The following is a 57,671-nucleotide window of genomic DNA, read 5'->3' on the forward strand; positions in this document are numbered from 1 at the left end:
AGCGGGTACGTCGCACTGACCATCCACACGATTCGCGGGAACGTTCTTCAGGCGTTCTCCACCGTACTGCAACCCATCGCCGTACCGGTGGCGGCTCGTCTCGACCCCCGTCGGATGGCGACCAACCGTGTAGACTTCCTCTGGTCGCTCGAGGCTGCGTACACGATCGGCGTCGGGGGGGCGATCGCGCTGCTCATCGTCGTCTTGCCACGCCTGATCGAGGTTTGGATTGGCAGCGAATTCCAGCAGATCGTGTTTCCCGCGCAGCTCTTGCTCGGTGGCTGTGCCGTCGATTTGGCGTTTGCGCTGCGCCGAGCTCTCCTCACCGGCCAGGGCCTCCTGGGTTTCGCGACTCGCCGGCTGTTGTCCCTGGTCGTCGTGTACGTGTTGTTGATGACCGTGGTGCTCGGCCACGGCAGCTGGTGGTGGGTGGTGATCGGCGCGGCCGCTTTCTCGATGCTCGTGAGCATCTTCGCGATCGCGCGCGTGTTTGCCGACGTGACCGCCGTCGACGGTGCTCGCCGGGTATGGCGTCCGGTCGGTTTCAATCTGGCCATCGCGAGCCTCGCAATCTTCCTAAGTCGGTTCGCGAACCTCGGCTGGCTCGAGCTGGCCGGGGCGGCGACGGTCGTGGTTGCGGGTGTTCTCGCGCTGGGACACGTGTTGCTCACGCCGCTGGACCGTGCGTTGCGCACCGTCACCACGCTGTTGCACTCCTCGGATCGCAGCATGTTCGAGGAGTCGTGAGACGCGTCCCGTGCCATCAGTCACCGTTCGACCCTGCGCTGTCGCGCAGGGTCTCGCAGAGCGTATCGACGTGTCGCGCCCAGTTGAGTTCGGCTGCACGCCGATGCCCGATCGCGCGCCTGTCCTCTGCGCCTGGTGCGTCGGAGAGCAGCTCCTCGATGACCGCGGCGAGTGCGCGGGGATCGCGGGTTGGGAAGTATCGGCCCGCCTGACCGGCGAGTTCGCGAAACGCCGGAATGTCGGAGGCGATGATGGGCGTCCCCGCCAGCATCGCTTCCACGATCGGGTGTCCGTAGGTCTCGATCTCCGACGGAAAGAGCAGCGCTGTCGCGCCGAGGTAGTACCGCTGAATCTCGGAGTATGGGACCGGGCCGACGAAGCGAACCCGATCCTCGACCCCTTCCGTGGCCGCCAGACGTCGAAGCTCCTCCAGATAGCCGGGATCGCCCTGGTCGGGACCGACGAGCCATAGCTCGAGGTTCGAGCTTCGTACGTGCTGCAGGCTTTGGATCGCAACTCCCAGGTTCTTGTGGCGTTCGATGGCCGCCGGCGTGAAGAGGAAGGGTCGCTCCGTATCAATCGGACCGGCCGTGGTGTCGAAGCTCTCTTGTGCGATTCCGTATGGGTTCACGACGACGCGCGATTCCGGGATCGCGACGCTCCGACGAATCAAGTCCGCCGCCGCTCGCGTGGGAAACAAAACCTTGGAGACGCGCCGGAGTCCGACGCGGGTGAGTAGATTGAGAGTCCGTAGGCGTAGATCGTCGTAGAAGCGGTGATCGTAGATGTTCAGGTTGCGCAAGATGACGACTGTTGGCGTGCCCGCCAAAGCAGGAGTCATATCGGCCACACAGAAGAGGACGTCGTACCTCATTGCCAGGATCGGTACCACGATCTGCTCGAAGAGCACGCGAAGCAGCAGGCGCAGGGCGGCCGGCTTCGGAGGAAGCCGCACGAAACGAACGCGGATGCCTGCGCACTCATCATCGGTCAGCTGCCCCTCCGCGACGAGGAAGGTGACGTCGCAGCCGCGTTGATCGCCGCTGAGCTCCCGAAGCACGTTCAGGATGTAGCTGCGCCCCCCGCCGTGCGTGAGAGACAGCGCGTTCACAAGGACGCGGGTTGTTTTGCGTGAGTCGATCTCCGCGTGGACCGGGGTGCTCATTCTTCCTCGTTCGGAGACCGTCGCGGCGATCTCGGTCGCAACACTTGACCTCGGGATTCGGTAGGGCTCTCGAATGGTTGGCGGATCAGCTGCACAGCGTCGTTGGCTCGGTCGAGGGCTGCGCTTCGGTGGCCGGCGGGGTCGGGCGATACGCTACGATACTCGAGCTGAAAAGGTAGGAAGGAGGCTCCGGCAAATGTTGCAATCGCGGAAGATTGTCCTGCTCGAAGCAAACGAGATTCCGTTTCGGATCTTCGACCGCTACGTAGCAAACCACGACGCATCCGCCCTGGCGCGACACCTTCCCGCGTGCCGCCAGTACATGACTTTCGCGATCGACTCCGGCCACCTTTCGCCCTGGGTAACCTGGCCGACGCTTCATCGCGGGGTCAGCAACGACGAACACAAGATCCGCGCTTTCGGCGAGGATCTGACAGAGGCGAACGAGAAGTTCCCCCCGATCTGGGAGCTCTTGAACCGCGGTGGCGTGAAGACGGGCGTTTTCGGCCCGCTTCACTCCTGGCCCCTCCCGGAGCGACCCGAGCGTTTTGACTTCTTCGTCCCCGACACCTTCGCGAACACGCCGGAGTGCTATCCGGATGAGCTGACATCTTTTCAGCGCTTCAACCTTGCCATGGCGCGGAAGTCGCCCCGGAACGTGTCGTCCGAGGTGGATTGGAAGAGCGCGGTCCAGTTCATGGTGAGGGCACCCGCCCTTGGCTTGCGACCCAAGACCGTGATGGAGCTGGCCTCCCAGCTGATCCAAGAGCGCACCCTGCCTTGGAAGCGGATTCGACGACGGACCTTTCAGCCCGTGCTCGCTTTCGACCTGTTCATGAAACAACTCGAACGTCATCGCCCGGCGTTCTCGAACTTCTTCACGAACCACGTTGCGTCTTCGATGCACCGTTTTTGGGCGGCGATCTTTCCCGACGAGTACGACGCGCTCGAACTCGGCGAAGAGTGGCAGGAGCAGTACGGCGGAGAAATCGACTTCTGCATGGCTTGGACCAACGACTTCTTTGAGCGCCTGACGTCGTTCGCCGATCAAAACCCCGAGTATCTGATCCTCGTCGCTTCCAGCATGGGGCAGGCGGCCGCAAGCGGGAAACGCATCGCGACGCAACTCTACCTGCGGAAGCCCGAGCGGCTGCTGGCGAAGGCGGGGGTCGGGGAAGGCGAGTGGGAGCGACGTCCTTCGATGGAGCCGGCCGTGAGCTTGTACGTGGCCGAGCACCGCTGCGACGAGTTCAGGTCGTTTCTGAACCGAATGGAGATCCGAGGAGAAGCCGTCTACTTCGACGAGAAGGATGGCGGTTTCTTCGATCTGCACTTCGGCCAGACGAACCTGCAGGCCGACGAGGCATTCGCTTCGGTGGACGGAGCCCCGGTGCCTTTCGCGGAGCTGGGACTGGAATCCGTCGAACTCGAAGACGAGGCGGGTAGCACGGCCTATCACGTGCCCGAGGGCACGCTGTTCATCTACGATCCGCAGAACCGCGAGCGACGGGCACAGCCCCGACCGCGGCTCGACACGATCGAGATTGCGCCCGCACTCCTCACGCACTTCGGGCTCGACGTGCCCCCGTACATGCGAAAGCCGTCGAGCTTCCGAATCGTCGAGGCGCGCTAGGAAGCGTCGATGGGCAGCGCGCGGCCCGAACGCTGGGACTCGCCCGCGAGGATCGTCGCCCGCGACACGGCGAGGAGCTCCTCGAGAGAGAAGGGCGACGGCTCGCCCTTGCGCACGGCCTCGATCACTTCCTTCACCGCGGCCTGCTGACCCTTGTCCTGATTGAGCGTCTTCAGGGGTTTGCCGTCGGGGAGCTGGGTCGAGCGGAAGTTGTCGCACGACGCCGTGCGGCCGTCGGCCGACACTTCGAAGCGCTCCTTCGGCAGCGCCGGGCTCGCGTTCGCCAGGTAGGCAATGGTTGCCGTCGAGCCGTCGGGGAAGCCGACCATCAGGATGGTCGAGTCCTCGTTCTCCGGATCGCGACCCAGGCAGCGCGCGTAGACGCTGGACGGCGGCGCGCCGACCAGGAACGTGCACAGGTCGACCATGTGACAGGCCTCGCCGATCACGCGTCCGCCGCCGACGTTCGGGTCGACGTGCCAGGTGCCGCTCGGCGTCGAGCCGGCAGCCACGGTGTACGAGATCGCCATCGGTCCACCGCGGCCGGCGAACGCCTTGGCGATCGCGCGGGCATGGGGCGAGAAGCGCCGGTTGTAGCCCACCGAGAGAAAGCCCCCGGTTTCGCGAATCGTGGCTTCGAGTGCTGCGAGCTCCTCGAGATCGAGCGCGGCGGGCTTCTCGACCCAGACCGCCTTCCCGGCGCGCAGCGCGTCGCCCGCGAGGCTCGCGTGACTGTCGTGCTGGGTGGCGACGAAGACGAGCTCGACCGCGTCGTCCTGCAGGACGGGGGACGGGTCGGTCCCGCAGTTCGCGAACTCGAACTTCTCGGCGGTGCGGCGCGCCGAAGCGCCCGTCGCCGTGATGACGTGGCGTCGGTCGACACCGCTCACCCGCTTGACCGCGGGCAGCAGGATCGCCTTTGCGTAGTTGCCGGCACCGACGAAGGCGACGCCGACATCGCCCGAGGCACGCGTTCGCTTCGTCGGGAGCGGCAGCGATGCGGAGACCTCAGAGGCCTCGTCGTAGCGGAACACCACGGCGAGACCGCGCCGCTTCCCCTCGGCGAGCTCCTCGTAGGCGGCTTCGGCGTCGGCAAAGTCGACGGTCGTGGTGTCGAGCTTGCGCGGATCGATCGCGCCGCTGGCGGCGAGATTCAGGAAGGCCTGGAGATTGCGGTTCTCGGTCCAGCGCACGTAGGAGATCGGGTAGTCGAGTCCGACCTCTTCGTAGCGTCGGTCGTAGCGCCCCGGGCCGTACGACATGCTCATGCGCAGGTCGAGCTCCTTCTCGTAGAAGGTCCGCCTGTCGAGGTCCATCGCCGTCGCGCCGACGGCGGCGACGCGTCCCTTCATGCGGCAGAGCTCGGCGGCGAGCTGCAGCGGCGCCGAGCTGTCCGACGCCGCCGTCACCAACACGAGATCGGCGCCGTAGCCGCCGGTGGCGAGGGTCTGCCAGGGCATGTGATCGTCGTCGGGCTTCGCTCCCCACTCGGCTCCCTGGGCCAGCGCCTGCTTGATGCGATTCTCGTCGACGTCGATACCGAGCACGCGACAGCCGTTCGCGCGCAGGAGCTGCACCGTGAGTTGCCCGATCAGGCCGAGGCCGATCACGACGGCGACTTCACCGAGGGTGGGGTCGGCGACGCGGAGGCCCTGCATGGCGATCGCACCGAGCGTCGAGTAGGCCGCGCGGTCGAGCTCGAGGCCGCCGGGGACGCGCGCCACCAGGTTCTCGGGCACCGCGACGAACTCGGCGTGATTGGCGTAGCCGGCACCTGCACACGCGACGCGATCGCCCGGCGCGAAGCCGGACACTTCGGCACCGACCTCGACCACGACCCCCGCCGTCGAGTATCCGAGGGGCTGGGGCACATCGAGGCGATTCATCACCGCTTTGTAGGTGGGGAGCGGACCCTCCTGCTGCACCTTGGTCAGGACCTGGCGCACCAGGTCGGGCCGGTTGCGCGCCTTGCCGAGCAGGCTCTTGCGCGCGAAGTCCATCGCCATCTTCTCGGTGCCCGGCGACACCACCGAGTAGTGGTTCCGCACGAGCACCTGCCCGGCGCTCGGTGCCGGCGCCGGAACCTCCACCAGCTCGAGCTTCCCGCTCTTCGGGCTCTGGACGATCTGCTTCATTGCGGGTCTCTCTCGATGTGGCGGCGCCAGCCCGGGTGGGCTTCGAAGGTGTGGGGACTCTCGATCTCGTCGAGGCGGCGCGCCACCGGCGCGGCGCCCGGGTCACTCACCTCGTAGACCCGCACGTCGCCGGGATCGCGGACCTCGCTGATGGGGAGCACTTCGTCGCGCAGGCGCTCCCAGACCTTCGGGATGCGGCGTTCGTCGAAGCCCATCAGGCGGATGGCGGCGAGGTCGAGCGCCACCGGGTCGGTGGAGGCGATCACGACACCGAGGGGGACGTCGCGGGGGGCGAGCGGTCCCTCGCCCTCGCCGGCGATCACGCCGTCCAGCAGCGTGAGGACGCGTCGCACGGGAGCGCTGGCCTCGAAATGCTCGCCTTCGGCGTTGCTGTAGTAGAGGCAGCGGTTCAGGTCGACGCACATGCGCCAGGTCGTGCGGTTGCCGTGCCAGTTGCCGCTGCGGATGAAGTCCTCGCCGCGGGTTGCGTTCTCCGCCCGTCGCACCCAACGCACCAGGCGGGTGCCGATGCCGCGCTTGAGCAGGGCGCGGGCGACCTCGGTGGCAAAGCTGCGCACCTTGTCGACGGCGGCGGCGCCGGGGAACTCGTCGCCCCCCTGGTCCGGTGAGCCCACCGAGTGGTGGGGAAGGAGGTTCTTGTCGCCGTTGATGCCCACGAGATTCTTGAGCGCCAGCGTGACGCCGGTCTTCTTGTGGGTCTTCAGCTTCGGCAGATTCACGACGAGATCGGCAGAGAGCACGGTCTCCGACAACAGGTACTCGTTGCGACCGCCCATGTGGTGGCGCGACGTCGGGCCCGGGTCGTAGTCGGCACCCCGGAAGCGCTTCGGGTCGAGCCCCGAGCCGGTGAACGCGCTGCGATCCCCGAGGTCGACCAGGCGGTAGCCGGCCGGATCCCCGGGTCGCTCGCGACGATCGACGATCACACCGTCGCTGTAGGTGACTTCCTCGCGGCGCAGGTCGATGATCTCGAGCTCGCGCCCGAGCGTGGCCTCGTAGAAGGCGGAGAGCTCCGCGAGCCCGACCAGGTTGGCGAGGCGTTCCCACTCGCAGTCGTGTTGGGGCGCCTCGGCAATGGCGACGGATCCCTCGCTGCCCGCGGCGAGGAACGCGTAGTCGGCGACGGCGCGCACGATCGAGCCATGCGTGATCACGCAATCGACGCTGGCGTCCTCGATCGGGTTCCAGTGCCGGATGAAGTTCGGCTTGAGCACGATGCGCGAGCCGCGCGGGACCAGCGCGCCGAGCGGGTTCCAGTCGGGCGTGCCGAAGCGATCCGCGTCGAGTCCGGCGGCGAACAGGGCGGCGCGCACGGCTTCGTAGACGTGGTTGGAGGAGCCCTCGGACGCGGCGGCGCCGAGCAGCGGCTCGAGCTCGGGAAACGCTTTTCCCGGGCCGTAGGGCGGGGCCAGGTCGCGGTAGTGGGGCTGGGTGCGGGCGAGACCGACCGGGATCATGACAGGCGCCCCACCGCCGACTTCACCGCGCGGAACTTGCCGTTCGCCTCGCGCGGGATGGCGTCGACATAGCGAAACTCGATCGCGATGGCGTCGCCGAGTCGCGAGCGGAACTCTTTGCGCAGGCTGCGCTCCGAGTCGTCATCGTATTCCGGGCGGCGTACCACGAGCACCTCGAGTGCATCGGACGTCTCCTGGAGGACCTGAGCCTCGGCGACGTCCAGCTGTTCCTTGAAGATGTGGTCGAGTCGCCCCACCAGGCGGCCGTCCGGGGTCCGGACGTAATCCTCGATCCGCCCATCGACGTCCAGGAAGACGTCTCCGGCGCGGCCACAGGGGCAGGGGGTCTTCGAGCGGGTGCCGACGTCGCCCACCCGATAGCGGAGCAGGGGCGTCGCGGCGTTGGCGAAGCCGGTGACGAGAAGCGGGCCGCGCACCCAGTCGTCGGTCTCTTCCTCGACCTCTACCTCGACGACGCCGAACTCCATGTCGACGTGGAGGTGGCGCTCCGAGCACTGGGTCATCGAGACGCAGAACTCGCTGACGCCGTAGCGGTCGTAGACCGGCGCACCGAAGGCGGCCTCGATCGACTCGCGCTGAAAGGCGAGCAGCGATTCCGACGACGTGAAGCACGCCTTGAGGCGGCCCGGCGGTAGCGGGCGGTCCTCGGCGAGCATGGCCTGGGCCACCAGGTGCATGGCCGAGGGATAGCCCTGCGCGAAGACCGCCGGCGTCGCGTGAATGGCGTCGACGTAGTGGCGCAGGTTCTCGGGGGTCTTGTGGTAGAGCGAGAACAGGGTCTGCCGGTTCCAGTGGTTGGTGCGCCAGAACGGGGGCCGGTTCGAACGGACCGGCACGATCGTCTGGCCGTTGAAGGTCAGGTTGGCGTCCCAGAGGCCGACTCCAGCGACGCGCCGTCCGCGCCAGAAGGTGGCGAACTCTTCGGCGAGAGCCTCGGGGGTATACCAGAGCGGTAGCGCGCTGCCCGTGGTGCCGCTGGTCTTTCCGCGGAGAAGGCGCCGTTCGTCGAGGGCCTTCGAGAGAAAATCACGAGCGCGTTCTCGATACGTGGCTTTCTCTAGGGGTGGGATGGCGGCGAGGGTTCGTGCAATGGCCGTTCGGGGATCACCGTGATCGCTCGGTTCGGGGAGGTCTGCGTACGCCGGCACGTCGCGTCGTGCCTCGCCGACGAGATGGCGTAGTCGCCGGGCCTGCAGCGTGACGAGTTCGTCCTCGCTGGAGAGGAGGGTGTTCTCGAGCGAGGCGAGGGTCTGGTGGAAGTAGGGGGTAAAGCGCGTGCGCGAGCGTTGGAAGCCGGCCCAGGTGCAAGCCCAGTTCTGCGCGAATACCGGAAGTGCGTCGTACAGACCCATCATCGCGGGTCAGTTCGGTACGAAGGGCGGAAGCTCCGGCACGACGCGACTCGCGAAATCACGAAACAAGGCGTCTGCCGACTCGATGTCGTCGCGTTCCACGGGGACGGTAAAGCGCACTAGCGCGCCGTCCGTGCGACCCTGCGTGGCTCGGTCCAACCCGACGAAGAGGACCTTCTGCCAGTCCTCGGCGATCACTCGACCACGCGACTGGTACCAGTAGTAGACCAGCTGCCGGTAGGGCCCCTTGGCGATGATCAGGCGTTTGACGCCCGCGCCGGGCTCCGAGAGTCCCGAGACATCGACGGGGACCGTGCTGGCGTCGATGATGTCCCATCCCGACCCGGGCAAGCAGTGCGCCGGCGGGTGAATCGCGTTCTCGCCCGCGCCTCCGCCCTCTTCACGCACTTGTGTGGCGTGATAGCCGACATAGAAGCCCACAACCTCCCCTGAAGCTCTTTGATAGTCGCAGACGAGGGTATCGGTCGCGCCGAGATTCCGGAGCACGTCTTCGGCCAGCGGAACATTGCCGTCACAGGACCAGTCGGCGATTCGCATCGGGAAGTGTTGGAAGGTGGCTCGCTCCGGAATCACCGCGTCCTGGGCCATGAAGTAGTACGTATACGTATTCAGGCCGAGGAAAAGAAACACTACAAGCGCCTTGATCATGCCGGGGTTCCCCCGTTGCGGTTGCGCCAGTACTCAAGGAACTGGGTCAGAAGCCATGCTTCGAGCATGAGCAGTGCGAAGGCCGTGCCGAAGGTGAAGAAGCCTTCGGTGGTGTGGATGGCGCCCTCGGCCATCTCGGTGCCATAGGTGTAGGTCAAGAAGCCGGTAAGCCCGACCCGGAACGCGTTCACCAGTACGGCAATCGGGATCGTCGAAAGCACGAGGATCGTCCGCTCGAGCCAAGACGTCCGGAAGAAGTAGGCGAACACCACGCCCAGCGTGCCCAGGGCCATGAGCGAGCGCAGGCCGCTGCAAGCCTCGGCGACGAACAGTTGAGTCGTCGGGAGGTGAATGATGTTTCCCTCGCGTAGCACCGGGAGCCCGAACAGGTGCAGGCTGTTCACGGCGATGTCGGCCGCGAAGAGCTGGAGCGGGAAGGCGACCACGTTCACCAGGGATTGGGGGAGCGGAACCATCAGGAAGAGGAAGAGTAGTGGGAAGGTCAATACCCGAAAGATCGGGATCCCGAGGAGCAGCACTTGGATCCCGATGAACGTGAGCACGAACCCGACGCGCATCGCCATCAACTCGACACCGAGCCGCCCGATCGCCAGCGCCAGGGCTCCCAGAGCCAAGGGCACGATCCCCCACCAGCTCGGCTCGATGGGGGTGCGGGCCAGCTTCTTCCGACGTTCGAACGCGAAGTAGGCGGCGAGCGGGGCAATTAGGAAGCCGTGGGAGTAGTCATCCACCGCTCCCCAATGGCGCACCATGTAGTAGATCACCGGCGCGAAGACGGCGAAGGCCGCCGCGCTCGCCAGCGCAGAGGCGCCTAACGCGAAATGCCGCGACACGCCCGTGGGTGCGATCGGGGCTTCAGGTGCAACTTCGGGATCCAAAGGCTTCTCAGAACAGGGCGTAGATGAACGGCGCGACGGCGGAGCCCTCGGTGAGGACGATCAGCACCGACAGCAAGAGCATCGTCACGACGATCGGGCCGAGCCACCACTTTTTGCGGACTTTCATGAAAGTCCAGAGCTCACTGAAGATCGAAAGGCGGCTACCAGACGACTGGGCCATGGAGGACTCCTCGAAAGGGGTGCGCGGCTCGATCGGAGCCGGGCGGGAATTGGAGGTCAGTCGAGCGCGTAGAGTTCGCGCCAATCGACGTCTTCGCGCAGTTCGGGCTGCTCCTCCTTGCGGAGGATCTGATTTCCGAGCACGAGAACGTCCATGTTCGTTCGCATGAAGCAGAGGTACGCGTCTTCCGGTGAACACACGATGGGCTCGCCCCGCACGTTGAACGACGTATTGATCAACACCGGGCAGTCGGTGCTTCGGTCGAACTCGGCCAGCAGGTCGTAGAACTCGGCGTGCTGATCCCGGCGCACGGTCTGGAGCCGCGCTGAGCCGTCGACGTGGGTGATCGCGGGAACGTCCCGATCTTCGTTCACCTGACAGACGAGGAGCATGTACGGGCTCTCGCGATCGATGTCGAACCACTCCCCCGCCTTCTCTTCGAGGCAGGCCGGCGCGAAGGGCCGGAAGCTCTCGCGGAACTTGATCTTGAGATTGACCCGGCCCCAGTTGTCCTTGTTGCGCGCGTCGGCGAGGATGCTGCGGCTACCGAGCGAGCGCGGGCCCCATTCCATGCGGCCCTGGAACCACCCGACCACCGCCTGCTCCTCGGAGAGCAGACGGCTCGTCTCGCGGATCACCTCGTCGCGCGGGTAGGTCTCGTACGGCGCTTTGCGATTGTCGAGGTACTTCTGGATCGCCTCGTCGCTGTACTCGGGGCCCCAGTAGCAGTGGTCCATGCGGCAGGCGCGCGGCTTATCGAGCACCGCGTTGTGGATGAAGAGCGCAGCGCCTAGGGCTCCACCGGCGTCGCCCGCCGCGGGCTGGACCCACAAGTTCTCGAACGGGCCCTCGCGGATGATGCGGCCATTCGAGACGCAGTTCAGCGCCACCCCGCCCGCCATGCAGAGATTCTTCATCCCGGTCTTAGCGTGGAGGTCGTGCACCATCTTCAGAACGATCTCTTCGGTGACCTTCTGGATGCTCGCGGCCATGTCCCAGTGGAACTGCTCCATCGGGCCTTCCATGTCCCGGACGGGCTCGCCGAAGAGCTTCGCGAAGCGGTCGTTCGTCATGGTCAAGCCGTAGTCGTACGCGAAGTACTTCATGTTCAGCTTGAACGAGCCGTCACCACGCAGGTCGACGAGCTCGTCGAAGATCTGATCGACGTACTTCGGCTCCCCGTAGGGCGCGGCGCCCATGACCTTGTACTCGGCGCTGTTGACCTTGAAGCCGAGGTAGTAGGTGAAGGCGCTGTAGAGCAGGCCCAGCGAGTGCGGGAACCGCACTTCGTTGATCAGCTCGAAGCTGTTGCCCCGGCCCACGCCCTGGGTGGTGGTGGCCCACTCGCCGACGCCGTCACAGGTGAGGATCGCTGCCTCGTCGAAGGGGGAAGGCAGGAACGCCGATGCGGCGTGGGACTGATGGTGCTCCGCGAAGAGCACCTCGCCCTCGTAGCCGAGGTGCTTCCCGATCAGGCTCGGGATCCAGAGCTTCTCCTTGAGCCAGACCGGCATCGACTTCGTGAACGACGGCAGCGAGCGCGGGAACGTCGCGATGTACGTCATCAGGATGCGCTCGAGCTTGATGAACGGTTTGTCGTAGAACGCGACGTAGTCGATGTCGTCGATCGAGAGGCCTGCCGTTTCGAGGCAGTACTTCGTCGCGAGGGCGGGCAAGGCGGGATCGTGGCGCTTGCGCGTGAAGCGCTCCTCGTGGGCTGCTGCGACCAGCTCGCCGTCCCGGAGCAGCGCCGCCGCAGAGTCGTGATAGAAGGCCGAGATCCCGAGAATGTTCAAAATCGTTCTCCAGCGATCGCGCTCCTGCGAGAGCGCGCCGCTGCCTACGTGAGCAGTTTCGCCCGCTCGAGGTCGGCGCCCGCCGAATCGGCTTCCTTCCAAGAAGTGTCCGCGGGAGGAGTGGGGCGCTTGTCGAGCTGATCGCGGCGCGCGAGCGCTTGCACGATCGATACGGGACCGATCAGCACGAAGTAGAAGAAGCCCAGGAGGACGAGCGTTTGAATCGATCCGAAGCGACCCGCGATCCTCATCCAACCGTCGCGGAGACGCGAACCCATCGACTCTTGCTGCTGTTCGCTCACTCGCCGACTTCCTTGGTGGCGCACGCTCTCGCCGATGCACCTCTGCGCGGCGTCCGAGCCCAAGCGGGTGTGCTCCATCGCCGCCCCCGAATTCAGACCACACCCGAAGGGCGCGGCACTCCCCTCGCCCGCTGGATGATACTCGGGGCCGAAGGTTCGGAGGGGACTGGCCTCCCCGGTCGTACGAAGCGCGACACGCTCCCGAACGTCCTCCCGGAAGGCCGAGGCAGTGAGTATGACTCGGTCACCGAGAAAAGAAAGCAGAGCTCCCCGAGGGGATTCGAGGGACGATCGAGATCGAAGAGTGCTGAGCCGAAGAGAAAACTCGTTCCTTCCGGAAAACTTCTTCCCATCGAGGGAAGGATCTTTCACACTTCCCGTCCCTCGCGGTATCCGGTCGGTCACTGACTCCTTCTCGGGCCGGATCGGCACACCTCGGGGCCTGCTTCTCGCGACTCCTGACTCCTGTGACTCCCCATGCTCGTGCCCCCAGAACTGCTCGTGTTCTCAGAAGCGCAAGGACGACCCCGCCCATGGCCAGCAACGAAACGAACGACGCTCCGCTCGAACCCTTCCGCGTACTCGTGATCGATGACGACCCGGGCGTCCGCGACTACATGGAGGCGCTCGTCAGTCGCCGCGGTTACCGCGTGGCGGTCGCGGAAGACGGGGAGCAGGCGCTGGCGGGCCTCGACGACACGCGTCCCGACGTGATCACCCTCGACGTCGTGCTGCCGGGGATGGACGGCCTCGAGACCTTGAAGCGCTTGAAGCAGCGCATTCCCGACGTGCCCGTCGTCATGCTCTCCGGGCATGGTCAGGCGCGGAACATCGTCGAGGCGATGCGGCTCGGGGCCTCCGATTTCCTGCGCAAGCCCTTCGAAGTCGAGGAACTCGATCTCGCCTTCCAGAAGGCGCTCGAGAAGCGCGCGCTGAAGCAAGAGGTCGAGCGGCTGCGCGGTCGCGCGCGCTCCGAGACCGAGCTGCTGCTCCTCTGCGGCGACAACCCGAAGATGCGCGAGGTCCGCGAGATCATCGAGCAGGTCGCAGACACCGACATCACCGTGCTCGTCCGCGGGGAGAGCGGCACCGGCAAGGAGCTCGTCGCCCGCACCATCTTCCAGCTCTCGGGACGGCGCGAGCAGCCCTTCGTGAAGGTCAACTGCGCCGCGCTGCCGTCGGAGCTGCTCGAGAGCGAGCTCTTCGGGTTCGAGAAGGGGGCCTTCACCGGCGCCCAGAAGCGGAAGCTCGGCAAGTTCGAGTACGCGAACCACGGCACGATCTTCCTGGATGAGATCAGCGAGATGCACCCGGCGCTGCAGGCGAAGCTGCTCCAGGTGTTGCAGGACGGCGAGTTCTCGCGCCTGGGCGGCGAGAGCGATGTGCGGGTCGACACCCGAATCATCGCCGCAACGAACCGAAACCTCGAAGAGGCCGTCCAAGATCAGAGCTTCCGAGAAGACCTCTACTACCGCCTCAACGTGGTGACGGTGCACATTCCGCCGTTGCGCGAGCGCACCGATGGCATCCCGCTCCTGGTCGATCACTTCCTGCAGAAGAACAACGAGCAGTACCGCAAGGACGTCAGCGCCCTCTCGTCCGAGACGATGGATGTCTTCATGAAGTACCACTGGCCCGGAAACGTGCGGGAACTCGAGAACATGGTCCGGCGCATGGTGGTACTGGGGAACGAATCCACCGTGCTGGAAGAGATCTCACTGCGTGGGAACGCCCCCGTCGTGGTTTCCGAGCCGGAGGAATCTCCCCTCGACCTGGCCGCAGCGACCGCGGATCTCGCCAACGGCGAAGCGATAGATCTCAAGGCGATCTCGCGACGTGCCGCACAAGTTGCAGAGAAACGTGTGATCGAGCGCGTCCTTCAACAGACCCGTTGGAACCGAAAAGTGGCCGCCGAGAAGTTGCAGATCAGCTACAAGGCGCTGCTTTACAAGATGAAAGAAAACGGTCTCAGCGAGCGCCGCTAGGCCTCGCACACTTCGGGGGATGAACGCGTGTGGGTTGCAGTCGGAAGAGGGGATCGGGCTCGGCTGAGGCTGAGCCTTGGGCTCGCGTTGGTGACGGTCGTGGCCATGGGCTGCTTCGGCCGTGCCCTGAGCCCGCCGCCGCCGGATCCGACTCCCACCGACCGCGCTCCGTACACCATCGGGGTGACGGACGTGCTGCGGATCAGCGTGTGGAAGAACCCGGAGATCACGGTCGACGTACCCGTCCGCGCGGACGGCATGGTTTCACTGGCGCTGATCGATGACGTGCAGGCGGAAGGGCTGACGCCCCAAGAGCTCAAAGAGGTGATCACCCGAGAGCTCTCGGAGTTCATCACCAACCCCGACGTCACGATCATCGTGCTCCAGATGAACAGCCGTTTCGTGTCGGTCCTCGGCGAAGTTCGTCAGGAGACCCGTGTCCCCCTCACTCGCGACCTGCGGGTGCTCGAGGTGATCGCCCTCGCGGGCGGCTTCGACACCTTCGCGGACAAGTCGGACGTGCGCATCGTCCGGCGTGGCGACGATGGCAGTGAGGCGGAGTACCGCTTCAACTACAGCGCCTACATCCGGGGTCGAGCACCAGGAACGAACATCGTTCTCCTGCCCGGAGACACGATCATCGTTCCGGACTGAGGCCTGGATGCAGCTTCGTGGGATTCTCGCGGTCCTCCCCTACGTCATCTTTCTGACCGCCTCTGCCGCTCTTGGGGCAGACCTCTCGTTCTCGGCGGAGAGTTCGGCCGCCTATGACTCGAACGTGTTCCGAAGCGAGGACGATGAAGAGGACGACTTTCTCTTCCGGTTGCGGCCCGGGATTCGGGTGCACGAGGATCGCGGCGACGACATCACGTACTCCTTCGCCTACGAGTTGCCGATCGAGTTCGCCCTCGAGAACAACCGTGAACTTCAGGATTTCGACCACGTCGCGCGCGCTCGCGTCGACTATCACGTCTCGGATCAGCTCACGCTCTTCCTGAGCGACGACTTGCGGTTCCTTCGTTCGACGCTGCGCCGCGAGCAAACGGGAGAGAATGTCATAGGCGACAGTCTGAGCATCGCGACCGTCCAGGACGAGCGCGACCGCGTGACTCTCAACGATGGGACGGTCGGCGCTCGCTACCTGGTGACGCCTCGCCTGGTCGTCAACGCCATTGCTAGCTCGAACTACTTCGAGACCACTCGCGAGGACCGATCGGACAACTACTCGTTCGGCGGCACCGTCGATACGCGCTACGCGCTGACAGCACGACATCAGATCGGTATCGGCGGGCGCTACGTACTTCAGGAGTTCGAGGGGAGCGATCGGATCGAGGGGAGCCGGACGAACATCATCGGCGGTTTCGCCTCCTGGCGTTGGGTCGTTTCCAATACGCTTCGGCTCGAAGTGCGCGGCGGGCCGTCGTACATCGACACTGAGCAGGACGATTCCGACCGCTTTCGCTCGGCGTTGGCCGTTCCGACCGTACGGGTGTTGAACGGCACGGAGACGATCGTCGCCGTCGATTCGACCGGCGCGCCCACGGTCCGGGGCCCGGGCCAGGTCGCGGGCCCCGTCGCACCGGGAAGTCTCCTCGTGCCGATCAACTGCAACCGGCTGAACAACCCGCCGGTCCCCGTGGCTGATGGGTGCACGACTGGAAGCAGTACCTTCGGCTTGAACAACCTCGTCCTCGACCGGGGCAACGGGGCCGATGCCGCGGACATCGCGGCCATTCAAGGCACCCAGACGCTGATTGCGAACGCGGACCCCCGCGGTGAGGACGACGCCGGCATCGACTTCTTCGTCGACGCGACCATCACCCAGCAGTGGACGCCGAACCTCACCACCGCGCTCCAGTACACGCGGCAGCAGGGGAACGCGGCCGGCCTCGGTGGGACGGTGATCGCCGATTTCCTCAGCCTGTCGAACGACTGGCAATTCCTCGAGCGCTGGCGGCTTACCCTGCGGGGAGACTGGACCCGGAGCACATCTACCTTCCGAGCCTCTCAGACCTTCGACAACGTCTTCCAGACCACGCTTCCCAATGCTGCCCAGCCCATCGCGACCCGCTGCGCAGGAGGAGGGGCGCTGCTCGCATGCCCCGGGGGGACGAGTTTCAACGCCAATCGGAGCTCGGATGTCGATACCAGTCGTTGGGGAGTGGCCGGTCGCGTCACCCACCAGCTATTTCGGAACACTCTAGTATTCGGGCAGCTGCGCTACGACCGGCAGGACTCGGATACCGGAACGCTCGGCAACGCCTCGGATTTCGAGAACATCGTCGGCACGATCGGCGTCCGACACTCATTCGAACCCATCAGCTTGTGGTGAACGACAGCAGCCCCCATGAACGTCGACGGCGGGATACAGATCAGCGAAATCGGCGCGATCGCGCGCCGTCGCGGAAAGGCGATCGCGGCCACGGCCCTCGGGGTCTTGCTCGTCATCTACTGGATCTCGATGGCGTTGCCCAACACCTACACCAGCTATGCCACGGTGCTGGTGGAGCCACAGGCGGTGGACCCTGAATTGGTGAGTGCCGGGGTCGCCGACAGCGACCTGAATCAGCGCCTCCACCTGATGACCGCGCAGATCCTCTCGCGCGGTCGACTTTCTCGCATCATCGACGAGGAAGAGCTGTACCAGGAAGAGTCCGAGTACATGCTGCGCGAGGAGATCATCGATCTCATGCGCGAGGCGGTACGGGTCGAGCCCGTGATTCCCGAGATCACCCAAGGGCTCGGATTCCAGGCGGCACCCAGCGAGATCAGCGAGTTCAAGATCTCCTACGACAACTACGACGCCGTCGTCGCGATGGAAGTGGCCCAGAAGCTCGCCAACGACTTCATCTCCACGCATATCGACGCCCGGGTTCAGACGTCGCAGAAGAGTCTCGACTTCATCGAGGGTGAGCTCACACGGCTTGCCGAACGCGTGCGGCGGGTCGAGGGGGACATCGCGAGGGTCAAGAACGAGAACCCGGGCAAGCTTCCCGAGGATTTCGATGCGAATCAGCGTCGCCTCGACCGAGTTCTCCAGAATCTGACCATCACGCAGCAGCGCCTCGCCGAAGCCACCAGCGATGAAGCCTTCTACAAGAGCCAGCTCGGCCTCGCGCGAGCGGTCGGAGGTGGCGGTGATGCTGCGAGTCCCGCTCGCCGCCTGCAGGTGCTCGAGCTGGAGCTGCGCGAATTCGAGTCGCGCGGGTTCACCCAGAAGCACCCGGACGTGATCTCCAAGCGCGAAGAGATCGCGCTGCTGGAAGACCAGATCGCCAATGGCGAGAGCGAGTCGGTCGCGCTGAGCCCGATCGCCCAGCAAACCGAGGCTCAGGCGCGTCGCTCATCGCTCCAGCGGGTGGCAGCCGAGGCCGAGATCCAGCGCCTCCAGGGTGACGCGGACGAGATCCGCACGTTGATCGAGGCCACTCCCGCTGTCGCAGAGCAGCTCGACGCACTGAGCCTCGATTACGAACACCTCTCTGTGACCATCCAGGACTTCGCGAACCGTCACAACGAAGCGACGGTGCAGGCTCAGCTCGAACGACGGCAGCTCGGCGAGCAGTTCCGCGTGCTGGAAGCCGCGTTCGAGGCGCCCGAGCCGAGCGCACCGAACCGCATTCTGATCCTGGTTCTCGGCTTGGTCTTCTCCTGCATGGTCGGGGTGGGCGTGGGGGTCTTGCTCGAAGCCACCGACACCTCGCCGCACAGCCCCCGACAGCTCCAGGACCGTCTCCAGCTCCCCGTGTTGGCCGCGATTCCGGAGATCTGGCTCGAGTCCGATCGCGTTCGCGCCCGGCGCGAGCGCTTCCGCACGACCATGGTCACGGCCGGGTTGGTGGTGTTTGCCTTGGTGGGCGGTGCAGGGACCTATCTGTGGGTGAATGGCGTTCCGCGCTTCCTCTCGTTCGGCGGCTCGGAGACGGAGCAGTCGGCGCCGGCGCCCTCGGCGCGGGTCACCGGCAGTTCGGAGAGCTGAGCCATGTACGAAGAGTACTTCGGGCTTGTACGACAGCCCTTCGAGATGACGCCCGATCCGTCGTTCCTGTACCTGGGCGACACCCACCGCGAAGGCCTCGCCATGTTGCACTACGCGCTGCAGGCGAAGAAGGGCTTCGTGGCGCTGACCGGTGAGGTCGGCACGGGCAAGACCACCCTGATCCACTCGCTGATCTCCCAGCTCGATCCGGGTATGCCCTCCGCGTTCATTTTCAACCCGAAGCTCGAGCCGCTGGACTTCCTGCGGATGCTCTTCGATGAGTTTGGGATCGAGGCCGAGTGTCAGTCCAAGGCCGAGTACCTGATGACGCTCAACCACTTCCTCATCGACTGCCTGAGCCGCGATCAGATCGCACTTCTGATCATCGACGAGGCGCAGAACCTGTCGCCCGAGATGCTCGAGGAAGTGCGTCTGCTCTCGAACCTCGAGACTCCCACTTCGAAGCTCTTGCAGATCATCCTCGTCGGTCAGCCCGAGCTCGACGACATGCTCGACCGAGAGGATCTCCGCCAGCTGCGCCAACGGATCGTGCTCCGTCACCACCTCCGTCCCTTCGATGCGATCGAACTCGACCACTACGTCGAGGAGCGATTACGGCTCGCCGGCTACACCGGCAAGGGCATCTTCAAGCGCACCGCGATGAAGGAGCTGATGGCCGTGACCGGCGGCATCCCGCGCATCGTCAACGTGGTGTGCGACTCCGCGCTGCTGCTCGGCTACTCGCGCAACGAAGAAGCGATCGACGGAGCCATCATCCGCGAGGCCGCGACCGAGCTGCGGCTGATCAAGCCCAACGCGAAATCTGCATCCGAGCCGAAGAAGAAGGCGGCCGGGAACGCGTCGTCCACCCAAGCCGAGCAGCCGAAGCGTCGCCGACGCTGGCTCGGGCTGTTCGACTAGGCTGAGAGCGGACGATGGCGAAGATCTACGACGCACTCCGACGAGCGGAGCAGGAACGCCGCAAGCTCGGCGAGGAGGCGGCCCCGGTCGCGCGCCTCGATTGGGAGCCCGAGGTTCCGGTCGAGGCCGAGCGCAAGCCCGCGCCGCCCTCCGAATCCCTCTTCCGCCGCCTGTGGCCGAAGAAGCCCGTGGCTTCCGAGGCGGGTGACATCAACAAGCGCCGGGTGGCGCTGCTCCAGCCCGACTCGTTCGTGGCCGAGCAGTTCCGCGGTCTGCGCGGCCGGATCGACGCGCTCGAGTCCGCCGAGCGGCCGCTGCGTACGGTGGCGATCGCCAGCGCACTTCCCGGCGAGGGAAAGACGACCGCGTCGATCAATCTCGCACTCGTCACGGCCCTTAGCCTGGGCCGCCGGGTGCTCTTGGTCGACTGCGACCTGCGACGCCCCAACGTCCACCGCGCCCTCGGGATCCAGCCGAAGGCCGGGCTCGCCGAGGTGCTGACCGGCGAGTCCACCCTCGAAGACGCGATCCAGATCGCGGACGGCGCGAATCTCGAAGTGCTCCCGGTGAAGGCGAAGCCGGCGAATCCGTCCGAGCTCCTCGGCTCGCCCGCCATGTCGGAACTCATCGCGGAGGTGGCCCGCCGCTACGACCGCGTGATCCTGGATACGCCGGCCGCCCTGGGTCTGCCCGACGCGAAGGCCATCGCCGATCAGTGCGACGGACTCGTGATGGTCGTGCGCGCCGATCAGACGCGACAGGAAGACGTCCAGACCGTCCTGGAGATCATGGACCGCGATCGCCTCCTGGGTGTCGTGCTGAACGGCACGGCGTCCCAGGAGGGCCGCTACGGCTACACTAGCTAGCCCCCCGTCCCTCCCCCCACGCGCCCTGCACCACAGGGTGGGCCGAGCTAGCCTCCGCGGCCCGACCGCTTCCCCGTAGGGCTGCCACCCATGGACGCGCTCCTGATCGCCACACCCCTTGCCGCTGGCTTTCTCGCCAGTTTGTTGATGACCCTGCCCGCAGGCCGTCTGGCCAGCGCTGCGGGGGCGATCGACAAGCCGACGGCCCGGGGCGTGAACGTGCGCAGCGGCGTACCGCTGTGGGGCGGGCTCGGCGTTGCCGCCGGTGTGGCCTGCGGCCTCTGGGCGACCGTGTCGGTGACCGAGGTCGAAGCGGATCCGTCGCGCTGGTGGGGGCTGTTCGTCGGCGCGGGGCTACTCGTCGTGGCCGGGATGTGGGACGACCGCTTCGGCTTGAGCGCGCTCCCGAAGCTCGCAGTCCAGCTCGTGGCGGCTTCCGCTGCGATCCTCTCGGGCTTCGAGATCGGTGTCTTCACCGATCCCTTCGCGCTCGAGATCATCGAACTGCCCCGCTGGATCGTGTGGCCCGCATCGCTGCTCTGGATCGTGGGCATCACGAACGCGATGAATCTGCTCGACGGCCTTGACGGACTTGCGAGTGGCGTTGGTGCGATCATCGGGGCAACGCTCAGCCTGATCGCGTTCCAGGCCGGCGCGCCCCTCGGTTTGTGTGTCGGGCTCGCGCTGGTCGGAGCGCTGCTGGGATTCCTGCCCCACAACTTTGCCCCGGCGCGGCTCTTCCTGGGGGACACCGGGTCGCTGTTGATCGGCTTCCTGCTGGCCCTCGTCGCCCTCGAGGGCTATCGCCGCGTTTCGCTGATCACCTTCGTCGTGCCGCTGCTGGCGCTCGCCGTCCCGATCCTCGACACCAGCCTGTCGATCGTGCGCCGCCTGCGCATGCGCACCAACATCCTCTCCGCGGACCGCATGCACATGCATCACCGGCTCCTCGACTTCGAGGGGTCGGCCCAGGCTGCGGTCCTGCAGTTCTACTTCGTGACGGCGGCCTTCTGCTTGATCGCCGTCTCGTTCACTCAGCTCCAGGGGGTCACGGCGATCGTGTTCCTGCTGGCAGTCGCAGGGCTGACACTTCGTCTGCTCTGGAACCTCGGCGTGCTGGATGTCGACACCCAAGAGGGCGACGAGTCCGATGCCACACCACAGGAGCACCCGTGAGTCGAGCCCTGATCACTGGAGTCACGGGCCAGGACGGCTCGTATCTCGCCGACCTCCTGCTCGAGAAGGGCTACGAGGTGCACGGGATGGTGCGCCGCTCGAGCACCGAGACCTTCGAGCGGATCGCTCACCTGCGCGACAAGATCACGCTGCACCAGGCCGATCTCCTCGACCAGAGTTCGCTCGTGAACCTGCTACGCGAAGTCCGTCCGCGCGAACTCTACAACCTGGCCGCCCAATCCTTCGTGCCGACGAGCTGGGTGCAGCCCTCGCTCACCGGTGAGTTCACGGCGCTCGGCGTGACGCGGATGCTCGACGCGGTGCGTCTCGTCGATCCGGAGATCCGTTTCTACCAGGCGTCGAGCTCCGAGATGTTCGGCATGGTGCAAGAGGTTCCGCAGAAGGAGACGACGCCCTTCTACCCGCGCAGCCCCTACGCCGTTGCGAAGGTCTACGGGCACTGGATCACCGTGAACTATCGCGAGAGCTACGACCTCTTCGCGGTTTCGGGAATTCTCTTCAACCACGAGTCACCGCGTCGCGGTCGTGAGTTCGTGACGCGCAAGATCACCGAGGCGGCCGCCCGCATCAAACTCGGACTACAGGACGAACTCCCCATTGGGAACGTCGAAGCGAAACGCGACTGGGGCTACGCGAAGGAATACGTCGAGGCGATGTGGATGATGCTCCGCGCGCCGAAGGCGGAAGACTTCGTGATCGGCACGGGCGTCCACCACACCGTGCGCGAGTGCCTCCAGTTCGCGTTCGACCACGTGGGTCTGGACCCGGATGACTTCACCCGCGTCGATCCGTCGCTGATGCGCCCTGCCGAAGTGGAGACGCTGCTCGCCGACCCGACGAAGGCGACGCGCGAGCTCGGCTGGACGGCGAAGATGCCGTTCCAGGAGCTGATCCAGCTGATGGTCGACTCGGACCTCGAGCGCCAGGAGCGCGCCTCCGGCCGTCGACAGGGGCAGGCAGGCACCCGTTGAGTGCACCCCAGTCGGTGCTCGTCACCGGGGCTGCCGGCTTCGTGGGATCGACACTCGTAGATCGCCTGCTCGGGGAAGGTCGCCGGGTCGTGGGGCTCGACAACTTCGATCCCTTCTATCCCGAGCCGCTGAAGCGGGCGAACCTCGCCCGGGCACGCGACCACACCGGGTTCGAGCTGGTCGAGGGAGACATTCGCGACGCGGCCGCGATCGCGCGTGCCTTCGAGGTCGCGGAGCCCGAGGTCGTCGTGCACCTCGCGGCGCTCGCCGGCGTGCGACCCAGCCTCGAGCGGCCCGCCGACTACTCCGACGTCAACCTGAACGGTACCACGCGGCTCTTTGCCGCCGGTGCCGAGCGCCACCGACCGCGCTTCGTGTTCGCGTCGTCGTCGTCGGTCTACGGCGAGCGCGAGCAGGGACCGTTCCGGGAGTCGGACCCGGTCGAGCGTCCGATCTCTCCCTATGCCGCCACGAAGCGCGCCGGCGAGCTGATCGCCCATACCTTTCACCACGCCTACGACATGGGCGTGACCTGCCTGCGAATCTTCACCGCCTACGGGCCGCGGCAGCGACCCGATCTGGCGGTTCGCAAGTTCGCCGAGCGCATTCGCCGGGGCGACACCCTGCCGGTCTATGGCGACGGCTCGAGTTTGCGAGACTTCACCTACGTCGACGATCTGGTCGAGGGCATCTGCCGTGCGATCGACCGCGACCTGGGGTTCGAGATCCTGAACTTCGGAGCCGGCCGCCAGGTCTCGGTGCGCGAGATGGTCGAGACGCTGGAGCGGGCCCTGGGCCAGAAGGCGCAGGTCGACTACCAGGCCCCACAAACGGGTGATGTTCGCCAGACGTGGGCCGATACGAGCCTGGCGCAAGCGCGCCTGGGCTTCCGCCCCGAAGTGCCGTTCGAAACGGGTGTCGAGCGGTTCGTGCGTTGGCTGCTGGAGGATGGAGAGCGTTGAGTGGCGGACGACGGGCCCTGGTTACGGGCGGGGCGGGCTTCATCGGAGGGCACCTGGCCGAGCGACTGCTAGCGGACGGCTGGCAGGTGCGCATCCTCGACGACTTCTCCTCGGGTCGCGCATCCAACCTGGCCGCGATCGAGAACGATGTCGAGACAGTGCGCGGAGACCTGCGCGACGAGGCGACCGTCGACGCGGCGATCGCCGACGTCGAAGTGGTCTTCCACCAGGGAGCGGTCCCGTCGGTCCCCCGCAGCGTGGCGGAACCCCTCCGCACCCACAACGTGAACGTCAACGGGACTCTGGGCCTGTTGGAGCGTTGCCGTCACGGCGGAGTCCGCCGGGTGGTGTATGCGGCCTCCTCCTCGGCCTACGGAAACACGGCAGTCCTGCCGAAGGTCGAGACCATGCCGGCCAGCCCGCTGTCCCCCTATGCGCTCCAGAAGTACGCCGGCGAGGTCTACTGCCGCCTCTACCACGAGCTCTACGGGCTCGAGACGGTCGCGCTGCGCTACTTCAACGTCTACGGGCCGCGCCAGGATCCGAAGAGTCAGTACGCTGCCGTGATTCCCAACTTCATCACCGCTTGTCTGACGGGAGAGTCCCCGCGGGTTCACGGCGATGGAGAGCAGACGCGTGACTTCACGTGTGTCCTGGACGCCGTGAACGCCAACGTACTGGCGGCCGATGCGCCGAAGGCCTCGGGATCCGTCTGCAATGTCGCCGCAGGCGGCCGCATCAGCTTGAATCAGCTCTTGGGGGAGATCCGGCGTCAGACGGGCGCCGACGTCGAGCCGATCCACGACCCGACGCGAGAAGGGGATGTTCGCGACAGCCAGGCGTCGCTGGAGCGCTCGAACGAACTCCTCGGCTACGAACCCAAGGTGGCGATCGAAGAGGGCCTCGCCCTCACCATTGCCTACTACGCCGAGCAAGGAGAGAACGCATGAACATCGGAGTGATCGGCACGGGCTACGTCGGTTTGGTGACCGGCGCGTGCTTCGCAGAATTCGGTGTGCGGGTGATCTGCGCGGATGTGAACGAGGAGAAGATCGCGGGTCTCGAGCGCGGCGAGATGCCGATCTACGAGCCCGGTCTCGAAGACCTCGTGGCCCGGAACGTGAAGCAGGGACGCCTGAGTTTCACGACGAGCACCGTCGAGGCGGTCAACGAGTCGCTGGTGCTGTTCATCGCGGTGCCGACGCCGCCGCAGGAAGACGGCAGCACGGACCTCACCGCCGTCGAGGCGGTGGCGCGCGACATCGGCCGCAGCATGGATGGCTACAAGGTCATCGTGAACAAGAGCACAGTGCCCGTGGGCACTGCCGAAAAGGTGCGCGGCTGGATCGAAGACGAGCAGAAGAAGACGGGCAACCACGTCGAGTTCAGCGTCGCCTCGAACCCCGAGTTCCTCCGCGAGGGGGCTGCGATCGGTGACTTCATGCGGCCCGACCGCGTGGTGATCGGCACCGACGACGAGCAGGCCACGGCGATCCTGAAGAGCCTGTATCGCCCGCTCTACCTGATCGAGGCACCGATCCTGCTGACGAACGTCGTCACCGCCGAGCTCACGAAGTACGCGGCGAACGCATTCCTCGCGACGAAGATCTCGTTCATCAACGAGATGTCCCAGCTCTGCGAGAAGACGGGCGCCGATGTCCACGACATCGCCCGCGGAATCGGCCTCGACAAACGCATCGGCGCGAAGTTCCTGCATCCCGGTCCGGGCTACGGCGGCAGCTGCTTCCCGAAGGACACGCGCTCGGTGGCCCACTACGCGCGCGAGGCCGGCACGCCGTTGCAGATCGTGGAGTCGGTGATCGAGGTGAACCAGGGGCAGCAGGAGCACATGATCTCGAAGGTCGTGTCCTGTCTCGACGGCCAGCCGGCCGGGAAGACCGTCGGTGTGCTGGGACTCTCCTTCAAGCCCGAGACCGACGACATGCGCGACTCCCCGGCGGTCACCATCATCCGGGCGCTGCAGGAGCAGGGCGCGAAGGTGCAGGCCTACGATCCCCAGGCGATGGAGGCCGCGAAGCAGGAGCTTTCTGACCTGCGCCTGTGCGAGGACGCCTACGACGCCTGCCGCGATGCGGACGTGTTGGTGATCGTCACCGAGTGGAACCAGTTCCGGATGCTCGACCTCGATCGGGTGAAGTCGCTGCTGGCGCGCCCGGCGATCGCCGACCTCCGCAACATCTATGAGCCGGCGGAGATGCGCGCCGCTGGCTTCGACTACGTCTGCGTCGGACGCGCTTGAGGTGACACGCCGCTCTCCCCCCATCCACGCGGTGATCCTCGCCGGTGGCGCCGGCGAACGTTTCTGGCCCGCTTCGCGGCAAGCTTTTCCCAAACCCTTCCTGCGTGTCGTGGGCGGCAAGACGCTGCTCGACGCCACCGCGGCGCGCGGGCGTCGTGCGGCGGTGCGCGATGGGCTGTGGGTCGTGTGCGGCGAAGAGCACGCGCGGCCGATCCGCCGTGCGCTGCCCGGCATGGGTCGCGGGCGCGTCCTCGTCGAGCCGATGCGTCGCAACACGGCCGCTGCCGTGTGCCTGGCCGCGCTGCGGATCGCCGCCGAGGATCCGGAGGCGGTGATGTTGGTGCTGCCCGCGGACCACCACATCCCCGACGCGCGCGCCTTCGTCGCCGACATTCGCAAGGCCGCCCGGGCAGCGGCGGAAGAAGACGTCCTGGTCACCCTCGGCGTCGAGCCGACCCGTCCAGAGACGGGCTACGGCTACATCCAACGCAGCACGGCCGTGGGGTCCGCTCACCCGGGCATGTTCCGCGTGCGGCGCTTCGTGGAGAAGCCCGACGCGAAGACCGCGCGTCGCTACCTGCGCCAGGGGGGCTACTCCTGGAACGCGGGCATCTTCGTGTGGAAGGCCCAGACGATCCTCGAAGAGCTCGAGCGCTACATGCCCGAGCTCCTGCGCGTGCTCGCGCCGGTCGCATCCCGGCGGCGCGCGCCGGGCAAGGACGCGCTGGCCCGTGCCTACGAGCGCGCGCCTTCCGCCCCGATCGACACGGCGGTCCTCGAGCGCAGCCAGCGCGTTTGGACCCTGCCGGTTTCGTGGGCCTGGAGCGACGTCGGCACCTGGGAATCGCTCGCCCAGGAACTCGGGGTCGGCCCCGGCGAGTCCCGTGTCGTCGAAGGCGAGCTTCGCTTCGACGAACCGGGTGGCAACCTCGTCTGGGGGCCTGCTGGGAAGCCCGTGACGCTGCTCGGCGTCGAGGGATTGGCGGTCATCGACGCGGGCGACGCCTTGCTGGTCACTCGCCTCGACCGCAGCAACGACGTGCGCGGTATCGTAAAGGCACTAAAGGCCCAGGGGCGGGGCGACGTAACGTAGGGATAAGCACCCAAATCGGGGTGGTCAGGGCCGACGGGGAGCCCAGCCTGCCCGACGGGAGCTCAGCCAGCCTGGAGGGGAGCCGGAAGGACCGAGGGGAATCGCGCAGATCGCGCCAGGTCGGGCCCGCGAAGCGGAAACGACGGGTGGGATCGCGCCGGATCCGCGTGGGATCGGTATGAAACGATCACGCCGCGGATTCCGTCGAACTCGGGACCACCGGGGGGACCGACCATGAGCCGACACACCAAAGAAGCGCTCGACTCGCTGCGGGGAATCCCGCTGTTTTCCGGGGTCAAGGACGACGACCTCGCGCGTATCGCGGACCTCCTGATCGAACGTCGCTTCCCGAAGCACAAGACGATCGTCGAAGAGGGGCTGCCTGGCGACTACATGTACGTGATCCGCGAGGGTCGCGTGCAGGTGTCGAAGCTCTCCGACGACGGCCGCGAGAAGATCCTCGAGTTCTTCGAGGCGGGCGCCTTCTTCGGAGAAATGTCGCTGCTCGACGACGCGCCGCGGTCCGCGAGCGTGCGCGCCCTGACCGACACCCGCATCTTCGCGCTGTCTCGCGCCGACTTTCTCGGGATGATGCGACGCTCCCCCGACATCGCGATGGCGGTGGTCCAGGAGCTGACCCGTCGCCTTCGTGACACCGACGAGCAAGCCAGCTCGCTGTCCTTCCAGCGCGTCACCCAGCGGACCCAGGGTCTCCTGCAGCGCCTCGCGAAGGAAGAGTCGGACCGCGTGGGTCGTCACATCACGCCGGCACTCACCCACCAGCAGATCGCCGACATGATCGGGACCTCGCGCGAGACGGTGACGCGCGCGCTGAAAGACCTGAAGACCGAGGGCTGGCTCGAACAAGAGGGCAAGCGCTACCTCGTTCCCTCGCCCTGAGCCCACGGGCCAGACCACACGCACCGAGGCCCACAGGCGCCTCCAGAGCACGGCCGGGGCCACCGATCAGTGGATCCATGGTCATCCACGATCCCGCCGTCGCTGCAGCGGTGTGGGAGCATTCGAGCGCCGGCGTATTCGCCGTCGATCGCAACGGTCGGCTCGCCCTGATGAACGCGGCCGCCGAGCAGATCCTCGGCGTCGGCGTCGGCGCGCGGGCGCAGGCGGGGGCCCACTTCGAGGAGACCCTCGCGGGTCACCCGGCGCTGGTGCGGCTGCTGCGCGAGGCGCTGGCCGGACGCCCGGCCCTATCCCGGGCCGAGATCGGCCTGGGGCCCGCCGAAGACGTGCGGACGCTGGGCTTCTCGCTCACCACCTGGCCAGCCGAGGACGGCGACCTGGGCGGTGTCGCGCTCGTGTTCCGGGACCTCACGCCGATCGAGCGCTCCGACGAACGCCAACGCCAGCAGGAACGCCTCGCGGCCCTCGGCGCGATGGCCGCCGGGTTGGCCCACGAGCTCCGCAACCCACTCGCGGGCATGGAAGTGGCCGCCGGCCTGCTCGAGCGGCGCTTCAAGCACGACGCCGAGAGCCTCGAGCTCGTCGGCGACCTGCGCCTGCAGCTGCGCTCACTGAGCGACACCGTGACGGCGAGCCTCGACTTCCTCCGGCCCGTGCAGGTACGCCGTGAGTGTCTCGATCCCGTCGAGTGCCTGGAGGACGCACTCTCGGTGGCGTTGAGCCGGGCGCCCGCTCCCGATCGCGTGGAGCGCCGCTTCGCAGCGGCCCTCCCGGCGTTTTCGGGGGATCGCGCGCTGTTGGGCGTCGCCCTGACGAATCTGCTCATCAACGCCTGCGAGGCGTTGCTCTCGCAGTCCGGTTCGGCGTCGCGGCTCGAGCTCGGCCTCGAGGTCGGTGCCGCGCCGGAATTGACGCGCGCGGTTCGTGTGGACCAGCCCGGGACGCGCGAACGGGCTCCCGCCCGCGAGCTGCGCATCGCGGTCGCCGACAACGGGCCGGGGATTCCGACCGACCAGCGCGACAAGATCTTCGACCCGTTCTTCACCACGAAGGAACGCGGCTCCGGGATCGGTCTGGCCCACGTCCAGAAGATCGTCGCCGCCCACGGTGGCAGCCTCTCGCTCACGACCTCGGCGGCGGGCAGCACCTTCCTCGTGCACCTGCCGCTCCTCGAGGAGGGCACATGAGCCTGGCGGGCGCCCGCATCCTCGTGGTCGAGGACCACGCTCCGCTGCGGCGCGGAATCGTGGCCGCGCTGCGCGACCGCGGAGCCGATGTCGAGGAGTGCGACCGCGGCGACACAGCGCTCGCGCGGGTGAGCGACGCCCACTCGGGCGGGTACGACGTGGTGCTCACCGACCTGCGCCTACCCGTTGCCGACGGACTCGAGGTACTCGCGGCCGCGCGTGCCCGTGACGAGCGCTGTTCGGTGCTCTTACTGACGGCCTACGGGAGCGTCGACACCGCGGTGCGCGCAATGCAGGCCGGTGCGTTCGACTTCCTCGAGAAGCCGGTGGACCTGGCTCAGCTCGAGCTGCGCATCGAGCGCGCCCTGGAGCATCGGCGGCTGGTGGGTGAGGTGCGCGAACTGCGTGAGGAACGCGCCGGGCGTGAGGCCGCGCGCGAGGTCGTCGCGCGCGACCCGGCGATGCGCGACGCGCTCGAGCTGGCCCGTCGCGTGGCCGCGACGCGCTCGAACGTGCTGATCACGGGCGAGACGGGGACCGGCAAGGAGCTGATCGCGGGCCTGATCCACCGGGCCTCGACGCGGTCCGGGGCGCCGCTGGTGCAGGTGAACTGCGCGGCGCTGCCCGAGACCCTGCTCGAATCCGAACTCTTCGGGCACGAGCGCGGTGCATTCACAGGCGCGGACCGGCGCCGCGCGGGACGCTTCGAAGAAGCGAGCGGGGGCACCCTGTTCCTCGACGAGATCGGCGAGCTCTCGGGTGCGACCCAGGCGAAGCTGCTCCGCGTGCTCCAGGACCAGCGCTTCCACCGGCTCGGCGGGAACGAGGCGCTCCACACGGACGCGCGGATCGTGGCGGCGACGAACCGGGATCTCGAGGCGGAAGTGCGGTCCGGCGCGTTCCGGGAGGACCTCTTCTTCCGCCTCGACGTCATCCGCATCGAGCTGCCGCCCCTGCGGGAGCGTCCCGACGATCTGGTCGAACTCGCCCAGCGCTTCCTGCAGGAGTTCGCAGCCGGCCGGGACAGCGCACCGCGCGGATTCGCCCCGGATGCGCTGCGACGGCTGCGCGCCCACCGCTGGCCGGGAAACGTGCGCGAGCTGCGAAACGCGATCGAGCGCGCCGAGCTGCTGGCGCCTGGGGCGACGATCCGGGCCGAGGATCTCTCGCTGGTCGAGGCGGCTCCCGCGGAGGATGCGGCTGCCTGGCGCCCTCAGCTCCCGCCCCCGGGCTGGACCCTCGATGACTGGGAGCGTGCGCTGGTAGAGGAAGCCTTGCTCCGCACCGGCTACGTTCAGAAAGACGCCTGCGAGCTGCTCGGGATCAGTCGGCGAAAGCTGAACTACATGATCCAGAAGATGGGCATCACCCACGAGCGCTGGCGTCGCAATCGGCCGACCACCGACGCCTCGGACGACGCGGAAACCCCGGATTCCAAAGGGCTTGATTCCCGTCCCCGTTGAATGAACCCTACCCACCCACCCGGTTTCCAAGCCCCTGGACGGGATCCCCTGTCTCGTCCCCCTAGAGGTAAGAGCTTCGATGCGCGTTCTCGTTTCCGACCTTCGTGTACTGGTCCTCGGCCTGTTGGGCCTCGTGCTGCTCGCGGGCGCCTGTGGCTCCGACGAGTCCGCGCTGGCCGACCACTTCGACCGCGGTGAGGAATACCGCGAGAACGAGCAGTGGGAAGAAGCGATCATCGAGTACAAGAACGTGCTCCAGATCGATCCGAACCACGGGGGAGCGCATTTCGGGCTCTCCCAGTCGTTCTTGAGCTCCGGCAAGACCGCGGAGGGCTTCTGGGAGCTGCGCGAGGCCGTCCGCACGGATCCCGGCAACCACGAAGCCGCCGTGCAGTTCGGCCAGCTCTCGGTCTACGCGGGCGAACTCGAGGAGGCGCTCGAGCGCGCCAACGCCGTGATCGCGGCCGAGCCCAACAACGAAAAGGCGTGGCTCGTGAAGGGGCAGGCCCACGAGGGTCTGGAACAGCGCGACGAGGCCCTGGCCGCTTTCGAGAAGGCGGTCGACGTGAAGCCCGACGACGACGCGGTCCTGCTCGTCCTCGCCAACTTCCACCGTCGGGCCGGGGACCGCGTGCGCGCCGAGCCGCTCTTCCGGAAGGCGGCCGACGACCATCCGTCGACGCGCTCGTTGCTCGCGTTGGCAGGGTTCTACTCCGAGGACAAGGACCGCGACGGCGAAGCCGAGGGGGCCTACCGCCGCGCCCTGGCGGTCGCCGAGGACGGCGACATCGAGCGCTCGTACGGGCTGCTCGGCAACTACCTCTACGCGCGCGAGCGGCCCGACGAGGCGATCGCGGTCTTCAACGAGGGCATCGAGAAGTCGGTCGATCCTCTGCCGCTCATGTACCGCCTCGCGCGGATCTACCTCGGTCAGGGCAGGGAAGACGATGCGAACGCGCTGATCGAAGAGGCGACCACGAAGGTCACCGACGATCCCCAGCCCTATCTCACCCTGTCGAGCTATCGCGGCGCCCAGGGCGACCTGGCCGGTGCGCTCGAAGCCGCCGAGAACGCGATCCGCGTGGCTCCGGACAACGAGAACGGCCCGCTTCGCAAGGCCGAGGTCCTGCTCGAGATGGGCTACCGCGACGGCGACGAGGAGTTGACGAAGCAGGCCCGCGAGCTCGTCGATGGCGTGCTCGAGAAGGAGCCCTCGAATCCGGGCGGCCTGTTCGTGCGCTCGAAGCTCGACCTCGCCGAGGTGAAGCTCGACGACGCGATCCAGGGCCTCCGAGCGGCGATCGACGTGCGTCCGGACTGGGCCGAGGCCCACTTCCTGCTGGGTTCCGCACTGCGCATGAGCGGTCAGCGGGCGGCCGCCCGCACCGAACTCGCGCGGGCCCTCGAGATCGACGCCTCGCTCTTCGAGGCACGCCGGGTCCTCGCCGACGTGCACGCCGATCTCGGCGAGCACGAGTACGCCGTCGAAGAGGGACGCCGCTACCTGCAGATCAACCCGGGGTCGAACACGACCCGCATTCGCGTGGCCCAGGGCCTGATCCACATGGGTCGGATCGACGAGGCCCGCACCGAGATCGAGTCGATCCCGGCCGAGGCCCGGGACGAGCAGGTGGAGTTCGCCCTCGGTCGCATCCATCACCAGATGGGCGACTACGAGACGGCTCACCAGTTCCTGCTCGCCGCGGTCGAGCGGCGCCCGGATCACCCCGAGATCTTGAGCAGCCTCCTGGCGACGGAGGAGCGACTCGGGAAGACCGACGACGGCATCGCGCGGGTGCTGAAAGCGGTCGAGGACAACCCGGACTCGTCCTCGCTGCAGCGACTCCTCGGTGTCATGTCCCTCGCGCAGGGCAAGCCCGAGGACGCGATCGCCGCCTTCGAGAAGGCGATCGAGATCGACCCTTCGGACATGACGGCCTATCGCAACCTGGCCGACGTGTACGCGCGCACCGGTCGCACGCAGCAGATCATCGAGACCTACGAGAAGGCTCTGGAGCAGCGGCCCGACCAGCCGCGTATCCATCACTTCCTCGGCGTGCTCCACGAGATGGGCGGCCGCACCGATGTGGCGGTGAAGCACTACGAGAAGGCCATCCAGTTCGCCCCGGATCTGGCCGAGTCGAAGAACAATCTCGCCTATCTCTACGCCGAGTCGGGCGAGAACCTGGATCGGGCACTCGACCTCGCCCAGGACGCCAAGGCGCTTCTGCCCGACGATCCCAACACGGCCGACACGTTGGGCTGGGTGCTCTACCGGCGCGGCGTGCCCGGGGCGGCGGTGGGCTACCTCAAGGAAGCCGAAGCCGGGCTGGAGTCGGACGATCCGAATCTCGGGCTCATCCGCCACCACCTCGCTCTGGCCTACAAGGAGAGCGGCGAAAAGGAGAACGCCCGGTCGGCCGCGCGGCGCGCGATCGAGGCCCATTCCGAGTTCGTCGAGGCCCAGAAGGCCCGTGGGGTCCGCAATATGCCCCCGCCGCCGTGGCTCGGCGAGGCGAAGAGCATGGTGGAGAGCCTCTAAGCCCTCGCCAGCGCTCGATTCTGCGTCCCCTCGCCGGTCCCGCTCGGGCTCCGGGAAGGGTCAAGCCCACTCGGTGGCCGTCCGATAACTCTCCGGTGCAAGTGCACCCGCTGCGGGTGCGACAGCCGGAGGGTGGCGATGAACGCCTGGAAGCGGACGTTGGGGATGGGTCTCGGCCTGTGCATCGGGGCGGCGACGCCGTGCTTCGCCGAGTCGGTGGAAGCGGTGGACGCACCGGAAGCGGCGGCTCTGGAGACCTCGATCGAAGAGGTCGCGGAGGCGCCGGCCGCCATGGCGGACGCGGCGGACGAAGATGTCGCCGTCGAGCCCGCGGCCCTGGACGATGCGATGCCGCTCGAGGATGACAGCACGTGGGACGAGACCGCCGACCTGGCGGCCGAGACCGCGGAGGGCGCGGATGCGCCGGTGGCCGAGACGCCGGCCGAGCCGAGCGGACCGGTTCTCGGGGCCGTGGGATACGACTCGGCGGGTCAACCCGGTCGCGTCCACGTCGTCGCATCGGGCGACACGCTCTGGGACATCTCCGACGCCTACCTGGGCACGCCCTGGGTGTGGCCGTCGATCTGGCAGGACAACGGGGACATTGCCAACCCCCACGTGATTCACCCCGGGGATCGCATCTGGATCACTCCGAACGAGATGCGTCGCATTTCGGCGGAAGAGGCCGAGGTGTTCCTGACCAACGCGCCGGCGCCCGAGGAGAGCTTCGAGACCGTGCCGGCCGCGCTGGACACCGAGACCGAGGAGCCCCCGGTCGCGATCGTGCAGCCTTCGCTCGTTCCTGAAGAGGCCCGCATGGTCCGCGTCTCGTCGCTCGAATCGGCGGGTCTGATCTCTCCGCAGATGCTGACGAGCGCCGCGAGCGTCGTCGGTCGCGTGCCCCAGCGCCTGCTGATGAGTCAGGAAGATCGCGTGTACCTCGGTCTGGGCGAGAGCGAGGTCGCGGTGGGCGACGAGTTCACCATCTTCCGTACCAACGAAAAGGTGACGGACCCGGACACGGGTCTCCTGCTCGGCTACCACGTGGAGATCGTCGGTTGGGTGCAGGTCGAGGAGACCTTCCCCGAGACCTCTCTCGCGTCGATCCGCATGTCGACGGGCGTCGTCGAAGAGGGCGACCGCATCATGCCGCGCGAGCCGGTGACGCCCGAAGTCGCGATGCGCGCGGCTCCCGACGGCGTCGAGGGCAAGATCAGCTACTTCCCGAAGCGCCGCGTGCTGATGGGATTCTCCGACTTCGTCTACCTCAACCGCGGCACGCTCGACGGTGTCGAAGTCGGCAGCCCGCTCGAGGTGTACCGCCCCGGCTACGGTGCGGTCGAGGTGTCGCGCGACGAGCGGGTGGAAGTGCCCGATCGGGTCGTGGCCCAGATGCTCGTGGTGAAGGCTTCCGAAGAGTCTGCCGTCGCGCTGGTGATCTCCACGGCGACCGAGCTCGAGCTCGGGGATCGCTTCCGCGGCGCCACGCAGTAGCACGCGTCTGCGCCGGAAACGTGTCATGCTCCCGGGGACCCCGGTCCCCGGGAGTTTCGCGTGTCCGACCGCGAACCGGCCGCTGACCGCGTAGCGCGCGATCCCGCGCACCTTCGAACCCAGCGTTCCAACCCCGACCGGTTGGATTGGTTGGCGCTGCAGCTCGCGGGGGCGCTACGCGCCGCACCGACGACCGAGGCCCTGCGCGACGCTGGCTCGCCGCGCCTCGCCCTGGCGCGGCTTCCCGCGCGCGCGCGCCCCACGGCGAAGGCCGTCCGCGCTGCGGCCCAGCGCATCGCCGATCGCGGCGTGACGTTCCTCGGCTGGGGCACCGAGGGCTACCCGCGTCGGCTCGCCCCCCTCGTCGATGCACCTCCTGTGCTCGGCGTCCGGGGGCATCCGGAGGTGCTGTCACGTGACGCCGTGGCCATCGTGGGAAGCCGCGCCGCCACCGCCTATGGCCTGGGTGTCGCGCGGCGCCTGGCCGCCGCGCTGGCGGAAGCCGGCCTGGTGGTCGTCTCGGGGCTCGCCTACGGCGTCGATGCGGCCGCCCATCGCGGCTGCTTGTCCGCGGGAGGCACGACCGTCGCCGTGCAGGCGTGCGGTCTCGACGCGGTCTATCCCGCGCGACACCGAGCGCTGGCCGACGAGATCGCGGCTACGGGGGCGGTCGTCTCCGAGTTCGCACCGGGCCAGCGCCCGCGCCGCGCGTTCTTCCCCCTGCGGAACCGCCTGATCAGCGGGCTCGCCCGGGCGGTCGTGGTCGTCGAGGCCCGCGAACGCAGTGGTTCGCTGACCACGGCCCGTCACGCGGCGGAGCAGGGGGTCGAGGTCTTCGCGGTGCCCGGGCCGATCGACGGCGCCTCGCACCGGGGCTCGAACGGCTTGCTGCGCGAAGGCGCGGCGCCGCTGCTCGAGCCCGCTGACCTGCTGGACGCGCTGGCCTGGCCGCGGGTGGAGGTTCCGGAGGCGGCCCCGTCCCCTCCGGCGGGTCCCGCCGACCGGGTGCTGCGCCGCCTCGCCCACGAAGGCGCGGATACCGAGACGCTGGCGGCGATCCTGGCGCTCCCGCTCGAATCGCTCGCGGCCACCCTGCTCGAACTCGAGCTGGCCGGTCGGATCGAGCGCGAGCGGGACGGCCGCTGGCGGCTCCGGGCCTGAGCTATCCTCGTCCGTCTCCACGTTTCGCCTCTCCCCCTGGATTCTTTCGGAGCCGCGCTTGCAGGTCCTCGTGATCGGGGCGGGTCTCGCGGGTTGTGAAGCCGCCTGGCAGGCGGCCCGCCGCGGGCTCGATGTCACTCTCGTCGAGATGAAGCCCCTCGAACGCTCGCCAGCGCACCACTCGGACAGCTTCGCCGAGTTGGTGTGCAGCAATTCCCTGCGCTCGAATCGCACCACCCACGCGGTGGGCCTGTTGAAGGAAGAGATGCGGCGGCTGGGCTCGCTGGTGCTCGCCGCGGCGGACGAGGCGGCGGTGCCGGCGGGGCAGGCGCTGGCGGTGGATCGCGAGCTGTTCTCGGCCCGCATCACCGAGACCCTGCGCGCGCATCCGCGGGTCCGCATCGAGCACGCGCGCATCGACACGATCCCCGAGGACCGCCCCGTGATCCTCGCGACGGGGCCCCTCACCGCGGGCGGTCTCGCCGACGAACTCCAGCGCGTGGTCGGAGAGGAGTCGCTGTATTTCTACGACGCGCTCTCGCCGATCGTGTACGCCGACTCGATCGACATGGAGATCGCCTTCCGGGCGTCGCGGTGGGAGGACGGGGAGGGCGACTATCTGAACCTCCCGCTCTCCCGCGAACAGTACGAGACGTTCCACGCTTCCCTGCTCGAAGCCGACACGGTTCCGCTGCACTCCTTCGAGCGCGCGCTCTACTTCGAGGGATGCCTCCCCATCGAGGAGATGGCGCGGCGCGGGGTCGACACCCTTGCCTACGGTCCGATGAAGCCCGTCGGATTGCGCGACCCGCGCACCGGCGAGCGCCCCCACGCGGTCGTCCAGCTCCGCCAGGAAGACAAGCGCGGGGTGCTCTACAGCCTGGTCGGATTCCAGACGAAGCTGCGTATCGGCGAACAGCGACGCCTGCTCCGCACACTGCCCGGCGCGGCCGAGGCGGTGTTCGCGCGCTTCGGCTCGGTGCATCGCAACACCTACCTGAACGCGCCCCGACACCTGGGGCCGAGTCTCGAGCTGAACGCGAAGCCCGGGGTCTATGTGGCGGGTCAGATGTCGGGGGTCGAGGGCTACGTGGAGTCCGCGGCGTTGGGCGGGTTGGCCGGGATCCACGTCGCGCATGCGGTTTGCGGGCGCCCGCTGCTGCGACCGGATCCCACCACCGCGCACGGTGCACTGCTCGCCTTCCTCGGTGGCGCCGACGCGAAGCGCTTCCAGCCGATGAACGTGAACTTCGGCCTCTTCCCGCCCCTCCCGGGCAATCGGAAGCTCAAGCGCCGCGATCGCTACCCGCTGCTCGCGGAGCGCGCCCTCGGCGAGATCGACCGCTATGCCGACGCCGTGGCGCCCGAGGGTTTCGCATGAGCGCGGTGCGCAACGCCCAGGCCGAGCGCGACGCCTTCGAGCAGTTCCTGGCGGCGGAGCGAAACCTCTCCGCGCACACCCAGCGCGGCTACCTCGCGGACCTGCGTCAGTTCGGAGCGTTCCTCGACGGGTCGGTACCGGGCCGCGAGGCCACCGCCGAGCACGTCCGCGACTACCTCGCGTCCCTCCACGGCAAGCGCCACCCCGCCACGCTCGGGCGCAAGCTCGCTGCGCTGCGCTGCTTCTTCCGATTCGCGGTGCGTTCCGGCTGGCGCGCGGGGGATCCGACCGAGGGGATCCCGACGCCGCGGACGCCGAAGCGCCTGCCGCGACCGCTCGCCGTCGACGACTGCGTCGCGCTCGCCGAGTGCGAGCCTGCGTCCGTCAAGGGCGAGGCGGGTGCCGACCCGAGCGAACGCGACCTGCGCGATCGCGCGCTCGTCGAGGTGCTCTATGGCGCCGGCCTGCGCGTGTCCGAGTTGGCGGGGCTCGACCTCGCCGACGTCGACGCACGCCGCGGTGACGTGCGTGTGCGCGGAAAGGGCGGGAAGGAGCGGGTCGTCCCGTTGCCGCGCGCCGCTCGCGAGGCGCTCGAGACGTACCTCGGGATGCGCGCAGCGGGTCGGGGATCGGACACGCCGCTCTTCACGACGCTGCGCGCGCCGAAGGAAGCGCGGCGCCTCGGCGTCCGCGACGTGCGCCGCGTGCTGCTGCGTCTCGCGCGCGCGGCCGGGCTCAACGATCGCGTGCATCCGCATCGCCTGCGCCACAGCTACGCGACCCACCTGCTCGACATGGGCGCGGACCTGCGCGAGATCCAGGAGCTCCTGGGTCACGCGAGCCTCTCGACCACCGAGAAGTACACGGCGGTCTCGATGGAGCGTCTGGCCGAGGTCTACGACCGCGCGCACCCGCGGGCGCGCCAGCGCAGCAAGGCGCCGCGCCCGAAAGAGGAGTCTTCATGAAGCGCGAAACCGTCCGCTCGACCACGGTCGTGGCCGTCCTGCGCGACGGCAAGGTAGCGATGGCCTCCGACGGTCAGGTGACGGTCGGCGAGACCGTGATGAAGCAGGGTGCGCAGAAGGTGCGCGCGTCGTCGAACGGAGAAGCGCTGATCGGCTTCGCGGGTGGCGCCGCCGATGCGTTGGCGTTGATGGAGCGCCTCGAGTCGAGGCTCGAGGCCCATCCGGGCAACCTGCGCCGCGCGGCCGTCGAGCTTGCCAAGGAGTGGCGCACCGACCGGGTGCTGCGGCGGCTCGAGGCGATGCTCCTCGTCGGCAATACCGATTGCGTACTGGTCGTGTCGGGCAACGGAGACGTGATCGAGCCCGACGACGGCGTGGCGGCGATCGGGTCCGGCGGGAGCTACGCCCTGGCCGCGGCCCGTGCGCTCTTCCGCCACACTGAGCTCCCCCCTGCCGAGGTCGCGCGGCGCTCCCTCGAGATCGCCGGCGAGATCTGCATCTACACCAACGATCACGTGACCCTGGTGAACCTGCCATGACCGATACCCCCAGCTTTACGCCGCGCGAAGTCGTCTCGGAACTCGACCGCTACATCGTGGGCCAGCCCGAGGCGAAGCGAGCGGTGGCCATCGCACTCCGCAACCGCTGGCGACGACGCCAGGTGCCCGAGGAGCTGCGCGACGAGATCGCGCCGAAGAACATCATCATGATCGGACCTACCGGCGTCGGGAAGACCGAAGTCGCGCGTCGGTTGGCGAAGCTCGCACAGGCGCCGTTCCTCAAGGTCGAGGCGTCGAAGTTCACCGAGGTGGGCTACGTCGGTCGCGACGTCGAGTCGATCGTGCGCGATCTCACCGAGCTCGGGGTCGCCCTGGTCCTCGAAGAAGAGAAGCGCGCCGTCCGCGCGAAGGCCGAGGAGCAGGCCGAGGAGCGCCTGCTCGATGCGCTCCTGCCGCCTCCGATCGTGTCGCCCCACGGACCAGCGCCCGACCCGCAACAGGCGATTCCGCTCCCCGCACCCGACGCCGGCTCCGACACCAGTGCGACCCGCGAGAAGCTGCGACGCATGTTGCGCGAGGGAGCCCTCGACGACCGCGAGGTGGAGGTCGAGGTCGAGGATGGGGGTGGCGCGAACCCGAGCGTCTCGCTGTTCACGCCCCAGGGCGTCGAAGAGATGGGCATGCAGTTCAAGGATCTGCTCGGCGGCCTGCTCCCCCAGAAGACCCGGCGTCGCAAGATGCGCGTGGCCGAAGCCCGCGAGGTGTTGTCCGCCGAGGAGGCGACGCGCCTGGTCGACATGGACACCGTGCGCGAGCAGGCGATCGCGCGGGTCGAACAGAGCGGCATCGTGTTCATCGACGAGATCGACAAGGTTGCCGCCGGGGCGGCCGGCAAGGGCGGGCCCGACGTCTCCCGAGAGGGCGTTCAGCGCGACCTCCTTCCGATCGTCGAGGGGTCGACCGTCCAGACGAAGCACGGTCCGGTGGCCACCGACCACGTGTTGTTCATCGCAGCTGGCGCCTTTCATGTGGCGAAGCCCTCGGATCTGATCCCCGAGCTGCAGGGGCGGTTCCCGATTCGCGTGGAGCTGACGTCCTTGGGGCAAGAGGATTTCGTGAAGATCCTGACCGAGCCGCGCAACTCGCTCGTGCGCCAGTACTCGGAGCTACTCGCCACCGAGGACGTCCACCTCGAGTGGAAGGAGGACGGGATCGCCGCGATCGCCGCCTTCGCATCGCGCGTGAACGAGCGCTCGGACGACATCGGCGCCCGACGCCTGCACACGGTGATGGAGAAGCTGCTCGAGGAGCTCTCCTTCGAGGCCCCCGACCTCGGCGGTTCGCAGCAGGTCGTCGACGAGGCCTTCGTGCGCGAGCGCCTCGAGAGCCTGGTCGAGGACGAGGACCTCGCGCGTTTCATCCTCTGAGGGCCCCGGCGGCCCTCGCGCGCCGGTACGGGTTGCGCGACCTTTCCCCGGAACCGGGTGTCAGGGGGGATCCATGAAGCCGGCACAGCGCGTCCTGGTCCTGGACGAAGACCGCGCCACGCGCGAGAGCATCCGAGATGCCCTCGCCGAGGCGGGCATCGGCAGCGAGCTCGCGACCACGGCGAGTGAGGCCCAGAAAGCCATCGAGGATCCCCGCGTCGCTTGCGTGGTGCTCGACGTGCGCGCCGGGGCCCAGGATGCGCTCGGGTTGCTGGCCTGGCTCCAGGAGCAGCAGCCGAGCCTGCGGATCATCGCTCTGGCCGGCCATGTCGATCAGGACCTCGTGCTCGAGGCGCTGCGGCGCGGCGCGTGTGACTACCTGGCGAAGCCGATCCATCCCGAAGAGCTGCGACTCGCCATCGAGCGCGCCTTCGAGGGGCAAGCCCTGTCGGCGGGTTGGGACTCGCTGCGTCATCGCCTCGCGCGGTTGGCCGAGCACGTAGAGGGTCTCGAGCGCAGCGCGCGAGAAGAAGACGAGGACGCGCTCCTGCGTCGGTTGGTGCTCGCGGCGGGCGACGTGCTCGATGCGCAACGCGTCTCGGTGCTGCGCCTGGTGCCCGAGGGACGGCTGCGGGTCGTCGCCAGCGAGGGATTGCCGGCGCCCGAGCACGATCTGGACGAAGCCCTGGTCGACGAGAGCGTCGCCGGGTTGGCGCTCCGGGAGGGCTACGCCCTCGCCATCGAGAACATCGAGTCCGATGCGCGCTGCGTCGGACGCGGCCAGCGTCCTCACTACGGCAGCGCGTCGGTCGCGCTCGCGCCCCTGCTCGGCGACTCCGGTGCGCTCGGCGTGCTGTGTGCCACCGACCGCGCCGACGGTGGCGTCTTCGGCGAGGAGGACGTGTGTCTCCTGCGGCTGCTGGCGCAGGCGGCGCAGGGCGCCTGGGCGCGCTTCCACGCGGCACCCTCCGAGGCGGTGCCCAGTGGCGAAGATCCCCACCTCGAGCTCGTGCGCGAGATCTGCGACGGCATCACCCGTGAGCTCGACCCCGAGCGCGTGCTGCAGGCCGCCCTGCGGCCCGTCGCCCGGATCGCCTCGGCCCGCGTCGCCTCGCTCTATCTCGTCGACGCTCGCGGTCGGCTCGCGCGCCAGGCCCAGTGCGAGGTGAGCGACGGAGACCATCCCGAGCTTCCGATCGACACGGGTCTGACCGCGAGCTGCCTGCACTCGGGCAGCCTGGTGGCCACGGACCACCCCGATCGCGACTCGCGTTTCGACGCGCGGACGGACGCGCCCGAGAGCGGAGTTGCCGGTCCGCTGCTGATCGTGCCGCTGCGGGTCCGCGAGCGCGTGCTCGGCATCGCACGCATCCACGCCGCGCCCGAGGCCGGCGCTTCGTCGCGGCTCGGTGAACTCGTCGCCGGACCGCTCTCCGCGGCGGTCCGCAACGTCCTCTTGTACCGTTCCCTGCTCGATTCCGTAGAAGACGTCGCCCGCGCCCGGCGCGAGGCGGAGGAGCGCCGCACCCCATGAAGGACCTGATCGACAAGGCCGAGATCCTCGTCGAGGCGCTGCCCTACATCCGACGCTTCGCCGACTCGACGATCGTGCTGAAGTACGGCGGCAGCGCGATGAGCGACCCCGCCCTACGCGCCTCGTTCGCTCGCGACGTGGTGTTGCTGAAGTACATCGGCCTGCGTCCGGTGATCGTGCACGGCGGTGGACCCCAGATCGGGCAGACCCTCGAGCGACTCGGCAAGGAGTCGACCTTCGTGAACGGCCTGCGGGTGACCGACGACGAGACGATGGACGTCGTCGAGATGGTGCTCGGCGGCAAGGTCAACCGGGAGATCGTGGCGCTGATCCAGCAGGCGGGCGGTCAGGCGATCGGCCTGACCGGCAGCGACGGTGACATGATTCGCGTGACGCGCCGCACGACCGAAGACCGCGACCTCGGCCGGGTGGGCCGCGTGCGCGGAGTCGACCCGGAGCCGATCACGGCGGTTTCCGACGCGGGCTACGTCCCGGTGATCGCCCCGATCGGGGTGGACGACGACGGCGTGACCCACAACGTCAACGGAGACGAAGCGGCGGGGGCCGTCGCCCAGGCCCTGCATGCGGCGAAGCTGATCTTGTTGACCGACGTCGAAGGTGTCCTCGACGGGAGCGGTCAGCTGATTGCGCAGCTCAGCGTGGCGGACGCGCGCAAGCACATCGACGAGGGGACGATCCGCGACGGCATGATCCCGAAGGTCGAGTGCTGCGTGGCGTCGCTCGAATCGGGAGTGAACCGAGCCCACATCGTCGACGGTCGGGTCCTCCACGCGGTGTTGTTGGAGATCTTCACCGACGGCGGCGTCGGGACCCTGCTCGGACGCTGACATGCCGAAGGACTTCCTCAGCCTTGCCGACTGGAGCGCTCCTGCGCTGCGCGAGATCCTCGCGCGTGCCGCCGAGCTGAAGCGAATGCACCACGCGGGCGAGCGACCGCAAACTCTGCAGGGTCGGTCGCTGGCGATGTTCTTCGAGAAGCAATCGCTGCGCACCCACGTGACCTTCGAGGCGGGGATGACCCAGCTCGGTGGCCACGCGATCTGGCTGCGGCCGGAACAGGTCGGCATCGGCACGCGCGAGACGGCCGCGGATGTGGCGGGGAACCTCTCGCGCTGGGTCGACGTCCTGGTCGCCCGTACCTACTCGCATCACCTGGTCGAAGAGCTCGCTGCCGAGGCGCGCATCCCGGTGATCAACGGCCTCACGGATCTCCTGCACCCCTGTCAGGTGATGGCCGACCTCCAGACCGTGGCCGAGCGCGCCAACCTGGACGACGCGGTGATCGTGTACATCGGCGACGGGAACAACATGGCCCACAGCCTGATGCACGGGGCCGCGGTGCTGGGCCTGGAGCTGCGCCTGGCGACGCCCGAGTCGCACCGTCCGGCGCGCCGGATCCGGAAGCGCACCGAGGAGCTCGCAGCCCAGAGCGGCGCGAAGCTCAGCTGGACCGAGGACCCGCGCGAGGCCGTGACCGGGGCCGACTTCGTCTACACCGACGTCTGGACCAGCATGGGCCAGGAAGACGAGCACGAGGCGCGTCTGCGGATCTTCGAGCCGTACCAGGTCAACGCCGAGTTGCTCCGCCTGGCTCCCGACGCCTGGGTGATGCACTGCCTGCCCGCCCACCGCGGCGAGGAGATCACCGATGAGGTCCTGGACGGCGAGCGCAGCATCGTCTTCGACCAGGCCGAGAACCGCCTCCACGCCCAGAAGGCGATCCTCGAGCGGGTGCTGGGCGCATAGTCCGAACGCCTGACCTTCGGCTCGAACCACTGCCCCCCGGGGTCCGCCGTCCTACGCTGCTGTGTGTAGATCGCTCTCCGCGGTTTCCCGGCCTGCCTCGAGGGTCCTAGAGGCAGCGGCCCGGAAGCGAAGCCCGCGAGCGGCCAGATGTGCCTCAGCTTTTCGCCGTAGCCAGCCGAAGAGCCTCCCACGTGGAGTCGAGGCGCGTGGTCTCGACCCGGGGGAGTGCATGCATTCCAGTGGCAGCGGAAACGACGCGGACGCGCGACGGCCGCGGCTTGCGCCCGGGTGGGAAGCACACGCGACGTCCTTGAGTCCATCGGAGGGGTTCTTGCTCTCGCGGATCGACGGACATACCAGCTGGGGCGTCCTGCGCCAGATTGGTGGGCTCATGCCCGAAGAGGTGGATCTCGCGCTCGAGAGCTGGTTGCAGACCGGTCTCGTGGTGCTGGACGATCCCGCGACGGGTGCCGCCGAGGCAGAGACCGGGAGCTCGGCTGCGGAAGCCGACGCTGCGCAGAGCGCCCCGACCGAAGCTCCGGCCGCCCCCGCCGGCCCGCCGCAGATCGACGACTCGGCGATCGACGCGTCGCTGGATCTCGACGTGGATCTGCAGAAGCGGATCCTCACCATGGACGCGACGCTCGGCCAGGCGACCTACCACGAGATCCTCGGGATCGAGCGCGGCGCCGACAACAAGCAGATCAAGCGCGCCTACTTCAAGCTCTCGAAGGTGTATCACCCCGACCGCTACTTCCGGCGGAACATCGGGGAGCATGCGACGCGCCTCGATCGGATCTTCAAGCACGTCATGGAGGCGTACGAACTCCTGTCCGACCCGGCGACGCGGACGGAGATCGAGCGCAGCATGGCGCAGGCCCCGACGTCCAGCGAGACGTCGGCGGCTCCCGCAGCCGACGCGAAGCCCGCGGAGAAGAAGCAGCGGCCGGCGGGCTACAAGAAGCCGACCCGCATGGAGAACCTCCAGCGGCTCCGCAACGCCTTCAAGATGCCCGAGAAGATGCAGGAGGAGCGGCGCTTCAAGTCGCGTCAGTTCTTCGAGGCGGCGCGCTCCGCCGCCGAGGGCAAGCGCTGGCTGGAGGCCGCTGCGAGCGCTCGACTCGCGATCGCCTTCGACCCGTGGAACCGCGAGTTGAAGCAGGAGTTCGCGAGCATCCAGATGGAAGTGAACGCCGTCCGCGCGGTCGACTTGATTCGGTCGGTCGAGGACGGCTCCGAGACCGAGGGCATCGCCGACCTGCTCGAGGAAGCGGTGAGCTATCGGCCGGCGGACCCGGACATCAACGGGCGCGCGGCGCAGCAGGCCCTCCGGTACGGGATGCTGAAGCCGGCGCTCGAATACGCGAAGTCGGCCTGTGAGCTGGAGCCCGAGAGCGGGCCCTACCACCTGGCGCAGTGCCGAGCCCTGCGGCGCCTGGGGAAGCTCGAGGCCGCGAAGCGGGTATTGACGGTCGCCGGCAAGTTGTTGCCGGGCGACCCGGAGATCGCCGAGGAGCGGAAGCTCGTTCGGCTGGGACGGAAGCGCTGATCGGAGGCGAGAGATGAGTCGAGTCATTGGAATCGATCTCGGGACCACGAACTCCTGTGTCGCCGTCGTGGACGGCGGCAAGCCGGTCGTCATTCCCAACACGGGTGGCTACAAGACGAGTCCGTCGATGTTCGCCATCTCGCAGGATGGAAAGCGTCTGGTGGGGCACCTCGCCAAGCGCCAGGCGATCACGAACGCACAGAACACGGTCCACGCGGCGAAGCGCTTGATCGGACGTCGCTTCGAATCGCCCGAGCTGCAGAAGGCGATCGAGCTCTTCCCGTACAAGATCGTCGAAGGGCCGAACAGCGACCCCCGCGTACTGCTGGGCGACAAGGCCTTCAGCTGCTCGGAGATCAGCGGGATCATCCTGCGCGAGATGAAGCGCGTTGCCGAGGAGTACCTCGGGGAGCCGGTGTCCGAGGCCGTCGTGACCGTTCCGGCGTACTTCAACGACACCCAGCGCCAGTGCACGAAGGACGCGGGCAAGATCGCGGGTCTCGAGGTGTTGCGCATCATCAACGAGCCGACCGCTGCGGCGCTGGCCTACGGGATCGGCTCGACCGCGGAAGAGAAGATCGCCGTCTACGACCTGGGTGGTGGCACCTTCGATATCTCGATCCTCGAGCTCGCCGAGGGCGTCGTCGAAGTGCTCGCGACGGCGGGCAACACCTTCCTCGGCGGTGAGGACTTCGACCGGCGCATCGTCGAGTACGTGCTCGAGGAGTTCAAGAAGCAGGAGGGCCTCGACCTCCGCGACGATCTGATGGCGCTCCAGCGCCTGAAGGACGCTGCGGAGAAGGCGAAGTGCGATCTCTCCGCGATGGCCTCGACCGAGATCAACCTGCCGTTCATCACGAACGACGCGAACGGGGCACGCCACCTGAACCTCGAACTCACCCGTGAGACCCTCGAGGACCTGGTGGGCGACATCGTCAGCCAGACCATGAAGAGCGTGTCCCAGTGCGTCGAAGACGCGGGCCTCACGCCGGCGGACATCGACCACGTCGTACTCGTGGGTGGTCAGACCCGGACGCCGCTGGTCCAGAAGGCCGTCACCGACTTCTTCGGAAAGCCGCCGCACCGCGGCGTCAACCCGGACGAGGTCGTCGCTGTGGGCGCCGCGATCCAGGGCAGCGTGCTCGTGAACGACGACAGCGACCTCTTGCTGCTCGACGTGACGCCGCTCTCGCTGGGGATCGCGACCTTCGACGGCCACTTCGCGGCCTTGATCGACCGCAACACCACGGTGCCGGTCCGGAAGTCGCACACCTTCACCACCACCCGCGACGACCAGTCGGCCGTGAAGATCCGGGTGCTGCAGGGTGAGAGTGAGCGCGCCGACCAGAACCATCTGCTGGGCGAGTTCGTGCTGAGCGACATCCCGCCCGCGAAGAAGGGCGAGCCCGAGATCGAGGTGTCCTTCGACATCGATGCGAACGGCATCGTCAACGTCTCGGCCCGCGACCTCGCGTCGGGGAACGAGCAGTCGATCACCGTGAACACGACCGGCACGCTCAGCGACGAAGAGATTCAGGAGATCATCTCCGAGAACGCGGACGTGGAACTGCCCGACGGCGTCTGATCCGCTGGCTCGGAAGGGAGAATCGCCATGACCCCCAGGTCCCGCTCATTGATGGATTTCATCCAGGCGCCGGTGCTCGTCGGCGATCCGGATGGCCGCGCCGTCTATGTGAACCCGACCTTCGAGGAGCAGTTCGGCGTGACCTCGGAGGAGGCCGCCGGCAAGCCGTTGGCGAACCTCTTCGAGGGGGGCGGACGCGAGGCGGTACTGCTCGCCGTGGCCCAGGTCTGTGACGGCAGCGCGGGGAGCGCGGCGCGCTTCAAGCTCCGCGTCGAGGACCGGGGCTACGCCGTGGTCGCCTCACCCGTGGAAGCCGACGGCGGCCGCGTCGGCGTGATCCTCTTGCTCACCGACGAGCCGCCCGGTGAGAACCGGCTGCAGACCTTCCGTCGCGAGATCGTCGAGCCCCTCGACGAACTCGACGCGTGCCTGCAGGGCCTGGCCGACGCCGGCCTCAGCGCCGATCAGCTCGTGCGTCTCCAGGAGGGCGCGACCGCCCTCGAGCGGATGCGCAAGTGGGCCAGCGCCGTCGCCGCCGGCCTGACCGAGGATTGCCGCTAGCGACGCGCCTACTCGGGCCGCGCCAGGCGCAGCCCCTGCAGTCGGATGAAGCCCGTCGCGTCGCTCTGGTCGTAGCCGCCCGCCTCGTCGAAGGACGAGAGGCTCTCCGAGTAGCGCGAGACCGGGGAGCGACGGCCACAGACCTGCACCGCGCCCTTGTAGAGCTTGAGGCGCGCGTCGCCGGTCACGCCCTTCTGTGACTCGGTGATGGCGGCCCGCATGAACTCCATCTCCGGCGCGTACCAGAAGCCGTTGTAGATCAGCTCGGCGAAGCGCGGCGAGAGGCGGTCGCGCTCGTGCATGAGGTCGCGGTCCATCGTGATCGACTCGACGGCCCGGTGAGCGGCGTGCAGCAGCGTGCCGCCAGGGGTCTCGTAGACGCCGCGCGACTTGAGTCCGACGAAGCGGTTCTCGACCATGTCGACGCGCCCGATCCCGTGCTCGCCGGCCAGGCGGTTCGCACGTCTCAGCAGGTCCGCCGGGGACAGCGACTCGCCATCGATCGCCGTCGGAACGCCGTCTTCGAAGGAGACGATCACCTCGCTCGGGGTGTCCGGCGCGTCCTCGGCGGAGCGCGTGAGGATGAACATGTCCTCTTCGGGGGCCCGCCACGGATCTTCGAGGATCCCGCCCTCGAAGGAGATGTGCATCAGGTTGCGATCGATCGAGTAGGGCTTCTCGAGCGTGGCGGTGGTCGGGATGCCGTGCTTCTGGCAATAGGCGATGCAGTCGGGCCGGGACTGGAGATCCCACTCGCGCCAGGGTGCGATGATCCCGAGCTCGGGGGCCAGCGCGCGGAAGGTCAGCTCGAAGCGCACCTGGTCGTTGCCCTTGCCGGTGGCGCCGTGGGCGACCGCGTCGCAGCCGGTCTCGCGCGCGACCTCGGCGTGGTGCTTCGCGATCAGCGGGCGCGCGAGGGCGGTGCCGAGCAGGTACGTGCCCTCGTAGATGGCGCAGCCCTGGATCGCGGGGAACACGAAGTCGCGCACGAACTCTTCCTGGACGTCGCGCACGATGCAGTCGAGCGCACCCGTGGCCTTCGCCTTCTCGGGAAGACCGGTGAGCTCCTCTTCCTGTCCCACATCGGCCGTATAGGCGACGACTTCGCAGTCGTACTGATCGATGAGCCAGTGCAGGATGACCGAGGTGTCGAGTCCGCCGCTGTAGGCCAGGCAAACCCGCTTGAAATCGCGTCGCGACATGGGGGACCTCCGAAGCGCGAGGACAGTAGCAGCCGCGCGCCGGGTCGCGCTGGCGCCGCCGCTCAGTCCTTGCGCGTGAGGAACGCGAGCAGCGACGGCAGGCAGAGGGGCAGGGGGTCGACCCGCGGAGCCAGCTCGCGACCGAGACCGAAGACCATCGAGAGCGTGCGCGCGTAGAGCAACAGCTCGGTGGGCAGGCGCAGGCCCGGCGTTTCGCGCAGCAGGCCCACCGCCTCGTCCTTGAGTGCGAGCACGGCCTGCCCGCGCATGCCGAGCGCGCCACCGCCCGCCGCGATCCGGTCGAACATGCCCTGCACGGCGCTCGCGACGCCCGGCCGCGCCCCGGCCTCGATGGCGCCGATGCGTTCCATGCCGTCGACGAAGCCGTCGGTGTCACGCTGCAGGAGCGCGAGCATGCCGCTGCGCAGTTCGCGTTTCAGGGCGTCGTCGAGGCGTCGCGAGAGACCGAAATCGACGAAGAGCAGGCGCGGGGCTTCGCGGGCTCCCGGCTCGTCGACGACGAAGAGGTTGCCCGGGTGAGGGTCCGCGTGGAAGAGACCGTCGACGAAGACCTGCTTCGCGTAGGCACGCGTGAGGATGGTCACGAGCGTCTCGCGATCGGCACCCAGCCGCGCCAGGCCGGTCTCGTCCTGGAGACCCACCGCCGGCACCGCGCGAACCGTCAGGACCCGGCGGCCCGAGTGCGACGCGATCACCTCGGGCACCACGATCGACGGGTCCGATGCGAGGTTCGTCGCGATCTCCGCCGCCACTGCGGCTTCGGCGCGAAAGTCGAGTTCCTGGCGGACGTGGCCAGCGAACTCGTCGAAGAGCGCCTTGGCGTGCTCTCCACGCTGCAGCAGCCGTCGGAACCCGAAGCGGAGCCAGGCCAGGTCCGCGTCGAGCCCCCGTTCCAACCACGGGTACTGGACCTTCACGATCACCGGATCGCCACCGTGGAGTCGCGCGCGGTGCACCTGGGCGACCGACGCGGCACCCATCGGTGTCGGGTCGAAGGCCTCGAAGCGCGCCTCGAGCGGCTCGGACCACTCGGCTTCCACGACGCCGCGGATCTGAGAGAAGGGCAGAGGAGGGACCGCGTCGCGCAGGCGCCGCAGCGCTCCGATGCTCGACTCGGGAAACCGGTCGGGCCGAAGGGCGGCGAACTGACCGAGCTTCGCGAAGGGACCCTTCAGTTGGCCACAGGCGTGGGCGACCGGGACGAGGGCGGCTGCCAGGGGTTCCGGGTCGCGCCGCAGGCGCGCGCGCAGCCACGCACTGCCGGCGCCGACGACGGCGCGAGCGAACCACCACGCCTGGGCCAGACCGGCGCGTCGGGCCCAGGTCCGATCGGACCAGGCCGGGCGGGCGGTGGCGGCAGACGGAGTGGGGGTCGGCGTTCCGACCGCCGCGATCCTCAAACGCATTCCCCCGCTGGCGCGCGCTTGGCTTCCCGTTGCGCGGCGTGCGCAGCGGGTTCGCGGTCGCGCTTCGTTCCGAGCCCGCTTGTCAGAGATGCGAGCCCGCTCGTCAGGAATCCGAGTCCGCTCGCCAGGAGTCCGATCCCGCTGGCCCAGGATCCGAACCCGCGGTCCGGCGTCGGGTTCCGCGTCGCTCTAGTCTATCGAAGCGCGTCGTGGTGCCGACGCGCGGGGGGAGTGATGCAGCAACGCCGCACGGGGGTGGCGCGGGCGCTCAGCGTCGCGTTGTGCGCCGGATTCGCGCTCTGCGCGGCCTGCGTCGACCCGCACCCCGAGCCGGCGCGCGACGGTTTGCCGCGAGACCTTTACGCGGTCGCTTGGCTCGACGCGCGGACGGCCGTGGCCGTGGGCGCGCGCGGAACCCTCCGCCGCTCCGACGATGCGGGGGCGCATTGGGAACGCCTGCCTTCGCCCGTGGAGACCGGTCTCTACGACGTCGCCTTTGCCGACACCCAACGTGGCTGGGCCGTCGGTCAACGCTCGGTGATTCTGCGCACCGACGACGGCGGTCGCAGCTGGGTGGCCCAGACCCATCCGCGGGCTGGGGAGGGCCTGCCGCTCCTCGCGGTGCACGCGCTCGACCCGGAGCGAGCGGTGGCGGTCGGGGCCTGGGGCGCCCGCATCTTCACGCGGGACGGGGGGGTCCACTGGGAAGACCACTCCCTCGTGGTGACACCGGAGGATCCGCGTTTCGCCTGGCTCGACGACGCCGACCAGGTGCGCGTGCTCGCCGGCGAACGGGTCTACGACGACGTTACACTCCAGGATGTCACCTGCCGAGCGGGCCCGGGGCGGTGCTGGATCGTCGGCGAGTTCGGCCACGTGCTCTCCAGCGAGGGTGGGGACGGCGCGCTCGCCCACGGCCGGATCGAGACCGGCGTCTCGCCACTCGAAGTGCGCTTCGAGGCGGGCAGCAGCGAACTCGGAGCCGAGGTGGAGCGGGACCTCGCCGCCTGGATCGAAGCGCTCACCGACACGGCGGACGCGCGGATCGAGTTGGGCTGGACGCTGGGCCCGGAAGCGCGCGGCGCCCCCGACCTCGCCGCCGCCGAGCGCGCCCTGGAAGCGGCGGAGGCGCGGCTCGCGGCGGTCCGTGCGCTCCTGTTCGAGGCCGGTTGGCAGGCGGAGCGGGTTCGCGAGCAGACGCCGATTCCCTGGGAGCGGCTCGAGGCCCCCGACGCCTCGGCGGACGTCACGGCCTGGCTCGGACGACACGCTCGCGAGCGCGCAGCCGTGACGCTCACGCTGCGGGCCGAGCCGATGCTCTTCGCGGTCGACTTCGACTCGGCTACGCGGGGTCTCGCCGTGGGCGGGGCCGGGGTCTGGCTCGAGACGAAGGACGCGGGCGCCCACTGGCGACCGGCGCGCCTACACGCCACCGACGCCCTGTTCGCGGTGGCGCACGGCCCCGACGGGCCCCTGCTCGCCGGGGCGGGCCCCCAGCTCTTCGCCCGGCAGAGCGGGACCTGGCGGCCGGTCCTCGCGACCTCCGGCTTCGTGCGCGATCTCGCGTTCCACCCCGGCGCGCCCTCGGTGCTCGCTGCGGGCGAGGACGGCCAGGCGATTCCGGTCCGCCTCGAGGGCGAAGCGGCCTCTCCCCGCTGAGCCGGCGCCGCTCGCCGTCACCCGGGGTGTTCGCCCCGCACCTCTCAAGCCGGCAACTCGATCGGCCGATCCCTTGGGTTGCCTCCAGACTTTCGGAGAGGGGCCATGGATCTCGTGAACGCACCCGCGCGGGTCGTCTGTGTCGACGATTCGCGTCTGACCCGCGCGCTCGTCCAGGACGCGCTCGAGGGGCGCGTACAGCTGGAATGTCACGAGAGCGCCGAGTCGGCCCTCGCATCGATCGAACGCGTGACGCCCGATCTGATCCTCTCGGACCTGCAGATGGAGGGGATGTCGGGGCTCGACCTGCTCGACCGCGTGCGGCGCAGCGTGCCCGACGTGCCCTTCGTCCTGTTGACGGCGCATGCGTCGGTCGAGTCGGCGGTGCAGGCGCTCCGGCGCGGTGCCACGGACTATCTCGAGAAGCCCGTTCAACAGGAGCACCTCGTCGCGCTCGTCGAACGGCTGCTCTCGCACCAGCGCCTGGTGCGCGACAACGAACGACTGCGAAGCGCGGTCCGGACCCTCGAGTCGTGTCGCATGTTGATGCACTGCCTCGACCCGGGCGAGGTCTACGCGGTCGCGCTCGACCTGCTACTCCCCGCCCTCGATCGCGAGCTCGGCCTCGCCTTCTTCCGTCGCGATTCCATCCAGGGCTCGGACGGGCTGGCGTTCCGCGGCTTCGACGAGGACCAGGCCACCGCGCTGCAGCAGCGTCTCCACGACCAGAAGCCCGACGGCGATCTCTTCTCGGTGCAGGAGGCGTGCGTGGCCGAGACGGGCCCCGTCGCCGACGCGCTCGCCGACATCGGCGTCGGAGCCGGCCCGGCCCTGTTGGTGCCGCTGCGCGGCGCCGAGTCCGAAGAGGGCTTGCTGTGGGTGCCCGAGCAGGGACGCCCGACCCGCGAGAGCGATCTCGAGAAGGCCCAGCTGATCGCGGCCCACGCAGAGCTCGCCCTCGCCAACGCCGAGCGGTACCACCGCGCCAAGGAGCGCGCGTTCATCGACGACGTCACCGAGGTCTACAACGCGCGCTACCTGCTCCAGGCGACCGAGCACGAGATGCGCCGGGCCGAACGCTCCAAGAAGGAGCTGTGCGTGCTGTTCCTCGACCTCGACCGCTTCAAGCGGGTCAACGACCAGCACGGACACCTGGTGGGTTCGAACGTGCTGCGCCACCTCTCCCAGGTGCTCCGCGACTGCATCCGTCAGGTCGACACCCTGGCCCGCTACGGCGGCGACGAGTTCACGATCCTGCTGGTGGACACGGGCCACGAGGGGGGCGTCGCCGTCGCCGAGCGCATCCGGCGGACCGTCGCCGAGACCGTCTTCGAAGGGGAGGGCGGGACCCCGATCCGCCTCACGATCAGCATCGGGGTGGCGACCTTCCCGAGCCACAGCGCCGATCGCGAAGGCATGCTCGACCTCGCCGACAAGGCGATGTACCGGGCGAAGTCGCTCGGCCGCAACTGCGTGTGCTCGGCCGCCGACCTGGATCGCTGAGCCCGCGGAGGCCCGCCCAGGCGTGGCAGCCGGCGGCTGCCTCTGCTAAGCAAATGCCCGTTTTTGCGAGGCTTTCCGAGGGTTCCCCCGACGTCGGCCCGCTCCTTCGGGGATCTCCCCAATAACCCCCCACAAATCCCCGAGTGGTCGCGGTCTCTGCTCCGAGACCCGCACGCGGGGGCCGACCGGGCCGCCGCCCCGCGGCGTCGCCCGGCGCGCGGGCCGATCCGGCCCCGCCCATCAGGAACCACCATGCCGACCCAAGGGATCTCCTCGTCGCTCCGGAGTGCCTCGTGAGCGCCCCGGACCCGGGCCTCGACGGCCAGGCCGGGCTCCGCCGCAGCCACGCCGCTGGCGACGTGACCCCCGCCCTCGTCGACCAGGAGGTCGTGCTCGGCGGCTGGGTGCAGCGACGCCGCGACCACGGCGGGGTCATCTTCGTGGACCTCCGGGACCGCGAGGGGCTGGTCCAGGTCGTCTTCAAGCCCGACACCTCGCCCGAGTGCCACGAGAAGGCCGGCCAGCTGCGGTCCGAGTACGTGGTGCTGGTGCGCGGCCGCGTCCAGCGACGCTCGGAAGAGACCATCAACCCGAACCTTCCGACCGGCGAGATCGAGGTGCTGGTCGACGAGCTCCGCATCCTGAACCGCGCGACGCCGCCGCCCTTCGCGATCGAGGAAGAGGCCGAGACCGACGAATCGACCCGGCTCACCCACCGGGTGCACGACCTGCGCCGCCCGCCGCTCCAGCGCGCCCTGCGCCTGCGCCACCGGCTCTACCAGTCGGTCCGGACGACCCTGTCGGGGCTCGACTTCCTCGAGATCGAGACGCCGATGCTCGCGAGGTCGACGCCCGAGGGTGCGCGCGACTTCCTGGTACCGAGCCGGCTCCAGCCCGGGGAGTTCTACGCGCTGCCCCAGTCGCCCCAGATCATGAAGCAGCTGTTGATGGTCTCGGGCTTCGACCGCTACTTCCAGATCGCGCGCTGCTTCCGCGACGAGGACCAGCGCGCCGACCGCCAGCTGGAGTTCACCCAGATCGACCTCGAGCTCTCCTTCGCCACCGTCGAGGACGTCCTCGAGGTGCTCGAGGAAGTGACCGTCGCCGGCTGCGCCGTCGCGGGCCTCGAACTCGAGCGTCCCTTCAAGCGCATCGGCTTCCAGGAGGCGATGGACCGCTACGGGATCGATCGCCCGGATACGCGCATCCAGCTCGAGCTGGTCGACCTGACCGACGCCTTCGCCGAGAGCGAGTTCCGCGCGTTCCGCCAGGTGGTGGACGGCGGCGGCATCGTGAAGTGCCTGCCGGTGCACGACGCCTCCGAGATGTCGCGGGGCCGGATCGATCGGCTCGAGTCCTTCGTGCGCAAGGAGCTCGGCGCGAAGGGCCTGGCCTGGATCCGCGTCGAGGCCGATGGCAACTGGCAGTCGCCGATTGCGAAGTTCCTGTCCGACGCCGAGAAGGCCACCATCACCGAACGCACCGGCGCGAAGCCCGGCAGCCTGATCTTCTTCCAGGCCGATGAGGCAGCGCGCGCCAACGCGATCCTGGCGCGTCTGCGCGTCGATCTCGGCGAGGAGCTCGGTCGGGTCGACGGCCGCGCCCACGACGTGCTCTTCGTCGTCGACTTCCCGCTCTTCGAGAAGGACGACGACGGCAAGCTCACCTACGTCCACCAGCCCTTCGTGGCGCCCCTCGAGGAAGACCTCGAGCTCCTGGCCAGCGATCCGGAGGCAGTCCGCGGCACCCACTACGACGTCGTCATGAACGGCATCGAGCTGGGTTCGGGGAGCCTCCGCAACCACCGCTCGGACGTCCAGCGCCGGATCTTCGAGATCATGGGCTACGCGAAGGCCGAGACCGAAGAGCGTTTCGGCTTCCTGCTCGAGGCCCTCGACGCCGGAGCGCCGCCCCACGGTGGCTTCGCCTTCGGCTTCGACCGCTGGGCGATGCTGCTGGCGGGGGCCGAGAGCCTGCGCGACGTGGTTGCGTTCCCGAAGACCCAGCGCGGCCAGGATCTGCTCATGCAGGCCCCGTCGCCGGTCGCCGGCGAGCAGCTGACCGAGCTGTCCCTGCGCGTGCGGGCTCCCCGAAAGGAAGGCAGCTGATGCGGCGGGCCCTGGCGGCCGCGCTCGGCGTGTGGGTCTTCGCCTTCGCGGCGGGCGCCCAGGCCGAGCGGGTGCACGTCGTCCAGCCCGGTGAGACGCTCTGGCAGATCTCCGAGCGCTGGGCCGGAGACGCCGATCGCTGGCCCGAGCTCTACCGGGCGAACCGCGACCAGATCAAGGATCCCTCCCTGCTCTATCCCGGGCAGCGGCTGGCGATCCCCTACGCCGAAACCGCCCACGAGGCCGGCGAAACCACGCCGCCGGTCTCGAGCCCGCCCGAACCCTGATTTCCCGCGGCCCCGACGGGCCGCGGGATGGCGCGTCGCAACAGATGCGCTTATATCGCCACGCTTCGTGAATCAGGCACCCGATCGATCGATCGGCCCGACCGTCCGAAGCACCCCCCAGCGCGCGGCCCCGCCGGGCGCCCCCACGAGAGGAAGAGGATCTCCCCATGGCACGCAACAAGATCGCCCTGATCGGGGGCGGCAACATCGGCGGCGTTCTCGCGCAGGAAGCCGCCTTCCGTGAGCTGGGTGACGTCGTGATCTTCGACGTCGTCGAAGGTCTGCCCCAGGGCAAGGCGCTCGACATGGCCGAAGGCGCGCCGGTACTCGGCGCCGACTCCGACATTTCGGGCACCAACGACTACAAGGACATCGCGGGAGCCGACGTCGTGATCATCACGGCCGGCCTCGCGCGGAAGCCGGGCATGTCGCGCGACGACCTGCTCAACACGAACTTGAAGATCATGAAGCAGGTGGCCGAGGGCGTGCGCGACAACGCCCCGAACGCCTTCGTGATCGTCGTGTCGAACCCGCTCGATGCCATGGTCTACACCTTCAAGGAAGTCTCGGGCTTCCCGAAGAACCGTGTGGTCGGCATGGCCGGCATCCTCGACTCGGCCCGCTTCCGCGCCTTCGTGGCCTGGGAGCTCGGCGTGTCGGTCGAAGACGTGAACGCGATGGTGCTGGGCGGCCACGGTGACACGATGGTGCCGCTGATCCGCTACTGCACCGTCGCTGGGATCCCGGTCGAGCAGCTGATCGCGAAGGAGAAGATCGACGCGATCGTCGAGCGCACGAAGGGCGCCGGCGGTGAGGTCGTCGGGCTGCTCAAGACGGGCTCTGCGTTCGTGTCGCCGGCCCTGTCGGCGATCGAAATGGCGGAGGCCCATCTCAAGGACAAGAAGCGCGTCCTCGCGTGCGCCTGCTTGTGCGAGGGCGAGTACGGCGTCAACGGACTCTATGTCGGCGTTCCCTGCATCATCGGGGACGGCGGCGTCGAAAAGGTGATCGAGGTGGAAATGGACGCAGAAGAACGGAAGCTGTTCGACGCCTCGGTCGAGCACGTGCGCACCCTCGTGGCCCAGATTCAGCTGTGAACGTCCACGAGTACCAGGCAAAGGGGCTGCTCCGGGACTTCGGTGTCGCGGTGCCGCAGGGCAAACTGGCCACCACGCCGGCCGAGGCCGAAGAGGCCGCACGCGCCTTGGGCAGCGACGTCGTCGTCGTGAAGGCCCAAGTGCACGCCGGCGGTCGCGGCAAGGGCGGCGGCATCAAGCTGGCGAAGTCGCCCTCCGAGGCGAAGCAGGTCGCGAGCGAGATCCTGGGCATGACCCTGGTCACGCCCCAGACCGGCGCCGAGGGCAAGGTCGTCCGCAAGGTCTACGTCGAGGAAGGCTCCGCGATCGCGAACGAGCTCTACCTGGCGATCGTGCTCGACCGCGCCGAGGAGAAGCTCGCGATCATCGCGTCGACGGAAGGCGGCATGGAGATCGAGGAGGTCGCCGAGAAGACGCCCGACAAGATCATCACCGTGCTCGTCGACCCGAACCTCGGCATCCAGGGCTACCACGCCCGCCGCGTCGGTTTCGGCCTCGGGCTCACGGCCGATCAGGTGAAGCAGATGGAGGTCTTCCTCGGCGGGCTGTACCGGCTCTTCGTGGAGAAGGACGCGTCTCTCGCCGAGATCAATCCGCTCGTGGTGACCGAGGGCGGCGATCTGATCGCGCTCGACGGCAAGCTGAACTTCGACGACAACGCGCTGTACCGGCACCCGGATATCGCCGAGTGCCACGATCCCGACGAAGAGGATGCGCGCGAGCTCGAGGCGAAGAAGATCGACCTGGCCTACGTCGGTCTCGACGGCGAGATCGGCTGCATGGTGAACGGCGCCGGTCTGGCCATGGCCACTCTGGACATGATCCAGGTGTGCGGCGGCAGCCCGGCGAACTTCCTCGACGCGGGCGGTGGCGCCGACAAGGAGAAGGTCAAAGAGGCCTTCAAGATCATTCTGCGCGACCCGAAGGTGAAGGCGATCCTCGTCAACATCTTCGGTGGCATCGTGCGCTGCGATCTGATCGCCGAAGGCGTGGTCGCGGCCGCTGACGAGCTCGGTGTGGAAGTGCCGCTGGTGGTCCGGCTCCAGGGCACGAACGCCGAGGAAGGGCGGGCGATCCTCGCGAAGTCGAATCTGAATATTACGCCCGCCGAGACGCTCGGCGAGGCGGGTGAGAAGGCCGTCGCGGCCGCGCGCGGTCAGGGGTAAAGCATGTCGATCCTCTGCGACAAGAACACGAAGCTCCTGATCCAGGGCATGGGCCGCATGGGCCAGTTCCACGCGAAGCTCTCCGTCGAGTACGGCACCCAGGTGGTCGGCGGCGTGGCTCCCGGCAAGGGCGGCCAGACGATCGAAGGCATCCCGGTCTTCGACACCGTGAAGGCCGCCGTCGATGCCACCGGCGCCAACGCGTCGGTGATCTTCGTCCCGCCGCCGGGTGCGGCGGATGCGATCCTGGAAGCGTCCGACGCGGGTATCGGGCTCGCGGCCTGCATCACCGAGGGCATCCCCGCCATCGACATGCTGCGCGCGAAGAACGCGCTCCACGACTCGCCGATGCGGCTGATCGGCCCGAACTGCCCGGGCGTCGTCACGCCGGAGCAGTGCCGGATCGGCATCATGCCGGCGCAGATCACGCGCCCCGGCCCGGTCGGAGTGGTGTCGCGCTCGGGCACGCTCACCTACGAGGCCGTCGACCAGCTCTCGCGCATCGGCATCGGCCAGTCGACCTGTCTCGGGATCGGCGGCGACCCGGTGATCGGCACGACCTTCGTCGACGCG

The 57,671-nt window shown here is 68.2% G+C and carries 48 protein-coding genes (1 of these 48 running past the window's edge); 37 read left to right on the forward strand and 11 right to left on the reverse strand.

The genetic code is table 11. From position 1 onward, the window contains the following. Positions 1 to 747: hypothetical protein (locus tag AAF430_23335; GenBank protein ID MEM7413183.1), on the forward strand; the 747-nt coding region annotated here is incomplete at its 5' end. 16 nt (positions 748 to 763) lie between these two features. On the opposite strand, the gene AAF430_23340 is transcribed toward AAF430_23335, so the two are convergent. Then, positions 764 to 1,912: a glycosyltransferase family 1 protein gene (locus AAF430_23340; protein MEM7413184.1), complete on the reverse strand. Its 1,149-nt coding sequence runs from the start codon at positions 1,910 to 1,912 to the stop codon at positions 764 to 766. Positions 1,913 to 2,108: 196 nt separating this feature from the next. On the opposite strand from AAF430_23340, the gene AAF430_23345 reads away from it, so the two are divergent. After that, positions 2,109 to 3,545, forward strand: coding sequence for a hypothetical protein (locus tag AAF430_23345; GenBank protein ID MEM7413185.1), 1,437 nt, complete (start codon positions 2,109 to 2,111; stop codon positions 3,543 to 3,545). Here AAF430_23345 and AAF430_23350 read toward each other — a convergent pair. From AAF430_23350 to AAF430_23385, 8 genes are read right to left on the reverse strand one after another with little or no spacing between them, the layout of a single operon-like run. Next, entirely contained in the window at positions 3,542 to 5,680 is a 2,139-nt protein-coding gene (locus tag AAF430_23350) for a Gfo/Idh/MocA family oxidoreductase (protein MEM7413186.1), read from the reverse strand. The genes AAF430_23345 and AAF430_23350 overlap by 4 nt on opposite strands. Further along, positions 5,677 to 7,158 carry a DUF362 domain-containing protein gene (locus tag AAF430_23355; GenBank protein ID MEM7413187.1) on the reverse strand — a complete coding sequence of 494 codons (1,482 nt, stop codon included), beginning with the start codon at positions 7,156 to 7,158 and terminating at the stop codon, positions 5,677 to 5,679. Before AAF430_23355 ends, AAF430_23350 begins: the two co-directional genes overlap by 4 nt. Beyond that, positions 7,155 to 8,534 carry a hypothetical protein gene (locus AAF430_23360; GenBank protein ID MEM7413188.1) on the reverse strand — a complete coding sequence of 460 codons (1,380 nt, stop codon included), beginning with the start codon at positions 8,532 to 8,534 and terminating at the stop codon, positions 7,155 to 7,157. Before AAF430_23360 ends, AAF430_23355 begins: the two co-directional genes overlap by 4 nt. A 6-nt stretch (positions 8,535 to 8,540) precedes the next feature. Beyond that, positions 8,541 to 9,200, reverse strand: a complete 660-nt coding sequence (locus AAF430_23365; GenBank protein MEM7413189.1) for an exosortase C-terminal domain/associated protein EpsI — start codon at positions 9,198 to 9,200, stop codon at positions 8,541 to 8,543. Beyond that, positions 9,197 to 10,054 (reverse strand): exosortase A, encoded by an 858-nt coding sequence (gene xrtA, locus AAF430_23370; GenBank protein ID MEM7413190.1) that lies wholly within the window; start codon positions 10,052 to 10,054, stop codon positions 9,197 to 9,199. Before xrtA ends, AAF430_23365 begins: the two co-directional genes overlap by 4 nt. Positions 10,055 to 10,106: 52 nt before the next feature. Next, the gene (locus AAF430_23375; GenBank protein MEM7413191.1) at positions 10,107 to 10,280 is read right to left on the reverse strand and encodes a DUF5989 family protein; all 174 of its coding nucleotides are present in this window, start codon (positions 10,278 to 10,280) and stop codon (positions 10,107 to 10,109) included. Between the two features lie 56 nt (positions 10,281 to 10,336). Further along, entirely contained in the window at positions 10,337 to 12,076 is a 1,740-nt protein-coding gene (locus AAF430_23380; GenBank protein MEM7413192.1) for a carbamoyltransferase, read from the reverse strand. A gap of 44 nt (positions 12,077 to 12,120) precedes the next feature. After that, entirely contained in the window at positions 12,121 to 12,378 is a 258-nt protein-coding gene (locus AAF430_23385) for a hypothetical protein (protein ID MEM7413193.1), read from the reverse strand. Between the two features lie 533 nt (positions 12,379 to 12,911). Here AAF430_23385 and AAF430_23390 point away from each other — a divergent pair. The 28 genes from AAF430_23390 to AAF430_23525 all read left to right on the forward strand — a co-directional run bounded on the left by AAF430_23390 (position 12,912) and on the right by AAF430_23525 (position 46,649). Further along, complete coding sequence (locus AAF430_23390; protein ID MEM7413194.1) at positions 12,912 to 14,363, forward strand: sigma-54 dependent transcriptional regulator; 1,452 nt, start codon at positions 12,912 to 12,914, stop codon at positions 14,361 to 14,363. 90 nt (positions 14,364 to 14,453) lie between these two features. Beyond that, complete coding sequence (locus AAF430_23395; protein ID MEM7413195.1) at positions 14,454 to 15,017, forward strand: polysaccharide biosynthesis/export family protein; 564 nt, start codon at positions 14,454 to 14,456, stop codon at positions 15,015 to 15,017. Positions 15,018 to 15,024: 7 nt separating this feature from the next. Continuing rightward, positions 15,025 to 16,695, forward strand: a complete 1,671-nt coding sequence (locus AAF430_23400; protein MEM7413196.1) for a hypothetical protein — start codon at positions 15,025 to 15,027, stop codon at positions 16,693 to 16,695. 15 nt (positions 16,696 to 16,710) lie between these two features. Next, entirely contained in the window at positions 16,711 to 18,342 is a 1,632-nt protein-coding gene (locus AAF430_23405) for a hypothetical protein (GenBank protein ID MEM7413197.1), read from the forward strand. 3 nt (positions 18,343 to 18,345) lie between these two features. Next, the gene (locus tag AAF430_23410; GenBank protein ID MEM7413198.1) at positions 18,346 to 19,263 is read left to right on the forward strand and encodes an AAA family ATPase; all 918 of its coding nucleotides are present in this window, start codon (positions 18,346 to 18,348) and stop codon (positions 19,261 to 19,263) included. 14 nt (positions 19,264 to 19,277) lie between these two features. Continuing rightward, a complete protein-coding gene (locus AAF430_23415) occupies positions 19,278 to 20,129 on the forward strand; it encodes a CpsD/CapB family tyrosine-protein kinase (GenBank protein ID MEM7413199.1) in 852 nt (283 codons plus the stop codon). A gap of 90 nt (positions 20,130 to 20,219) precedes the next feature. Next, complete coding sequence (locus AAF430_23420) at positions 20,220 to 21,305, forward strand: MraY family glycosyltransferase (GenBank protein MEM7413200.1); 1,086 nt, start codon at positions 20,220 to 20,222, stop codon at positions 21,303 to 21,305. Next, the gene (gene gmd, locus AAF430_23425) at positions 21,302 to 22,297 is read left to right on the forward strand and encodes a GDP-mannose 4,6-dehydratase (protein ID MEM7413201.1); all 996 of its coding nucleotides are present in this window, start codon (positions 21,302 to 21,304) and stop codon (positions 22,295 to 22,297) included. The genes AAF430_23420 and gmd overlap by 4 nt, the downstream gene beginning before the upstream one ends. After that, positions 22,294 to 23,259: a GDP-mannose 4,6-dehydratase gene (locus tag AAF430_23430; GenBank protein MEM7413202.1), complete on the forward strand. Its 966-nt coding sequence runs from the start codon at positions 22,294 to 22,296 to the stop codon at positions 23,257 to 23,259. Before gmd ends, AAF430_23430 begins: the two co-directional genes overlap by 4 nt. After that, complete coding sequence (locus AAF430_23435; GenBank protein MEM7413203.1) at positions 23,256 to 24,209, forward strand: SDR family oxidoreductase; 954 nt, start codon at positions 23,256 to 23,258, stop codon at positions 24,207 to 24,209. Before AAF430_23430 ends, AAF430_23435 begins: the two co-directional genes overlap by 4 nt. Beyond that, positions 24,206 to 25,519, forward strand: coding sequence for a UDP-glucose/GDP-mannose dehydrogenase family protein (locus AAF430_23440; GenBank protein ID MEM7413204.1), 1,314 nt, complete (start codon positions 24,206 to 24,208; stop codon positions 25,517 to 25,519). Before AAF430_23435 ends, AAF430_23440 begins: the two co-directional genes overlap by 4 nt. Next, complete coding sequence (locus AAF430_23445) at positions 25,461 to 26,612, forward strand: mannose-1-phosphate guanylyltransferase (protein MEM7413205.1); 1,152 nt, start codon at positions 25,461 to 25,463, stop codon at positions 26,610 to 26,612. The genes AAF430_23440 and AAF430_23445 overlap by 59 nt, the downstream gene beginning before the upstream one ends. 234 nt (positions 26,613 to 26,846) lie before the next feature. After that, positions 26,847 to 27,512, forward strand: coding sequence for a Crp/Fnr family transcriptional regulator (locus tag AAF430_23450; GenBank protein MEM7413206.1), 666 nt, complete (start codon positions 26,847 to 26,849; stop codon positions 27,510 to 27,512). A 77-nt stretch (positions 27,513 to 27,589) separates the two neighbouring features. Continuing rightward, entirely contained in the window at positions 27,590 to 28,720 is a 1,131-nt protein-coding gene (locus AAF430_23455; protein MEM7413207.1) for an ATP-binding protein, read from the forward strand. Then, the gene (locus tag AAF430_23460; GenBank protein ID MEM7413208.1) at positions 28,717 to 30,183 is read left to right on the forward strand and encodes a sigma-54 dependent transcriptional regulator; all 1,467 of its coding nucleotides are present in this window, start codon (positions 28,717 to 28,719) and stop codon (positions 30,181 to 30,183) included. Before AAF430_23455 ends, AAF430_23460 begins: the two co-directional genes overlap by 4 nt. Positions 30,184 to 30,262: 79 nt before the next feature. Continuing rightward, the gene (locus tag AAF430_23465) at positions 30,263 to 32,725 is read left to right on the forward strand and encodes a tetratricopeptide repeat protein (protein ID MEM7413209.1); all 2,463 of its coding nucleotides are present in this window, start codon (positions 30,263 to 30,265) and stop codon (positions 32,723 to 32,725) included. Positions 32,726 to 32,863: 138 nt separating this feature from the next. Continuing rightward, on the forward strand, positions 32,864 to 34,219 hold the full coding sequence (locus tag AAF430_23470; GenBank protein ID MEM7413210.1) for a LysM domain-containing protein: 1,356 nt from the start codon (positions 32,864 to 32,866) through the stop codon (positions 34,217 to 34,219). 60 nt (positions 34,220 to 34,279) lie between these two features. Beyond that, positions 34,280 to 35,380: a DNA-processing protein DprA gene (gene dprA / locus AAF430_23475; GenBank protein ID MEM7413211.1), complete on the forward strand. Its 1,101-nt coding sequence runs from the start codon at positions 34,280 to 34,282 to the stop codon at positions 35,378 to 35,380. Between the two features lie 58 nt (positions 35,381 to 35,438). Then, positions 35,439 to 36,761: a methylenetetrahydrofolate--tRNA-(uracil(54)-C(5))-methyltransferase (FADH(2)-oxidizing) TrmFO gene (gene trmFO, locus AAF430_23480; GenBank protein ID MEM7413212.1), complete on the forward strand. Its 1,323-nt coding sequence runs from the start codon at positions 35,439 to 35,441 to the stop codon at positions 36,759 to 36,761. Continuing rightward, complete coding sequence (locus AAF430_23485) at positions 36,758 to 37,726, forward strand: tyrosine recombinase XerC (GenBank protein ID MEM7413213.1); 969 nt, start codon at positions 36,758 to 36,760, stop codon at positions 37,724 to 37,726. Before trmFO ends, AAF430_23485 begins: the two co-directional genes overlap by 4 nt. Then, positions 37,723 to 38,265 carry an ATP-dependent protease subunit HslV gene (gene hslV, locus AAF430_23490; protein ID MEM7413214.1) on the forward strand — a complete coding sequence of 181 codons (543 nt, stop codon included), beginning with the start codon at positions 37,723 to 37,725 and terminating at the stop codon, positions 38,263 to 38,265. Before AAF430_23485 ends, hslV begins: the two co-directional genes overlap by 4 nt. Next, the gene (hslU, locus tag AAF430_23495) at positions 38,262 to 39,653 is read left to right on the forward strand and encodes an ATP-dependent protease ATPase subunit HslU (protein MEM7413215.1); all 1,392 of its coding nucleotides are present in this window, start codon (positions 38,262 to 38,264) and stop codon (positions 39,651 to 39,653) included. Before hslV ends, hslU begins: the two co-directional genes overlap by 4 nt. Before the next feature lie 73 nt (positions 39,654 to 39,726). After that, the gene (locus AAF430_23500) at positions 39,727 to 41,187 is read left to right on the forward strand and encodes a GAF domain-containing protein (GenBank protein MEM7413216.1); all 1,461 of its coding nucleotides are present in this window, start codon (positions 39,727 to 39,729) and stop codon (positions 41,185 to 41,187) included. Further along, positions 41,184 to 42,035, forward strand: coding sequence for an acetylglutamate kinase (argB, locus tag AAF430_23505; GenBank protein ID MEM7413217.1), 852 nt, complete (start codon positions 41,184 to 41,186; stop codon positions 42,033 to 42,035). Before AAF430_23500 ends, argB begins: the two co-directional genes overlap by 4 nt. Before the next feature lies 1 nt (position 42,036). Next, positions 42,037 to 42,954: an ornithine carbamoyltransferase gene (argF, locus tag AAF430_23510; protein MEM7413218.1), complete on the forward strand. Its 918-nt coding sequence runs from the start codon at positions 42,037 to 42,039 to the stop codon at positions 42,952 to 42,954. A gap of 331 nt (positions 42,955 to 43,285) precedes the next feature. Continuing rightward, positions 43,286 to 44,503: a DnaJ domain-containing protein gene (locus AAF430_23515; GenBank protein MEM7413219.1), complete on the forward strand. Its 1,218-nt coding sequence runs from the start codon at positions 43,286 to 43,288 to the stop codon at positions 44,501 to 44,503. A 13-nt stretch (positions 44,504 to 44,516) separates the two neighbouring features. Continuing rightward, positions 44,517 to 46,088, forward strand: coding sequence for a molecular chaperone DnaK (gene dnaK / locus AAF430_23520; protein ID MEM7413220.1), 1,572 nt, complete (start codon positions 44,517 to 44,519; stop codon positions 46,086 to 46,088). Positions 46,089 to 46,115: 27 nt separating this feature from the next. After that, on the forward strand, positions 46,116 to 46,649 hold the full coding sequence (locus tag AAF430_23525) for a PAS domain-containing protein (protein MEM7413221.1): 534 nt from the start codon (positions 46,116 to 46,118) through the stop codon (positions 46,647 to 46,649). Positions 46,650 to 46,657: 8 nt separating this feature from the next. Here the strand turns inward: AAF430_23525 and AAF430_23530 are convergent, their stop codons facing one another. Both AAF430_23530 and AAF430_23535 read right to left on the reverse strand, forming a co-directional pair. Then, positions 46,658 to 47,851 (reverse strand): argininosuccinate synthase, encoded by a 1,194-nt coding sequence (locus AAF430_23530; GenBank protein ID MEM7413222.1) that lies wholly within the window; start codon positions 47,849 to 47,851, stop codon positions 46,658 to 46,660. Between the two features lie 62 nt (positions 47,852 to 47,913). Further along, the gene (locus AAF430_23535; GenBank protein MEM7413223.1) at positions 47,914 to 49,272 is read right to left on the reverse strand and encodes an AarF/UbiB family protein; all 1,359 of its coding nucleotides are present in this window, start codon (positions 49,270 to 49,272) and stop codon (positions 47,914 to 47,916) included. Positions 49,273 to 49,512: 240 nt separating this feature from the next. Here AAF430_23535 and AAF430_23540 point away from each other — a divergent pair, with 240 nt between their 5' ends. The 7 genes from AAF430_23540 to sucD form a co-directional block, all read left to right on the forward strand. Continuing rightward, positions 49,513 to 50,937 (forward strand): YCF48-related protein, encoded by a 1,425-nt coding sequence (locus AAF430_23540; protein MEM7413224.1) that lies wholly within the window; start codon positions 49,513 to 49,515, stop codon positions 50,935 to 50,937. Positions 50,938 to 51,042: 105 nt separating this feature from the next. Beyond that, positions 51,043 to 52,440, forward strand: a complete 1,398-nt coding sequence (locus AAF430_23545; protein MEM7413225.1) for a diguanylate cyclase — start codon at positions 51,043 to 51,045, stop codon at positions 52,438 to 52,440. A gap of 293 nt (positions 52,441 to 52,733) precedes the next feature. Next, a complete protein-coding gene (aspS, locus tag AAF430_23550) occupies positions 52,734 to 54,548 on the forward strand; it encodes an aspartate--tRNA ligase (GenBank protein MEM7413226.1) in 1,815 nt (604 codons plus the stop codon). Beyond that, positions 54,548 to 54,835, forward strand: coding sequence for a LysM peptidoglycan-binding domain-containing protein (locus AAF430_23555; GenBank protein ID MEM7413227.1), 288 nt, complete (start codon positions 54,548 to 54,550; stop codon positions 54,833 to 54,835). Before aspS ends, AAF430_23555 begins: the two co-directional genes overlap by 1 nt. 167 nt (positions 54,836 to 55,002) lie before the next feature. After that, positions 55,003 to 55,932 (forward strand): malate dehydrogenase, encoded by a 930-nt coding sequence (gene mdh / locus AAF430_23560; GenBank protein ID MEM7413228.1) that lies wholly within the window; start codon positions 55,003 to 55,005, stop codon positions 55,930 to 55,932. Continuing rightward, positions 55,929 to 57,098 carry an ADP-forming succinate--CoA ligase subunit beta gene (gene sucC / locus AAF430_23565; protein MEM7413229.1) on the forward strand — a complete coding sequence of 390 codons (1,170 nt, stop codon included), beginning with the start codon at positions 55,929 to 55,931 and terminating at the stop codon, positions 57,096 to 57,098. Before mdh ends, sucC begins: the two co-directional genes overlap by 4 nt. Positions 57,099 to 57,101: 3 nt before the next feature. Next, on the forward strand, positions 57,102 to 57,671 hold the 5' portion of the coding sequence (sucD, locus tag AAF430_23570) for a succinate--CoA ligase subunit alpha (protein MEM7413230.1). Its footprint extends 309 nt past the window's final position; the window shows 570 of its 879 coding nt (coding positions 1-570); it begins with the start codon at positions 57,102 to 57,104; its stop codon lies beyond the right edge, outside the window.

The sequence above is a fragment of the Myxococcota bacterium genome (assembly GCA_039030075.1).
Classification (GTDB): domain Bacteria; phylum Myxococcota_A; class UBA9160; order UBA9160; family SMWR01; genus JAHEJV01.

Excerpts from the sequence above, each read along its gene's own strand:
- AAF430_23470 (MEM7413210.1), top strand. The coding sequence starts at position 32,864 with ATGAACGCCTGGAAGCGGACGTTGGGGATGGGTCTCGGCCTGTGCATC.
- AAF430_23545 (MEM7413225.1), top strand. The coding sequence starts at position 51,043 with ATGGATCTCGTGAACGCACCCGCGCGGGTCGTCTGTGTCGACGATTCG.
- AAF430_23400 (MEM7413196.1), top strand. The coding sequence starts at position 15,025 with ATGCAGCTTCGTGGGATTCTCGCGGTCCTCCCCTACGTCATCTTTCTG.
- hslU (MEM7413215.1), top strand. The coding sequence starts at position 38,262 with ATGACCGATACCCCCAGCTTTACGCCGCGCGAAGTCGTCTCGGAACTC.
- AAF430_23355 (MEM7413187.1), bottom strand. The coding sequence starts at position 7,158 with ATGATCCCGGTCGGTCTCGCCCGCACCCAGCCCCACTACCGCGACCTG.
- AAF430_23415 (MEM7413199.1), top strand. The coding sequence starts at position 19,278 with ATGGCGAAGATCTACGACGCACTCCGACGAGCGGAGCAGGAACGCCGC.
- AAF430_23540 (MEM7413224.1), top strand. The coding sequence starts at position 49,513 with ATGCAGCAACGCCGCACGGGGGTGGCGCGGGCGCTCAGCGTCGCGTTG.
- argF (MEM7413218.1), top strand. The coding sequence starts at position 42,037 with ATGCCGAAGGACTTCCTCAGCCTTGCCGACTGGAGCGCTCCTGCGCTG.
- AAF430_23405 (MEM7413197.1), top strand. The coding sequence starts at position 16,711 with ATGAACGTCGACGGCGGGATACAGATCAGCGAAATCGGCGCGATCGCG.
- AAF430_23525 (MEM7413221.1), top strand. The coding sequence starts at position 46,116 with ATGACCCCCAGGTCCCGCTCATTGATGGATTTCATCCAGGCGCCGGTG.
- AAF430_23345 (MEM7413185.1), top strand. The coding sequence starts at position 2,109 with ATGTTGCAATCGCGGAAGATTGTCCTGCTCGAAGCAAACGAGATTCCG.
- AAF430_23390 (MEM7413194.1), top strand. The coding sequence starts at position 12,912 with ATGGCCAGCAACGAAACGAACGACGCTCCGCTCGAACCCTTCCGCGTA.
- AAF430_23455 (MEM7413207.1), top strand. The coding sequence starts at position 27,590 with ATGGTCATCCACGATCCCGCCGTCGCTGCAGCGGTGTGGGAGCATTCG.
- AAF430_23530 (MEM7413222.1), bottom strand. The coding sequence starts at position 47,851 with ATGTCGCGACGCGATTTCAAGCGGGTTTGCCTGGCCTACAGCGGCGGA.
- AAF430_23555 (MEM7413227.1), top strand. The coding sequence starts at position 54,548 with ATGCGGCGGGCCCTGGCGGCCGCGCTCGGCGTGTGGGTCTTCGCCTTC.
- AAF430_23440 (MEM7413204.1), top strand. The coding sequence starts at position 24,206 with ATGAACATCGGAGTGATCGGCACGGGCTACGTCGGTTTGGTGACCGGC.
- AAF430_23460 (MEM7413208.1), top strand. The coding sequence starts at position 28,717 with ATGAGCCTGGCGGGCGCCCGCATCCTCGTGGTCGAGGACCACGCTCCG.
- AAF430_23350 (MEM7413186.1), bottom strand. The coding sequence starts at position 5,680 with ATGAAGCAGATCGTCCAGAGCCCGAAGAGCGGGAAGCTCGAGCTGGTG.
- AAF430_23465 (MEM7413209.1), top strand. The coding sequence starts at position 30,263 with ATGCGCGTTCTCGTTTCCGACCTTCGTGTACTGGTCCTCGGCCTGTTG.
- AAF430_23410 (MEM7413198.1), top strand. The coding sequence starts at position 18,346 with ATGTACGAAGAGTACTTCGGGCTTGTACGACAGCCCTTCGAGATGACG.
- AAF430_23500 (MEM7413216.1), top strand. The coding sequence starts at position 39,727 with ATGAAGCCGGCACAGCGCGTCCTGGTCCTGGACGAAGACCGCGCCACG.
- AAF430_23450 (MEM7413206.1), top strand. The coding sequence starts at position 26,847 with ATGAGCCGACACACCAAAGAAGCGCTCGACTCGCTGCGGGGAATCCCG.
- AAF430_23445 (MEM7413205.1), top strand. The coding sequence starts at position 25,461 with ATGAGCCGGCGGAGATGCGCGCCGCTGGCTTCGACTACGTCTGCGTCG.
- AAF430_23375 (MEM7413191.1), bottom strand. The coding sequence starts at position 10,280 with ATGGCCCAGTCGTCTGGTAGCCGCCTTTCGATCTTCAGTGAGCTCTGG.
- dnaK (MEM7413220.1), top strand. The coding sequence starts at position 44,517 with ATGAGTCGAGTCATTGGAATCGATCTCGGGACCACGAACTCCTGTGTC.
- AAF430_23360 (MEM7413188.1), bottom strand. The coding sequence starts at position 8,534 with ATGATGGGTCTGTACGACGCACTTCCGGTATTCGCGCAGAACTGGGCT.
- mdh (MEM7413228.1), top strand. The coding sequence starts at position 55,003 with ATGGCACGCAACAAGATCGCCCTGATCGGGGGCGGCAACATCGGCGGC.
- AAF430_23485 (MEM7413213.1), top strand. The coding sequence starts at position 36,758 with ATGAGCGCGGTGCGCAACGCCCAGGCCGAGCGCGACGCCTTCGAGCAG.
- AAF430_23420 (MEM7413200.1), top strand. The coding sequence starts at position 20,220 with ATGGACGCGCTCCTGATCGCCACACCCCTTGCCGCTGGCTTTCTCGCC.
- AAF430_23340 (MEM7413184.1), bottom strand. The coding sequence starts at position 1,912 with ATGAGCACCCCGGTCCACGCGGAGATCGACTCACGCAAAACAACCCGC.
- hslV (MEM7413214.1), top strand. The coding sequence starts at position 37,723 with ATGAAGCGCGAAACCGTCCGCTCGACCACGGTCGTGGCCGTCCTGCGC.
- argB (MEM7413217.1), top strand. The coding sequence starts at position 41,184 with ATGAAGGACCTGATCGACAAGGCCGAGATCCTCGTCGAGGCGCTGCCC.
- AAF430_23365 (MEM7413189.1), bottom strand. The coding sequence starts at position 9,200 with ATGATCAAGGCGCTTGTAGTGTTTCTTTTCCTCGGCCTGAATACGTAT.